This window comes from Brevibacillus sp. SKDU10 (assembly GCF_001645205.1).
Classification (GTDB): Bacteria; Bacillota; Bacilli; order Brevibacillales; family Brevibacillaceae; genus Brevibacillus_B; species Brevibacillus_B halotolerans.
On record NZ_LSSO01000013.1, the window covers coordinates 115,343 to 173,013 of the forward strand.

Annotated in this window: 55 protein-coding genes (2 of these 55 running past the window's edge); 1 reads left to right on the forward strand and 54 read right to left on the reverse strand. The window is 43.1% G+C overall.

Annotation, left to right across the window (positions count from 1 at the left end; all coding sequences use genetic code 11):
- The 49 genes from atpD to speE all read right to left on the reverse strand — a co-directional run.
- On the reverse strand, window positions 1–854 hold the 5' portion of the coding sequence (gene atpD / locus AYJ08_RS02125) for a F0F1 ATP synthase subunit beta (protein ID WP_003334251.1). The gene continues 556 nt to the left of window position 1, outside the view; the window shows 854 of its 1,410 coding nt (coding positions 1–854); its start codon is at window positions 852–854; its stop codon lies beyond the left edge, outside the window.
- Between the two features lie 51 nt (window positions 855–905).
- Entirely contained in the window at window positions 906–1,772 is an 867-nt protein-coding gene (gene atpG / locus AYJ08_RS02130; protein WP_064016399.1) for an ATP synthase F1 subunit gamma, read from the reverse strand.
- A gap of 76 nt (window positions 1,773–1,848) precedes the next feature.
- On the reverse strand, window positions 1,849–3,360 hold the full coding sequence (gene atpA / locus AYJ08_RS02135) for a F0F1 ATP synthase subunit alpha (protein ID WP_003334249.1): 1,512 nt from the start codon (window positions 3,358–3,360) through the stop codon (window positions 1,849–1,851).
- Window positions 3,361–3,389: 29 nt separating this feature from the next.
- The gene (locus AYJ08_RS02140) at window positions 3,390–3,917 is read right to left on the reverse strand and encodes a F0F1 ATP synthase subunit delta (RefSeq protein ID WP_064016400.1); all 528 of its coding nucleotides are present in this window, start codon (window positions 3,915–3,917) and stop codon (window positions 3,390–3,392) included.
- Window positions 3,914–4,417: a F0F1 ATP synthase subunit B gene (atpF, locus tag AYJ08_RS02145; protein ID WP_003334247.1), complete on the reverse strand. Its 504-nt coding sequence runs from the start codon at window positions 4,415–4,417 to the stop codon at window positions 3,914–3,916. The genes AYJ08_RS02140 and atpF overlap by 4 nt, the downstream gene beginning before the upstream one ends.
- Before the next feature lie 116 nt (window positions 4,418–4,533).
- Window positions 4,534–4,755: a F0F1 ATP synthase subunit C gene (atpE, locus tag AYJ08_RS02150; RefSeq protein WP_003334246.1), complete on the reverse strand. Its 222-nt coding sequence runs from the start codon at window positions 4,753–4,755 to the stop codon at window positions 4,534–4,536.
- A 36-nt stretch (window positions 4,756–4,791) separates the two neighbouring features.
- Window positions 4,792–5,634, reverse strand: coding sequence for a F0F1 ATP synthase subunit A (gene atpB / locus AYJ08_RS02155; protein WP_064016401.1), 843 nt, complete (start codon window positions 5,632–5,634; stop codon window positions 4,792–4,794).
- An 87-nt stretch (window positions 5,635–5,721) separates the two neighbouring features.
- A complete protein-coding gene (locus AYJ08_RS02160) occupies window positions 5,722–6,084 on the reverse strand; it encodes an ATP synthase subunit I (RefSeq protein WP_082890834.1) in 363 nt (120 codons plus the stop codon).
- An 11-nt stretch (window positions 6,085–6,095) separates the two neighbouring features.
- Window positions 6,096–6,308, reverse strand: coding sequence for an AtpZ/AtpI family protein (locus AYJ08_RS02165; RefSeq protein WP_064016402.1), 213 nt, complete (start codon window positions 6,306–6,308; stop codon window positions 6,096–6,098).
- Window positions 6,309–6,429: 121 nt separating this feature from the next.
- The gene (locus AYJ08_RS02170) at window positions 6,430–7,620 is read right to left on the reverse strand and encodes an acetyl-CoA C-acetyltransferase (protein ID WP_064016403.1); all 1,191 of its coding nucleotides are present in this window, start codon (window positions 7,618–7,620) and stop codon (window positions 6,430–6,432) included.
- A gap of 285 nt (window positions 7,621–7,905) precedes the next feature.
- Complete coding sequence (locus AYJ08_RS02175; RefSeq protein ID WP_064016404.1) at window positions 7,906–10,638, reverse strand: phosphodiester glycosidase family protein; 2,733 nt, start codon at window positions 10,636–10,638, stop codon at window positions 7,906–7,908.
- Window positions 10,639–10,800: 162 nt separating this feature from the next.
- A complete protein-coding gene (gene wecB / locus AYJ08_RS02180) occupies window positions 10,801–11,967 on the reverse strand; it encodes a non-hydrolyzing UDP-N-acetylglucosamine 2-epimerase (RefSeq protein WP_064016405.1) in 1,167 nt (388 codons plus the stop codon).
- Between the two features lie 14 nt (window positions 11,968–11,981).
- A complete protein-coding gene (upp, locus tag AYJ08_RS02185) occupies window positions 11,982–12,611 on the reverse strand; it encodes a uracil phosphoribosyltransferase (RefSeq protein ID WP_003334238.1) in 630 nt (209 codons plus the stop codon).
- A gap of 289 nt (window positions 12,612–12,900) precedes the next feature.
- The gene (locus AYJ08_RS02190; RefSeq protein ID WP_064016406.1) at window positions 12,901–14,151 is read right to left on the reverse strand and encodes a serine hydroxymethyltransferase; all 1,251 of its coding nucleotides are present in this window, start codon (window positions 14,149–14,151) and stop codon (window positions 12,901–12,903) included.
- 72 nt (window positions 14,152–14,223) lie between these two features.
- On the reverse strand, window positions 14,224–14,790 hold the full coding sequence (locus AYJ08_RS02195) for a TIGR01440 family protein (RefSeq protein WP_064016407.1): 567 nt from the start codon (window positions 14,788–14,790) through the stop codon (window positions 14,224–14,226).
- 1 nt (window position 14,791) lies between these two features.
- Window positions 14,792–15,247, reverse strand: coding sequence for a ribose 5-phosphate isomerase B (gene rpiB / locus AYJ08_RS02200; protein WP_064016408.1), 456 nt, complete (start codon window positions 15,245–15,247; stop codon window positions 14,792–14,794).
- Window positions 15,248–15,430: 183 nt separating this feature from the next.
- Entirely contained in the window at window positions 15,431–15,910 is a 480-nt protein-coding gene (locus AYJ08_RS02205; protein ID WP_064016409.1) for a low molecular weight protein arginine phosphatase, read from the reverse strand.
- Between the two features lie 29 nt (window positions 15,911–15,939).
- Window positions 15,940–16,500, reverse strand: coding sequence for a manganese efflux pump MntP (locus tag AYJ08_RS02210; protein ID WP_064016410.1), 561 nt, complete (start codon window positions 16,498–16,500; stop codon window positions 15,940–15,942).
- A gap of 82 nt (window positions 16,501–16,582) precedes the next feature.
- Window positions 16,583–17,650 carry an L-threonylcarbamoyladenylate synthase gene (locus AYJ08_RS02215; protein WP_483295052.1) on the reverse strand — a complete coding sequence of 356 codons (1,068 nt, stop codon included), beginning with the start codon at window positions 17,648–17,650 and terminating at the stop codon, window positions 16,583–16,585.
- A 197-nt stretch (window positions 17,651–17,847) separates the two neighbouring features.
- A complete protein-coding gene (gene spoIIR, locus AYJ08_RS02220) occupies window positions 17,848–18,615 on the reverse strand; it encodes a stage II sporulation protein R (protein ID WP_064016412.1) in 768 nt (255 codons plus the stop codon).
- Between the two features lie 86 nt (window positions 18,616–18,701).
- Entirely contained in the window at window positions 18,702–19,601 is a 900-nt protein-coding gene (gene prmC, locus AYJ08_RS02225; RefSeq protein WP_064016413.1) for a peptide chain release factor N(5)-glutamine methyltransferase, read from the reverse strand.
- Window positions 19,588–20,661 carry a peptide chain release factor 1 gene (gene prfA / locus AYJ08_RS02230; RefSeq protein ID WP_031412887.1) on the reverse strand — a complete coding sequence of 358 codons (1,074 nt, stop codon included), beginning with the start codon at window positions 20,659–20,661 and terminating at the stop codon, window positions 19,588–19,590. The genes prmC and prfA overlap by 14 nt, the downstream gene beginning before the upstream one ends.
- A 179-nt stretch (window positions 20,662–20,840) precedes the next feature.
- Complete coding sequence (locus AYJ08_RS02235; RefSeq protein WP_064016414.1) at window positions 20,841–21,284, reverse strand: YhcN/YlaJ family sporulation lipoprotein; 444 nt, start codon at window positions 21,282–21,284, stop codon at window positions 20,841–20,843.
- An 87-nt stretch (window positions 21,285–21,371) separates the two neighbouring features.
- Window positions 21,372–21,980, reverse strand: coding sequence for a thymidine kinase (locus AYJ08_RS02240; protein ID WP_064016447.1), 609 nt, complete (start codon window positions 21,978–21,980; stop codon window positions 21,372–21,374).
- 212 nt (window positions 21,981–22,192) lie between these two features.
- Entirely contained in the window at window positions 22,193–22,393 is a 201-nt protein-coding gene (gene rpmE / locus AYJ08_RS02245; protein ID WP_031412883.1) for a 50S ribosomal protein L31, read from the reverse strand.
- Window positions 22,394–22,521: 128 nt separating this feature from the next.
- Complete coding sequence (locus AYJ08_RS02250; RefSeq protein ID WP_064016415.1) at window positions 22,522–23,781, reverse strand: radical SAM family protein; 1,260 nt, start codon at window positions 23,779–23,781, stop codon at window positions 22,522–22,524.
- Window positions 23,782–23,852: 71 nt separating this feature from the next.
- Complete coding sequence (locus AYJ08_RS02255) at window positions 23,853–24,761, reverse strand: M23 family metallopeptidase (protein WP_064016416.1); 909 nt, start codon at window positions 24,759–24,761, stop codon at window positions 23,853–23,855.
- A gap of 66 nt (window positions 24,762–24,827) precedes the next feature.
- Window positions 24,828–26,120, reverse strand: a complete 1,293-nt coding sequence (rho, locus tag AYJ08_RS02260; protein WP_064016417.1) for a transcription termination factor Rho — start codon at window positions 26,118–26,120, stop codon at window positions 24,828–24,830.
- A gap of 54 nt (window positions 26,121–26,174) precedes the next feature.
- Complete coding sequence (gene glpX / locus AYJ08_RS02265) at window positions 26,175–27,137, reverse strand: class II fructose-bisphosphatase (protein ID WP_064016418.1); 963 nt, start codon at window positions 27,135–27,137, stop codon at window positions 26,175–26,177.
- A gap of 14 nt (window positions 27,138–27,151) precedes the next feature.
- A complete protein-coding gene (locus tag AYJ08_RS02270; protein ID WP_064016419.1) occupies window positions 27,152–28,423 on the reverse strand; it encodes a UDP-N-acetylglucosamine 1-carboxyvinyltransferase in 1,272 nt (423 codons plus the stop codon).
- Between the two features lie 203 nt (window positions 28,424–28,626).
- A complete protein-coding gene (gene fsa / locus AYJ08_RS02275; RefSeq protein ID WP_003334218.1) occupies window positions 28,627–29,271 on the reverse strand; it encodes a fructose-6-phosphate aldolase in 645 nt (214 codons plus the stop codon).
- Window positions 29,272–29,286: 15 nt separating this feature from the next.
- Window positions 29,287–30,141: a class II fructose-1,6-bisphosphate aldolase gene (fba, locus tag AYJ08_RS02280; RefSeq protein WP_064016420.1), complete on the reverse strand. Its 855-nt coding sequence runs from the start codon at window positions 30,139–30,141 to the stop codon at window positions 29,287–29,289.
- Window positions 30,142–30,239: 98 nt separating this feature from the next.
- Entirely contained in the window at window positions 30,240–30,605 is a 366-nt protein-coding gene (locus AYJ08_RS02285; protein WP_003334216.1) for a response regulator, read from the reverse strand.
- Window positions 30,606–30,881: 276 nt separating this feature from the next.
- Window positions 30,882–32,483, reverse strand: a complete 1,602-nt coding sequence (locus AYJ08_RS02290) for a CTP synthase (RefSeq protein WP_064016421.1) — start codon at window positions 32,481–32,483, stop codon at window positions 30,882–30,884.
- Between the two features lie 235 nt (window positions 32,484–32,718).
- Window positions 32,719–33,279 carry a DNA-directed RNA polymerase subunit delta gene (rpoE, locus tag AYJ08_RS02295; protein WP_064016422.1) on the reverse strand — a complete coding sequence of 187 codons (561 nt, stop codon included), beginning with the start codon at window positions 33,277–33,279 and terminating at the stop codon, window positions 32,719–32,721.
- 305 nt (window positions 33,280–33,584) lie between these two features.
- The gene (gene icmF / locus AYJ08_RS02300; protein ID WP_064016423.1) at window positions 33,585–36,830 is read right to left on the reverse strand and encodes a fused isobutyryl-CoA mutase/GTPase IcmF; all 3,246 of its coding nucleotides are present in this window, start codon (window positions 36,828–36,830) and stop codon (window positions 33,585–33,587) included.
- Window positions 36,831–36,862: 32 nt separating this feature from the next.
- Complete coding sequence (locus tag AYJ08_RS02305; protein WP_031412865.1) at window positions 36,863–37,495, reverse strand: TetR/AcrR family transcriptional regulator; 633 nt, start codon at window positions 37,493–37,495, stop codon at window positions 36,863–36,865.
- A 133-nt stretch (window positions 37,496–37,628) separates the two neighbouring features.
- Window positions 37,629–38,570 carry a methylmalonyl Co-A mutase-associated GTPase MeaB gene (gene meaB / locus AYJ08_RS02310; protein WP_064016424.1) on the reverse strand — a complete coding sequence of 314 codons (942 nt, stop codon included), beginning with the start codon at window positions 38,568–38,570 and terminating at the stop codon, window positions 37,629–37,631.
- A gap of 12 nt (window positions 38,571–38,582) precedes the next feature.
- The gene (locus AYJ08_RS02315) at window positions 38,583–39,725 is read right to left on the reverse strand and encodes an acyl-CoA dehydrogenase (RefSeq protein WP_003342270.1); all 1,143 of its coding nucleotides are present in this window, start codon (window positions 39,723–39,725) and stop codon (window positions 38,583–38,585) included.
- Between the two features lie 29 nt (window positions 39,726–39,754).
- Window positions 39,755–40,897: an acyl-CoA dehydrogenase gene (locus AYJ08_RS02320; protein WP_064016425.1), complete on the reverse strand. Its 1,143-nt coding sequence runs from the start codon at window positions 40,895–40,897 to the stop codon at window positions 39,755–39,757.
- Window positions 40,898–40,965: 68 nt separating this feature from the next.
- On the reverse strand, window positions 40,966–41,817 hold the full coding sequence (locus AYJ08_RS02325) for a 3-hydroxybutyryl-CoA dehydrogenase (protein ID WP_064016426.1): 852 nt from the start codon (window positions 41,815–41,817) through the stop codon (window positions 40,966–40,968).
- An 82-nt stretch (window positions 41,818–41,899) separates the two neighbouring features.
- Window positions 41,900–43,087 carry an acetyl-CoA C-acetyltransferase gene (locus AYJ08_RS02330; RefSeq protein WP_064016427.1) on the reverse strand — a complete coding sequence of 396 codons (1,188 nt, stop codon included), beginning with the start codon at window positions 43,085–43,087 and terminating at the stop codon, window positions 41,900–41,902.
- 160 nt (window positions 43,088–43,247) lie between these two features.
- Window positions 43,248–45,332, reverse strand: coding sequence for a (Fe-S)-binding protein (locus tag AYJ08_RS02335; RefSeq protein ID WP_082890835.1), 2,085 nt, complete (start codon window positions 45,330–45,332; stop codon window positions 43,248–43,250).
- A 341-nt stretch (window positions 45,333–45,673) separates the two neighbouring features.
- The gene (gene kamA / locus AYJ08_RS02340; protein WP_064016428.1) at window positions 45,674–47,038 is read right to left on the reverse strand and encodes a lysine 2,3-aminomutase; all 1,365 of its coding nucleotides are present in this window, start codon (window positions 47,036–47,038) and stop codon (window positions 45,674–45,676) included.
- Window positions 47,039–47,279: 241 nt separating this feature from the next.
- Window positions 47,280–48,713, reverse strand: coding sequence for a sigma-54 interaction domain-containing protein (locus AYJ08_RS02350; protein ID WP_064016449.1), 1,434 nt, complete (start codon window positions 48,711–48,713; stop codon window positions 47,280–47,282).
- Window positions 48,714–48,823: 110 nt separating this feature from the next.
- Complete coding sequence (locus AYJ08_RS02355; RefSeq protein ID WP_064016430.1) at window positions 48,824–49,213, reverse strand: hypothetical protein; 390 nt, start codon at window positions 49,211–49,213, stop codon at window positions 48,824–48,826.
- 16 nt (window positions 49,214–49,229) lie between these two features.
- Window positions 49,230–49,646, reverse strand: coding sequence for a YwiB family protein (locus AYJ08_RS02360; protein WP_064016431.1), 417 nt, complete (start codon window positions 49,644–49,646; stop codon window positions 49,230–49,232).
- A 205-nt stretch (window positions 49,647–49,851) separates the two neighbouring features.
- Entirely contained in the window at window positions 49,852–50,721 is an 870-nt protein-coding gene (gene speB / locus AYJ08_RS02365; RefSeq protein WP_064016432.1) for an agmatinase, read from the reverse strand.
- Between the two features lie 11 nt (window positions 50,722–50,732).
- Window positions 50,733–51,566, reverse strand: a complete 834-nt coding sequence (gene speE / locus AYJ08_RS02370) for a polyamine aminopropyltransferase (RefSeq protein ID WP_064016450.1) — start codon at window positions 51,564–51,566, stop codon at window positions 50,733–50,735.
- A gap of 330 nt (window positions 51,567–51,896) precedes the next feature.
- Between speE and AYJ08_RS02375 the strand changes: the two genes are divergently transcribed.
- On the forward strand, window positions 51,897–53,939 hold the full coding sequence (locus AYJ08_RS02375) for a transglycosylase domain-containing protein (protein WP_064016433.1): 2,043 nt from the start codon (window positions 51,897–51,899) through the stop codon (window positions 53,937–53,939).
- Window positions 53,940–54,091: 152 nt separating this feature from the next.
- Here the strand turns inward: AYJ08_RS02375 and AYJ08_RS02380 are convergent, their stop codons facing one another.
- From AYJ08_RS02380 to AYJ08_RS02400, 5 genes are all read right to left on the reverse strand, one after another.
- The gene (locus AYJ08_RS02380) at window positions 54,092–54,367 is read right to left on the reverse strand and encodes a hypothetical protein (RefSeq protein WP_369799656.1); all 276 of its coding nucleotides are present in this window, start codon (window positions 54,365–54,367) and stop codon (window positions 54,092–54,094) included.
- Window positions 54,368–54,572: 205 nt separating this feature from the next.
- Window positions 54,573–55,088 carry a YwhD family protein gene (locus AYJ08_RS02385; protein WP_064016435.1) on the reverse strand — a complete coding sequence of 172 codons (516 nt, stop codon included), beginning with the start codon at window positions 55,086–55,088 and terminating at the stop codon, window positions 54,573–54,575.
- 178 nt (window positions 55,089–55,266) lie between these two features.
- Window positions 55,267–55,776 carry a YwgA family protein gene (locus AYJ08_RS02390; RefSeq protein WP_064016436.1) on the reverse strand — a complete coding sequence of 170 codons (510 nt, stop codon included), beginning with the start codon at window positions 55,774–55,776 and terminating at the stop codon, window positions 55,267–55,269.
- Complete coding sequence (locus AYJ08_RS02395; RefSeq protein ID WP_064016437.1) at window positions 55,769–57,067, reverse strand: HD domain-containing protein; 1,299 nt, start codon at window positions 57,065–57,067, stop codon at window positions 55,769–55,771. The genes AYJ08_RS02390 and AYJ08_RS02395 overlap by 8 nt, the downstream gene beginning before the upstream one ends.
- A gap of 52 nt (window positions 57,068–57,119) precedes the next feature.
- Window positions 57,120–57,671 carry the 3' portion of an RluA family pseudouridine synthase gene (locus AYJ08_RS02400; RefSeq protein ID WP_064016438.1) on the reverse strand. 387 nt of this gene lie beyond the right edge of the window, so only the last 552 of its 939 coding nucleotides appear in the window; its start codon lies beyond the right edge, outside the window — the gene reads right to left on this strand; it ends in the stop codon at window positions 57,120–57,122.

Here is a 57,671-nt window from a genome sequence, read left to right on the forward strand (position 1 = left end):
CCCATTTCAGAAGCAAGTGTTGGTTGGTAACCTACCGCAGATGGCATACGTCCAAGAAGGGCGGATACCTCAGAACCAGCTTGCGTGAAACGGAAAATGTTATCGATGAACAGAAGTACGTCACGGCCTTCTTCATCACGGAAATACTCAGCCATTGTAAGACCAGTCAGTGCGATACGTAGACGTGCACCTGGTGGTTCGTTCATTTGTCCAAATACCATCGCTGTTTTAGCGATAACACCGGAATCCTTCATTTCGTGGTAAAGGTCATTCCCCTCACGAGTACGCTCACCTACACCAGCGAATACAGAGATACCGCCGTGCTCTTGTGCGATGTTATTGATCAATTCCTGAATTAGTACGGTTTTACCTACACCCGCACCACCAAATAGACCAATTTTACCACCTTTTACGTATGGTGCTAGCAAGTCAACAACCTTGATACCTGTTTCTAGGATCTCAGTAGAAGTTGCTTGGTCTTCATAAGCAGGTGCTTGACGGTGAATCGGATCACGACGAGGAACATCGTTCATTTCTACTTCGTCGATTGGATCGCCTAATACGTTAAATACGCGGCCCAATGTAACTTCACCTACAGGTACAGAAATTGGCGCACCTGTGTCGATTGCTTCGATGCCACGGATTAAACCGTCTGTAGAAGACATCGCAACTGTACGAACTTGGTTATCTCCCAAATGAAGCGCAACTTCACATACTAGATCAATGTCGCGTTCTCCGGAGCTTTGTGCTTTATAAGAAATTTTGATCGCATTATAGATAGCAGGCAGATGACCATTGTCGAACTCAATGTCAACAACCGGTCCCATTACCTGAACTACGCGCCCTTTCGCCATCTTAAATCTTCCCTCCTAAAAGCTAATTGGAAGCCTTTATAACTGTCTTTGTTATACTTGTGAGTTCGCACCCGCAACAATCTCGGAGATTTCTTGCGTGATGGCTGCCTGACGAGCACGGTTATAGAAGAGTGTCAAACGATCGATAATATCAGATGCATTATCAGTCGCATTACCCATCGAGGTCATACGCGCTCCGTGCTCTGAAGCTTTCGCATCCAATACAGCACTATAGATTAGCGTTTCTGCATATTTTGGCAAAAGCACTGCGAGAACCTCTTCTGCAGAAGGCTCATAATCATAGTTAACTGTAGAGGCCTGTGAATCCGATTCAATTGATTGAAGTGGCAACAGGCTTTTCACCTGTGGAACTTGCGAAATAGCAGATTCAAATTCGTTATAGCAAAGATAAAGTTCGTCGATCTTTTCTTCCGCATATAATTTAACTGCTGTGTACGCAATTTGCTTAATGTCAGAAAAACTAGGGTTTTCCGGCATTCCAACTACCTCTTCAATAACAGGATAGTTACGTTTCACAAAGAAATCGCGGCCTTTGCGTCCGATAACAAAGATCGCATACTCATCTTTAGATTTATGCTTTTCGTTAACCGCCTGAAGAACCTTACGGATGATATTCCCGTTATATCCTCCTGCGAGTCCACGGTCAGAAGTAATTACGATATATCCTGTCTTCTTCACCGGACGGGTTTGAAGCATCGGATGTTTAAAACTAGTGCTTCCTGAGGCAATACTTGCTACTACCTCCTGAACCTTTTGAGCATACGGGCGAGCCGCTTGCGCTTGGTCTTGGGCACGGCGAAGTTTTGCAGTAGACACCATCTTCATCGCTTTCGTGATCTGACGCGTGTTTTTAACGCTTTTTATACGTCGTTTTACTTCACGAATACCTTGAGCCACTCATTTTCACCACCTTGGGAAATGCATGCTGAATTCTTCTGAACCCAGCATGCACAAAATCTATCGATGCCGAAGATTAACGGCTTGGAGCAAAGCCTTTTTTAAACTCTTCGATCGCTGCTCCTAATTCTTTTTCATCCGGTAATTCGTTTGTTGTACGGATATGTTCGAACAACTGTGGTTTATTGGAGTCGATGAAGGCAAGCAATTCTTTTTCGAAACGACGAACGTCTTCCACAGCAATTTCGTCTAGGAAGCCTTTTGTCGCAGCGAAGATAGAGATAACTTGCTTTTCAACAGGCATTGGTTGGTATGAAGGTTGTTTTAGGATTTCAACAACACGCTCACCACGAGTCAAACGAGCTTGTGTTGCTTTATCCAAATCGGAACCGAACTGCGCAAACGCAGCCAACTCACGATATTGTGCCAAGTCCAAACGAAGTGGACCAGCTACTTTTTTCATTGCTTTAATCTGTGCGGAACCACCTACGCGGGATACAGAGATACCTGCGTTAACCGCTGGGCGTTGACCTGCGTTAAACAAATCGGTTTCCAAGAAGATCTGTCCATCTGTGATGGAGATAACGTTCGTTGGAATGTACGCAGATACGTCAGAACCTTGAGTCTCGATGAAAGGAAGTGCTGTTAGAGAACCAGCTCCTAGTTCATCAGATAATTTGGCTGCACGCTCTAACAAGCGGGAATGCAAGTAGAATACGTCACCAGGGTATGCCTCACGACCTGGAGGACGGCGAAGCAATAGGGACAACTCACGATAAGCTGCCGCTTGTTTAGATAAGTCATCATAAATACATAGGACATGTCCGCCCTTGTACATGAAGTACTCACCCATTGTTACACCCGCATAAGGAGCTAGATACAGCAATGGAGCTGGATCAGAAGCTGTCGCGGAAACAACGATTGTATAATCAAGAGCACCATGCTTACGAAGTGTTTCAACTACGCCAGCAACTGTTGATTGCTTTTGACCAATGGCAACGTAGATACAAATCATGCCGTTACCCTTTTGATTGATGATGGTATCCAAAGCAACAGATGTTTTACCTGTTTGACGGTCACCGATGATCAACTCACGCTGACCACGACCGATCGGTACCATGGAGTCAATAGCTTTAATACCTGTTTGCAATGGCTCATGAACGGATTTACGCGCCATTACACCAGGAGCATTGTTTTCGATAGGACGGAATTCCGTAGTCGCAATTGGACCCAATCCGTCAATCGGTTGACCAAGTGGGTTAACTACGCGACCTAATAGCGCTTCCCCTACTGGTACTTCCATTACACGGCCCGTACGTTTAACCGTGTCACCTTCTTTAATGTCACGGAAAGCTCCAAGGATAATTACCCCTACGTTATCGCTTTCCAAGTTGAGTACCATACCCATAACGCCGTTTTGGAACTCAAGAAGCTCACCGGCCATTGCTTTTTCCAAACCATGTACGCGCGCAATACCGTCACCAACAGTGATAACCGTACCTACGTCAGCGATTTCGATCTCAGCTTTATAATTAGCGATGCGCTCTTTGATGAGCGAGCTAATTTCTTCAGGTCTGATTGCACTCACTTACGATTCACCCCATTCAACCCAGCGTCTTATATTTGATGCGCAAAATGCTCTAATTTCGTTTTCAAGCTACCGTCATATAAACGATCGCCAATCTTCACAACGACTCCACCAATAATAGCAGGGTCTACTACGCTTTCGAAGCGTAGCTTTTTATTCAGCATTTGACCAAACTGATTAGCAAGCTCTTCTAATTCTTCCTGGCTCAGTGGTTTAGCTGTAGTAACAACGGCATCCGCAAAGCCACGTTTATCGTTGGCCATTTCTACGTATGCTCTGGTTATTTCTGCGAATTCACTTTCACGTTTGTTGTCTACTAACGCAAAAAGAAAGTTGATTACTTCCTGCGAAGCTTTTTCTTTGAAAAGCTCCTCCAGCAACTCTTTCTTAGAAGCAACGGCAATACGAGGATGCGTAAATAATTTATGGAAGTCAGGTACCTGTTTTAATGCTTCAGCAAGGTCTTTTAACTCACCTTCAATTTGATCAATGAGTCCACGCTCTTCTGCAATCTCAAACAGAGCACGCGCGTAACGTTTTGCTAATGCTCCACTCATAAGCGATCCCCTACTTGTTTCAGGAACTGATCAATCGTGGATTTTTGTGTAGCTTCGTCCAATTCTTTTTCAATAATTTTAGAAGCCAACATAACAGATAGACTTGCCATTTGCGTACGCAGTTCTTCTTTAGCTTTCTCTGTCTCGCGAGCAATTTCTGCACTTGCTTCCGCTTTCAGACGAGCCGCTGTTTCTTCTGCCTCTTTCTTAATACGCGCTTCTTCTTCTTGTGCTTGACGAGTTGCACGCTCAATTAGAGCTTTTGTTTCTTGACGAGCTTCTTCTAACAAGCGGCGTTGTTCAGCTAGTAGTCCTTCCGCTTCTTTACGGTTACGTTCTGCTGCTTCAATTTCTGATGCAACATATTGACGACGTTTTTCCATGATTTGTGTTATAGGGCCAACTGCAAATTTCCTAACAACTAAAAGAAGTATCAGGAATGCGAGTACTTGAAAGAGCATCGTGCCCCCTTCAAGGGTTACCGCTCCAAACTCTAGCATGCTATTCACTCCTTCCTGGTTCAGAAGAGTATTTTAGTAAAGATAAAAAATCAATGATCTTTTACTGTTGCATAAACAAGGCGAAGGCCTAGCCTGCTAGCCTTCGCCCCGTAAAATTACATTTGGGAATAAAGAATGAAACCAACCGCAACCGCGATGATAGGCACCGCTTCAACAAGACCTACCCCTAGAAGCATAAGACCCATCAAGCTACCGCGAGCTTCTGGTTGACGTGCAACACCTTCAATTGTGCGAGAGATAACTAGTGAGTTACCGATAGCTCCACCTAATGCAGCTAAACCAAAGATAATACCGATTGCTAAAGCCAAAGTATTCATTAAAATAATCCTCCTTAAGTTTCTGTTGATTAAAAATTAGTGACCATCATTCGTTTTCTGCGAAATATATATGATTGTAAGGGTCGTGAAGATATAAGCTTGAACTGCCCCTACGAAGACGGAATAACCAAGCCACGCTAATAATGGGATACTGCCAATAAAGATACCGGTGCTCATTAAGAAGGCAATCAAAACTTCCCCGGCAAAAATGTTACCGAATAGACGAAGTGGAAGTGTTAATGGCTTAATGACCAGTTCTTCAAGGATATGGAGTGGGTTAAGAAAATGCTTCAGGTACGTGCCTACCCCATGACGACGAATATCCACGTATTGAGAGTAAAGAAGGATAGTAAGCGCCAGCGAGAAAGTCACACTTGCAGCAGCCGTCGGAGACTTCCACCATGCGATGTGTATTCCATGGCCATCTGGTTCAAGTGCATGTTCCACTTTTTCGATTTTCTTAGCCTGAGCCTCAGGAGTCCCAGAAATCGTCAACATCTCAACAACTTGTTCGCTAACTACCTTATTTTGAGCAGGGTCGTTGTGATGCAGCGTGACTACGTTAAGACCTAGCCCTAACCAGTTCCCCAGAATAATATAGAGAAAAACTGTTACAGCAAGTGTAATAAACCTTGCAGCCGTTTTTGCATCCATAACCGATCTTGCTAAGTTATTGATGAAATCGACAATCCACTCTAGAAGGTTTTGCCTTCCACCTGGAACACCTGTCGTTAATTGACGAGATAAAACAACCAGTAGGACAAAAACCAAAATAGCTGTCAACGTAATCATAAGCATGGTCGGAATATCGAATACGAGTCCACCGAGCTTAAATTTTAATGACCAATGATCCAAAATTTGTTCACCCCTTTCCCTCAAAAAATACTTCCTTGTCAACCTTTTAAGAGCTTACTCTTTATTCTACCTCTTAACTTGTTGAAAAACAGTTAACAAATATTGAACTAATTATCTATTTTTAAGATTGTAATACACAAAAATAATCGAAAACACTTGAAATACTAGCAGTCCAATAATAACTCCTATAATTTGAAACAATTCTGGAAATCTTAGGGCTATAAAAACTGCTATAATTGTAACTGCAAACCTCTGCACCATTCCTATTCCCTTGGTTTTCCCTATATTACCAGTAATTTTCCATACCTTCAGATAGAGAAGAAGTCCATTGATAAGACTTGCAAAGCTACCCAACAGTAATGACTGAAAAAACAATCTATAATCAGGTAGGAGAAACCATAGAACCCCGATAAGGGCAATAGACCATAAAACACAGCGGATGATATTACGTACGGCAGTATAGAATGTTTGCATGCTACATCTCCCTACAGATAAGGACGTATCATTCGGTATACGCTTACAATACCTACGCCCAACCCTAGAAACAGCCCGATAATCATGAGCCAAGGAGCTGTATGTAACCATTCATCTAAATACTTTCCAAATAAGACTCCGGCTATGATACATATTGCTAGATCTGCTCCAATCATGCTTACTAATCCGATAGCTTTCCATGGGTTATTTACCTTTTTTGACAAGTTCGCTTCTCCCTTCAAACCAGAAATGGAAGAGCTTGGTTGACACCTTAACATATTAACGAAGATTTATCTACATTGTCAACTTGTCGAACTGTAGGACACAAATCTTTCACAAATTTGTCTATATTATTTTGATTATTGTTGAAATTCCTTGACCCCCACCTATGCATAAGGTAGCTAGACCATAGCGAGAATCGCTTCGTTTCAACATTTCATGGACAAGACTAACCAGAACGCGAGCCCCGCTTGCTCCAATTGGATGACCAAGGGCAATCGCTCCTCCGTTTACATTTAGCTTCTCTCGATCAAGGCCTAATTCCTTCCCAACCGCTATTGCTTGTGCCGCAAAAGCCTCATTGGCTTCAATCAGGTCTATTTGATCTATAGAAAGCCCCGCCTTCTTTAGAGCCTTTTCTGTAGCCGGTACTGGGCCTAGTCCCATTACTTGCGGATTGACTCCAGCGCTTGCATTGGCAACTATTGTAGCTAAAGGCTTAATCCCCAGCTCTTCTGCCTTTGCATAAGACATTAAAACTAGTGCTGCAGCCCCATCATTAATTCCCGAGGCATTTCCTGCCGTGACGCTCCCGTCCTTTTTAAAAGCAGGTCGCAGTTTAGCTAATGCATCCACCGTTGCACCTGCTCGCGGGAACTCGTCTTGCTCAAACAAAATAGCCTCTCCCTTTTTTTGCGGGATAGTGACAGGGACGATCTCATCTAAAAAACGACCTTCTTGAATCGCTTTGTTCGCCTTTTGTTGGCTCCAAGCCGCAAATTCATCCTGTTCTTCTCGGCTTATCTGATAACGTTCGCAAAGATTTTCAGCCGTTATTCCCATATGATAGTCATTAAAGGCGCACCAAAGCCCATCGCGGATCATAGAGTCTACGACCTTCTGATCACCCATGCGATACCCGTCTCTGGCCCCTTCTAATAAATAAGAAGCCTGACTCATATTTTCCATACCACCTGCAACTACCACATCTGCTTCACCAGACACGATAGCCTGATAAGCTATATGTACAGCTTTTAATCCTGACCCGCAGACTTTATTGATGGTCATTGAGGGTTTCTCCTCACCAATGCCTGCCAGCATGGCCGCCTGACGCGTTGGGTTTTGCCCAAGCCCCGCCTGTAATACATTCCCCATCACGACCTCGTCTACATGCTGTTTATCAAGACCTGCTTTGTCGAGTGCCGCTTCAATCACTACTGCTCCTAATCTGGCTGCGCTTACAGAAGATAACTTTCCTTGAAAACTACCGATGGCAGTGCGCACAGCACTGACAATAACTACATCGCTACCTTTCATCATATCCACTCCTTAAAAACATCAGATCGCAAGCTTTAGTTAGTTAATTTTGCCACTTGTGAATCTTCAGTCTTTTGCTAACAATAATTAGTAACTAAGCTATATATTACCATATTTTTAAGGAGACAGATATCCCTTATGTTATCCTATTTATAAGTTTCCCATTATTACTATAGTTGAAATAACCAAAAAGTAAACAGGTAATTTTTAGATTGAAATCGTATATTACAGTTTAATAGAAAAAAGCCGTCTTTGCAGATCGCAAAAGACGGCTAAATCCTTCCTTTATCGTTGAATTAAACGATACAAGGCGGCAACACAAACAGCGCGTGTGGTTGGGCTGTCAGGTTTAAAGCTTCCTTGAATTGGATCAATTAACCCTAGTCCTACTATATTTGAAACAGAGGCTGATGCCCACGAAGCAATTTGATTTTGATCCTTCAGCTTTACTTTTGGAGTAGCTTGCTGTTGCAGGATTCGATCCAGTATGATAGCTGCTTCTGCTCTTGTAACAGCCTGATCTGGACGGAAGGTATTGTCCTTATACCCTTTCACCAATTCCATGGACACCGCTACCTGTACTGCACCTTGCGCATATGAAGGCACTTGATCTTTGAAGTTCAATTTAGGTTGGTTGGGTAGCTCCCAATTGAACACCCTAGCTAATAGAGCAACATATTGAGCGCGTGTTAATGGGACGTCTGGGCCAAATTTGTTAGCAGACAGCCCTTTTACAAACTCCTGTTCCGCCATATAAAGAATCTCTTTTTTATAAGGGTGGTTGGCAATATCGCTAAACTGTTGACCGTATGGTACCAACAGTGTCGCATCGTCCATATAGATGCTTCCTTTTTCCGGGCGCGATTCAGAGCCTTCAGGCAAATTAGCAATATATATACTCTTCAGTTGTAGAGGATAAGCCGCATTTGATGGGAAGTAGCCTCTAAGCTGTTTCCAACCAGTCCAGTCTATCTCCTTGGCAAGATCAACATAATGTGTTTTACCCTTGCTATCTATTACTTCAGCGCGAAGCCAGTGATTACTGTTATCCCCATAAACCCATAAGCCCATACCAATAGGCTGTCCCGGAATCGCTATAGGAGCTGCCCCCATTTTTCCATAGGCGAAACGGGTATTGGCAGATGAGGCTCCGCTGAAATCATACGTTAATTTAGCAGATTTACCAGAACTATGCACTTGTTCATTTTGGAGCAAGAAGGAGCCCTTCGAAGTTAACCCTTCTGGATTTCCTGCAAACGAAATGCCGGCAATATTATCAAAATTGATCCATTGCTGCTCTGTAGCCCCTACTGTAATTGGTACCGTAGTTGATTTACCGTCATAAGATACAGTCAAGGTAGCTTGTCCTGTTTGTTCTCCAGCAACCAGTTGCATTTGTTCATTAATATGTACAAGCTCGTTGCTTACAGTGGTTGTAACAGATAATGGCGTTGCTGTGACCAACTGCCCTTTTTTCGTTTTGATTTTAATATCAAGTGGCAATGTTTGACCTGGCATTACGGTAAGTGGAGATGGCGATACCATCACCTGCTCTACCTCAGCACCACTAACGACATGAATATTTTTCTTCGTCTGAATTCCATTGACGCTAGCCGTAACAACAGAAGTACCTGATTGACGAGCGATAAATGAGCTTCCTTCAAATGATCCAGAATCCCCCTCTACTCCCCAAGAAATCTGGTTAGCATCAATTTTATAAGGTAAATAGTGGTTATCATATGCTTTGGTTCCAAATTGAATAGCCTGTCCAATTAGCGTTTCGGTAGGTCCTGTTAATTGGAAACCAGCCAAATCCCCGGCAGGTGCCGTATTAAATACACCTAATCCCGTTGGAACACGGCGTTCTACTCCCTGCATAGGACGATTGGCCAATTTGGCTTCTGTTTCCCCTAACATGCGAACGGCTAATGTTTGTGAACCACCGCCATCAAAATTGGCCGCCATATAAGAGCCAGCTTCCACCATGATCTGAGCAAATTCGACCAATGTTACCCCACGGCTGGCACTGCCTTGCTCTACGCTTACAATGTAGAGTGTCTTTCCGTCTTTAGAGACGCCGACACCAGTCCGGGCTGTTTTTCCCATAACTGCTTTATCAGCGGAAATAGTAGCTACTTTTCCCTGATTAACTAGCAAAGCATGCCCCCCTACTGCTTGGGCCCACTCTTTTGAATTCGGAGTAGTTTGTGAATCTACAGTCACAGAAGAGCCTACAGGAAACTCTTGTTGTAAAAATTGAGCGGCTGTCCCGTGTCCCCATAAAACAAAACCATCGGCAGGAATTGCCGCTCCAGGCTGATCCACTCGAACCTCAGTAGCTATGCCATTGCGAAAGACTACCTCAACCACACCTTTATAGCCTTTAATTGTTCCTAGACTGGTCTTCCCAAAGGCAGGTGTATACATATTAAGCTGGTTCTCATGGCTTTTACCTGCTGAAGAAGAGTACTCTTCCTTATTAATTCCGCGCAGGCTCATGTTTTTACCGTTTTGCGAGGTTACAAGCCCCGTGAACCCAAATCGCTCAATAGCGGCTGTCTTATCGGCAGTTATCCCTAAGCTGTAGTAATACGGTAAATGTCCCATTGAAGAAATCGTTTGTCCATCTTTTACAACTATTCCGAATGGTGCGCCGCGTAGAGACATATTGAAAAAGTCGGCATTCACACCAACAACTGCTCCTGCTTCATTTGTCATTTTCGTAATGCTTTGTTTTTCTGTTACATGTCCATTTGTCCCGTAAATGGGCTTCACTTCTACGTATTCATTATTCAGATCGACTTTCGTTATGTAGATTTTGCTTTTCTGGTTTCCATAGACCTTTTCATAATGCGTTAAGATTGTACCTTCCCCAATTGGCGTTTGCCAAACCATTGTTAACGGTCCTACAGTCGCAGCTTCTACTACATAGGCAGGCAGCACAACAGGAATAATTGCCCCGCATGCTACAGTTGTAGCCAGCATTAACGACAGAAACCGAGCTGGCTTCTTTTTCATTATCGTTGAAACCCCTCTCCATTGGCTAAACTTTCTCTTTTTTCCTATCCATTACAATGTTTAGACGTAGCGAATCGCCCACAAGTTTCAGTTTTTTTCGCGATTTTTATTTGCAACAAAAGGAAAAGAGACGTTCTGAAAAAACGCCTCTTTTTATATGCTTTATTTAGATAATAACTTCTCTTGACTTGGTTGAAAAGAGATTGGGCGATCAGAAATGTAACCAAAATGGTACAGGATTGCTTTCACAATTCTTTCCGATGCTTTTCCGTCTCCATATGGATTTGCTGCTTGCGCCATTTGTTCATATGCCACTGGATTGGTTAACAATTCATTTGCCATCTCATATACCTGTTGCTCATCTGTGCCTGCCAATTTCAACGTACCAGCCGCGATTCCTTCTGGACGCTCTGTGGTGTCACGCAAGACAAGCACCGGTACCCCAAGAGAAGGAGCTTCTTCCTGCACTCCACCTGAGTCAGTCAGAATCAAGTGAGCATGACGAGCAAAGTTGTGGAAGTCAAACGCATCTAACGGATCAATTAAATGGATACGATCATGGTTCCCCAAGAACTCCTGTGCCACTTCCTGCACCGCTGGGTTTAGATGCACAGGGTAAACCACGGCGATCTCTTCATGCTCATCTACCAGTTTACGCACAGCTCGGAAGATACGGCGCATGGGATCACCTAGATTTTCACGACGATGGGCTGTCATCAACACCATCTTTTTGCCTGCCACCTTTTCTAAGACAGGATGCTGATAGTCAGACTTCACAGTTGTCTGTAACGCATCAATCGCAGTATTCCCCGTAATATAAATGGATTGCTCTTGCTTGTTCTCGCGGCGTAAATTATTTGCCGATCCTTCTGTTGGTGCAAAATGAAGATCAGCCATAACTCCTGTCAGCTGGCGATTCATCTCTTCCGGGAATGGAGAATACTTGTCCCACGTACGAAGACCAGCTTCAACATGTCCAATCGCTACCTGATTGTAGAAGGAAGCCAAGCTTGCAACGAAGGTTGTCGTGGTGTCGCCATGTACGAGTACGATATCTGGTTGTGCCTCTTTGATCGCTTTATCCAAGCTTTCTAATGCACGGGTGGTGATGTCGATCAAAGTTTGGCGATCCTTCATAATATTTAAATCCATGTCAGGCGTGATCTGGAAAATTTCCAGAACCTGATCCAACATTTGTCGATGTTGTGCTGTCACGCATACGATAGATTCAATCTGTTCTTTATGTTTTTTTAACTCGTGAACAAGAGGAGCCATCTTGATAGCCTCCGGTCTTGTCCCGAAAACCGTCATTACTTTTATCTTTTTCATCAGCAAGACACCCCCTATTTCGTTCCGTATAAACGATCTCCGGCATCTCCTAGTCCAGGAATAATATAGCCATGATCGTCCAGATATTCGTCTACTTTCGCTACGAAGATATCTACATCTGGGTGTTCGTCTTGGATGACCTTAATTCCTTCGGGAGCAGCGATTAAACACATTAATTTGAGGTTCTTAGCGCCACGTTTTTTCAGAGCTTCAATAGCAGCAACTGCCGAACCCCCTGTTGCTAGCATAGGGTCAATAACAATCAACTCACGCTCAGCAACATCGGATGGTAATTTTACGTAGTATTCTACTGGTTGCAACGTTTCCGGATCACGATACAGCCCTACATGCCCTACTTTTGCGGCAGGAATTAATTTCAGCACACCGTCAACCATGCCTAATCCAGCACGCAAAATCGGTACTAGCCCTACTTTTTTACCAGCAATTACATTGGATTTACAAGTTGCTACTGGTGTTTGGATTTCTACCTCTTCTAAAGGCATATCTCTGGTAATCTCATACGCCATAAGAGTTGCTACTTCATCTACCAACTCGCGAAATTCTTTTGTACCTGTATTTTTATCACGAATAAACGTCAACTTATGCTGAATCAAAGGATGGTCAAATACATATACACGGCTCATGTTAGTACCTCCGTTTCATTATTAGCAAATCCATTATGTACACGAAGCCCATGGCTCCTTGAAATAAGCTTTTCTTATCATAAAGGAGCAAAGCTATCACGTCAATTTGCCTGAAAATATTGACTTATATCTGATATGAATGTCGTGCGTTTGCTTCTACCCGCTAGTTTTCCCCCGCCTATATTGAAATATAAATAGGAAGAAACACACAGAAAAACAGGCCCTCTCCTCGTAAGGCAGGTGGACCTGTTTATTATTTATGGCTGTTTAAAAACAGTTTGCTGAAAGATTAGATAGACAATCCTTCATACAGCGGGAACTTCTTGTTTAATGCGGCAACACGTTCACGAGCTTCTGCATGCTTAGCTTGATCCTCTGGATTCTTCAGGGTCAAAGCAATGATGCTCGCTACTTCCTTCATTGCCTCCTCATCGAATCCACGACTAGTGACCGCTGGCGTACCCATGCGTACACCGCTTGTTACAAACGGGCTAGCTGGATCAAATGGGATTGTATTTTTGTTTGTCGTAATACCTACTTCATCAAGAAGATGCTCTGCCACCTTACCTGTAAGCTCTAGATTTCGTACGTCTACTAATACCAGATGATTATCCGTACCACCAGACACTAGCTGTAATCCTTCCGCCTGTAGTGCCTCAGCAAAAGCACGAGCATTGTTGACTACACGCTGAGAGTAATCTTTGAATTCCGGTTGTAGCGCTTCACCGAAGGCTACCGCCTTTGCCGCAATGATATGCATCAATGGTCCACCCTGTACCCCTGGGAATACAGATTTGTCGATTGCTTTGGCAAACTCTTCTTTGCAAAGGATTAAGCCACCGCGTGGACCGCGTAATGTTTTATGTGTAGTGGATGTAACAAAATGAGCATGCGGTACTGGATTTTGATGCAAGCCTGCTGCGACAAGGCCAGCGATATGCGCCATATCAACCATGAGATAAGCTCCAACCTCATCCGCAATTTCACGGAACTTAGCAAAATCAATCTCACGCGGATACGCACTTGCACCAGCTACAATCAATTTTGGTTTGTGTTCTAATGCTTTTGCTCGAACGATTTCATAGTCAATCCGATGCGTCTCTTCATCCACACCATATTCAACAAAATTATAGAGAGTACCTGAGAAGTTAACGCTACTACCATGGGTTAAATGACCGCCATGGGATAAGTTCATGCCCAATACAGTATCTCCTGGCTGTAGAATGGTAAAGTAAACCGCCATGTTAGCTTGAGCGCCAGAATGCGGCTGTACGTTGGCATGTTCTGCACCGAAAATTTCCTTGACGCGATCACGTGCGATGTTTTCTGCAATATCAACATATTCACAACCGCCGTAATAGCGGCGACCCGGATAACCTTCCGCATACTTGTTAGTAAGTACAGTCCCCATCGCTTCCATTACAGTACGACTGACAAAGTTTTCTGATGCAATGAGCTCAATCTTGTCACGCTGGCGACCTAATTCCAAACGAATCGCTTCTGTAATTTGTGGATCTTTTTCTTTTAAGATATCGAACATAATCTTATCCCTCCCTGGTAATCTGCACTTCTATTTCGTTCACCATTGTATGTCAACCCAAGTTGCTTTTCTCTAAGTACAAGTTAATTGATCAATACGTTCATAAACCGCTCGTACTCCGCCAATCATTTTTGGTCGTGTGTAGGCTGCTGTGAGATGAGCCTCTCCTATTTGTTTACGACTAAGTCTAACTGGAACTACCACGTGCTTCAGATGCATGCCGATGAAGGTATCTCCAATATCAAGGCCAGCATCTGCTTTTATATGCTCTACCACAGCCGGCATTTGCATTTGCTGATAGGCATAGGCTGCCATAGATCCTCCTGCACGCGGTACCGGAATAACACTTACTTCTTCAAGTCCATATTGTCTTAGAATAGAACGTTCCACAACAAGGGCACGATTTAAATGCTCACAGCATTGAAAAGCAAGCTGAAAGCCTGTTTGTTGCCGAGCTTCTTCAATCCCCTTCCAGATAGCGCCAGCTACTTCTTCGCTACCTGCTTTGCCAATATGCTGACCAATCACCTCGCTCGTACTGCAACCGATCACCAGAAGCTGGTCAGCACGCAGCTTTGCTACTTTGACTAATTCCAGCACACAGTCCCTGATCTCTTGCTTGAGACGAGCAATTTCCACTTTACTTCACTCCCGAATATTTGGCCTCAATATCCATCACTTTCTTAACGCGATTCTCATGGCGGCCACCTTCAAAATCAGTTCCTAGCCAAATTTTCACAATATCAAGAGCTAGGCCAGGTCCAATTACTCGCTCTCCCATAGCTAGCATATTCGTATCATTATGCTCGCGAGTTGCTTTGGCAGAGAATGTATCATGAACTAATGCACAACGAATTCCACGTACCTTATTAGCCGCAATGGACATCCCAATACCTGTCCCACATACTAAAATACCTCTGTCAAACTCTCCAGAAGCTACTTTTTCCGCAACAGGCAAGGCATAGTCTGGGTAATCAACAGAGGTCTCGCAATTACAACCAAAATCTTCGAACGCAATCTCCATGGATGTTAAAAGCTTTTTGATCTCTTCTTTTAGATGTACTCCGCCGTGATCGGCTGCTAATGCTACTTTCATTGTGCAATCCCTCACTTTTGTCGTCATATGATGTATTATACATGATTATCCTAACGAAATACAGTATAGAAACAACGAAAAGCTTGTTTTACCAACAAAACACAAACATTAATTAATAAAACACAACAATCGTTCGTATTTTAAATAAATAAGGTCCTGGGAATGTTCCAGCACCTTTTTAACTCATTCCATATCCTGACGATACTCGTTATTCTTTTCGTTTACGGTCTTCAGTAGTTTTTCGCGTACGGCTTGCAGATCCTTTTCTAATTCCTGCGCTGTAGCCCGATATATCTCTAAGCTCCCGCCGTAAGGATCTGTAATATCGCCTTGCTCACCATACGCGTACTCCTTTAACGAGTATACCTTTGCCGTCGCTTCAGGAAAATGACTCAAAATTGCTATTTTATGCCCTTGAGTCATCGTAATGATAAGGTCAGCCTGATTTATTTGGTCATTCGTTATCTGTTTCGAAACATGCTCATGCGCTAGTCCCTTTTCCCCTAGCACCTGTTGGGCATGCAAGGAAGCAGGCTGGCCCTCAAACACAGCAACTCCCGCTGAGGCAATTTCCATTTGTAAATCCTTTACTTGTTCACGGAAAAGAACTTCTGCCATGGGACTTCTGCAAGTATTGCCCGTACAAACAAATAAAATTCGCATGTTCTGGTGCCCCTTTCTGTCCACACTACTTACAAAATAAATTTTAAACCAAAAATCAGCAGTATAACACCGCCAATAATTTCACTATATTCACCCATCCAGTCTCCGACGCTTCTCCCCAGCAGTAACCCAGCACAAGACATCATCCCTCCGACGATACCAAACATGCTAACTGCCAGCCATTTGTTCACTGTCATCAAACCAAGTGAGAAGCCAACTGATAGGGCATCCAGACTAACACTAAAGGCAAATAAAATCAGTCCAAGACCTGATGTTTTCACTATACTCCCCTCATTTTCTCCAAAAAAGACGCTCCATAACATATGTACGCCAAGGAGAATCAAGATACTGCCTCCAATGAAAATAGCGATATCTCCTACTATATCAGAGAGATAGGAGCCGATTGCAATGCCTAATAGAGGCATAGCAACATGAAAACACCCAATCATAATGCTGATGTTCACAATTTTGCGCAACCGTAGACCTACCATACCAAGCCCAATACCCAGTGAGAAAGCATCCATCCCCAACGCGACCGCAATCAGTAGTAATGTTAGAAATTGTCCCCAAAGAAATACTGTAGCGTCCACACTCTCCCCCCCTGTCTTTTTCACCTTATGCGGACAGGGGGGTAAACATTCTTTTTCTATAACAGGTTGTTCCTTTAGATGTTTAGGCCTTTATAATTCGATGAGATGCTGCTTTTTCCAAACGGTTCATTACAGCGAGCCCAAGACCCTCACGCGGATACGTTTCCGCTAAAATAAACTGAATCTGCTCCTCATCAAATCGGCGTAAGTCCGTATACAAATCCTGAGCTACTTCCTCCAATGATGCCAATGAACCACATTGAAGCGTTACATCTACTAGAGCATGATTATCCCAGTGGTTAAGATGTTCCCTAGGTACCATAACCCCTGTTGTTAATCCTTGTTCTTTTGCTTCTTTTAAAAGCTCCAGCATTTTTGCTCTCACTTTATCTTCTTGACCAGATACTAACCATAAATCTCCTTTAGGAGCATAATGCTTATATTTCATTCCAGGCGAGATGGGTTGTTCCTTTTCCTCCGTTAAGAAAGCTGGATCAATTGCCACCTCTCCGATTACACGCTCAATCTGCTCCACAGTAATACCGCCTGGTCGATGAATCATCGGCGGTTCCACTGTCATGTCTATTGTCGTAGATTCCACACCTACACCTGTGCTTCCTCCGTCCACAATCCCTGAGATTCTTCCAGCTAAATCCTCTAGGACATGCTGAGCCGTAGTAGGGCTTGGACGTCCAGAGCGGTTTGCGCTTGGTGCTGCTATTGGAACATGCGCCTGTTTAATCAATTCTAACGCAACAGGATGATCAGGCATGCGTACTCCCACTGTAGATAATCCAGCCGTTACTTTGGAGGCGATTCCTGCTTTCTTGGGTAGAAACATTGTAAGTGGACCTGGCCAAAATGCCTCCATCAACTGTCTTGCTTTTGCAGGGATGTCAGTGGCCACAGTGTCTAGTTGTGATTTTTCACCAATATGGACGATCAGTGGATTATCACTCGGTCTACCCTTAGCAACGAAGATTTTTTCCACAGCCTCATCAGACAAAGCGTTCGCCCCTAGCCCATAAACCGTTTCGGTAGGAAACGCAACAAGCTCTCCTGATTCGACAAGTTTTGCTGCATCCACAAGATGTGCACAACTTTTTTGTTCTTCCACATTCTTATCCACAACCCAAACCTTTGTCAGTATATTCTGTTCCATCCGATAAACCCTTTCTTATTCGTTATTCGTGCTCGCTTCGCTTCCATAGTATATGTTTTTCGAAAAAAGTTTTCAACAGGCTGTGGGTAACCTGTGGATAAAACTATTGATTTTTGTGACTTTTCTATTAAAAAAAGCCTATCCGCATAAGACAGGCTTGAGGGGGAGCAATGTTATTTCCCAGTTTAAAACCAGGAGCGAAGTTTGTCCCATAGAAAGGAGCGTACTTCGACTTTAGAAGCTTGTTTATTAGGTAAAATAGCCGGTGTATCAATATTCTCCGTCATTTCTTTCTGTACAATACCTGTATCTTTTTCGTTGTAATAATCGGAATTTTCTTTGTTTAATCGCAGTTGCAAGTCTTTATTTCCCACTGTATCGTGTTCAGGTTCTTCCACTTGTGTTGCTTCTTCCACAGCATCCGAAAAGTTATCCACAGTTTCTTCCCTTTTCGCAATTCCGTCCCCATTCGATAAATCAATAAAGCATAGCGGAGGAAATAAGACACACCACCAATTTTGTCCTTCTGCTTTCCCAATGCGTACACGCAGAGCTTCATAATCACCCGCAGGATAAATATAGGAACCGTATTGCTTGGTAGGAAATTCAACTCGTCCAAAATATACCTCTGCCGGATAGGAATAGCCTCGATCAGCGATTGTTTTATCCACAATTTTTTTAATCTCATTCATATGATCAGCTACAAGTAGACGAGCTTGGTCATAACTATGAATCTCTTTTATCCATTTGTTCATTTCAGCAATAATCGCATCACGCACTTCACGTTTCAGCCATTGATCCTCGATGGAGTCACTATTTGCTAATATACGCAGCCGAATAGATTCTTGTGGAATCGGACCATTGTTATGTATATTTGCTGATGCCATTTGTCCTTCCCAGCTCATTAACGCGATCATTAAACCAAATAAGATAAAAAAGAACCGTTTCATCATAACCAACTCTCCCCTCATGTACTGTTTCTCTAATAAACAGTATGGACACAAAGAGCCGATGATAAACCCGGTTCTATAAACTATTTTTAATTGTGTAGTCGATAGCCGACAATAATCCGATCAATCCCTGCCAAATCAGGATAAATGAATACTTCGTCCATGGCGCCTGATTCCTTCATCAGTTGAGCTACCGTATCCGCCTGATATATCCCTACTTCAAAAGCAACCAGTCCTGTCGGTGCCAGAAATTGCGGCAATGCTTCACATATTCTGCGATAGAAAATATAGCCGTCCGCTCCACCATCAAGAGCTAAACGCGGTTCATAGCCAAGAACCTCTCTGTCTAATTCGTCTACATCCGTACTTGGAATATAGGGCGGGTTAGACACGATGATATCCACACGCTCACCCGTTTCCAGAATTGGCTCAACTAAATCGCCTTGTATAAAACGAACTCTTTTTTCTACATCTAATCGCTCAGCATTTTGCTTGGCAATCGCAATAGCATCCAAAGAAATATCCACAGTTGTTAGTTGCCAATTTGGCTTCTCCGCTGCCAGCGTTAACGTAATTGCTCCACTGCCCGTTCCAAAATCTACAACAGATAAGGGCTGTTCTGCACTCCAAATTCGTTGGGAATGCAAGAGAACCTGTTCTATTAACAATTCTGTTTCTGGACGCGGAATCAATACACCTGGAGCTACAATAAAATCACGTCCATAAAAATTTTGTTCCCCCAAGATGTACTGAATCGGTTCATGAGCAGCTCTTCGCTTAAGCAACATTCGAATAGAAGCTATCTCTTCCTCTTTAATCGGATCAGGCATAGATGCTAAGAAGCTCGCCCGATTCATCTTGAGTACATGACGAATCATTAATTCAGCTTCAAACCGCGGGTCCTTTGTTCCGGCTTCTTCTAAAAAGGAAGAAGCCCAAAGCAGGGCTTCTCTTACATTATTTATCGAATCCATCTTATGCGCTGGCATCGTTTTTCATTAGCTCCGTTTGCTCGTGCATAATGAGATTATCAATAATTTCATCCATATCTCCATCGAGGATACTTTCCAGACGATGAAGCGTCAAACCAATGCGGTGATCCGTTACGCGACTTTGCGGGAAGTTATAGGTACGAATACGCTCACTGCGGTCACCAGTACCTACTAAGGATTTACGGTTCGCATCAATTTCAGCGTTCGCTTGTTGACGATAGAAATCAGACAAACGAGCACGGAGAATTTTTAATGCTTTATCCTTATTGGAATGCTGAGACTTCTCATCCTGACAAGATACCATGATACCAGTCGGTAAGTGAGTAACACGCACCGCTGATTTGGTAGTATTAACAGACTGTCCACCCGCACCGCTAGAACAGAACGTGTCAATACGGATATCTTTATCACTAATTTCCACGTCTACTTCTTCAACTTCAGGTAATACCAGAACGGTAGCTGTGGACGTATGAATACGACCGCCAGACTCTGTAGACGGTATGCGTTGTACACGATGTGCGCCGCTCTCAAATTTAAGCTTGCTGTAAGCACCTCTACCATTTACAGCAAACACGATTTCTTTAAAGCCACCAATATCAGTTTCATTCGCTTCCATCACGTCAATTTTAAAACCATGACGCTCTGCAAAACGAGTGTACATTCGGTATAAGCTTGAAGCAAATAAAGCCGCTTCATCTCCACCTGCGGCACCACGAATTTCAACAATAACGTTTTTATCATCATTCGGGTCTTTTGGCAGTAGTAAGATTTTCAGACGATTCTCCAGCTCTTCCTTACTTTTGGACAGCTCAGCGATTTCCATTTTAACCATTTCACGCATCTCGTCGTCCAATTTTTCTTCAAACATAGCCTTAGAATCGTCAAGTTGAGTAAGAACAGATTTATATTCACGGTACGCGGTGACCATATCTTCCAAAGAGGATTGTTCTTTGGAGAGTTCACGTAGCTTTTTTGTATCACTAATTACGTCGGGGTCACACAAAAGGTTTGTAACTTCTTCGTAACGCTCTTCAACAGCAGATAGGCGTTTAAACATAGCTTCTCACCCCATTTTTCCCAATTTCCTGTAAGCTTTTTGTATATAAGCTATAAATCAATGCATAACATCAAAATTATAGTAGATTTCGCTTTGAAAGTCAAAGGATTTAGCTATCCATTATATGCATCACAGAAAGAAAAACTCGGCTTACATACCGAGTTTTTTCCCCTTTCCTATCAATGATGCCCATCGTAGGAAGTGACATGAAAATCGTAGCGTCTGCTCTTTTTATGTAGGGCATCTATGACATGATGCTCAATCTTTCGAGCTTCTGCTGCTGTTACATTCGGCTTAAGATCAAGCGTGACATACACGTCTTTTTCGCGGATCGAGACACGCGCATTTTCTACACCTTGAACCTTCTTTGCTTCTTGTTCCATTTCCTTAAGCAATGGAAGAGTTGCCTTTTGTTCGCCCATAGCCTTGTAAGGCTTTTGCTCTTTGGGAACGCGCTGCAGGTTCTGCTGCTGTCGCATCGCTTGATGAATAGCTTGCTTTTGTTCCTGCTGCTGTACCTTAGGCTGAGTAGTTGAAGCACACCCGCCTATCATCATCCCTAAAGTGACAGTAAGTAAGATTTTACTTGAGAATAGGCTTGTCCCATTATTGTTTTTTTGCATCAAAAAAGCCACCTCCCGCTTTGCCTAGTGTGTGCAAGCACACTCACACCCATGCAAAAAAAGAGATAGCTCTCATATCATTTGTTGTTACTTACCATTATCGGAGTCAACAGACAAGGTTTTAGGAATTCCAGGCGGCTGATAGTAGTGTCTACGGCAAACGCTACTATAGGTTTCCTCTCCACCTATTTGAATGGTTTCCCCTGTGTATACTGGTTTACCTTGCTGGAATTTTAAAATATGTGTCGCCTTTTTATTACAGAAAACACAGACCGTTTTAATTTCCTCAATCTTATCGGCTTCACAGAGCAAAGCCTGACTGCCAGCAAATAATTGATTTTTAAAGTCTTTTAGCAGTCCATACACGATTACAGGAATATTTAATTCATCCACAATTCTCGCAAGCTGTCTAACGTGTTCTTCCGCTAAAAACTGCCCCTCATCTACTAGCACACAGTGAGGCTTCTCTTGCTCTTCCTTCACAACCCGATACAGATCAGTGGCATTCTGAATCGGAAATGCCTCTCGTGAAATCCCGACTCTGGACGCTACCATCCCTACACCATAACGGTTATCAATTTCCGGTGTGAATACCATTACCTTCTTGCCGGATTGTTCATAGTTATGTGCTACTGTAAGCAATTGAATAGATTTGGATGCGTTCATTGCACCATATCGAAAATACAATTGAGCCACTCCGCATTCTCCCTCTGTCGCCATTCTTTTCTTCATTTCCGTTCCAAGCAACTGTAACATCATATCACTTTATGAGAGGAACGCCAATGGAGAGTCACCCAATATATTAAAATCAACCTCGAAAGTCACACTCCTCTTGTGAATAAAAGCTCGATAGCAACAACAAGACCAGGTAGAATGCTTTCCACCTGGTCTTTGTTTTTTTCCTATAATTAGGAAAGATTGTATTTGCGTTTGAAACGATCTACACGGCCGCCAGCATCGATAAACTTTTGTTTACCAGTGTAAAACGGATGGCAAGCGGAGCAAACCTCTACGCGAAGGACATCTTTTACAGAGCCGGATTCGAACTCATTGCCACATGCGCAAGTTACTTTAACCGTTTTGTAGTTTGGATGAATACCTGATTTCATCTCTATGCACCTCTTTCCGCCCTGAATCGTTTGCCGAATCAGAGTTATATAAACACATAAGTGAATAGTATCACGTCTATGTTTCTATTGCAACCATCCTAACTTGATTGGAAGGAAAAGTCTAATTCCTATTTTTTCAGCCTGCGCTGGTTCTCAGGCGGGACATGCGTAAATGATCCAATCACCACATCAGGTAATTCCTGTTGATAGATTTCAATCGCCTGCTTCATACCAAATATTTCTCCTTGGGCTTTTGGAATCATAGCTAAATAGCTTTCCGGATCAATATTTAGATTACGCAATTGAATTAACTTAATGCCTGTTCGCTTGATAAATTCAATCATCGCTTCCATCTCTTCTTCCCTGTCAAATACACCCGGGAAGCACAGATAGTTAATGGATGTGTATACACCTTGGCTTGCAGCGTACTCAGCAGAGCGTGCTACATTTTCAAGCGAGTAGCCACGCGGCCGGTAATAAGCGTTGTAATGCTCCTCAATTGCACTGATGGTACTAATTCGCATCAGATCAAGACCTGCATCAACAATTCCTCTAATATGATCGGTCAATCCAGCATTTGTATTAATATTGATGTAGCCCATGTTCGTGCGCTCACGAACGCGTCGCATTGCAGGAATAATAATCGACGCCATAGTAGAAGGCTCTCCTTCGCACCCTTGTCCAAAACTAATGATGCTGTCTGGGGTTTGCAGGTGATGTAACATTACCTCTACTAGCTCGTCCTCCGTCGGCCTGAAATTCATACGGGTCTGAGGAGAAGGGAAGCCACTGTCATCAGGTTGCTCCGAAATACAGCCGTAGCAACCAGCATTACAGGTTTTAGATACGGGTAAGCTGCCTTCCCAACGATGGAAAAAGTTGTTGGACGCAGTCAAACACTCATATTCTAGTGCACAGTGAGATAAGTGTTGTAAAATTCTATTTTCCGGAAATTGCTTCAGAGTAGCGTCCACTTTACCGCGTAGCTCTTCCATTGGAAAATTATCTGGGTTCCAATTATGTGGTTCATCACTTTTTCGAGCAGCCACCCAAAAGGCATCGTCCTTCCATACGACCGCCGTGTAACCAAATAGAGGAAACTTACTCTCTTTGTTCGTTTTGATGTAACCAGGAAGTAATAAGCGTGTAAAACCTTGCGGGATCAACGCTCCTACCGCAGTATAACCATCCAGCTTAATCATTTCACCCGTGTCCTCATCCATACCTACTGGAACCGTATCAGGCAAACTAACCAATGTTGAGCCCTCTGGCAGAGGAATCAATTCTTCCTCAAGGATCTCCGTCAGGATGTCACCGTTTCTAGCAATCGCCAGAACAGCTTGATGGTCATACACCTGGCCTTTTTTATCCGCATACACCAAATACATGAATTACATCCGCCTCTCTTTTCTGCTGGAGACAATTGTAGCGTATTGAGAGAGCATTGTAAACGTGGAGACTACTTCCGTAAATAGCGCATTGGGTTAAGCGGAATGTCGTCCTGTCTTACTTCAAAATGAAGATGGTAGTCAGTAGAATCCCCTGTTTTTCCCATAAAGCCAAGCACATCACCTTGATGCACATACTGCCCCGCTACAACATTAATCTTGCGCATGTGCGCATAAAAGGTTTGCAGTCCATTACCATGATCCAACACTACCATTCGTCCGTATCCGCTACGAATTGCCCCAGCCTCTGCTACGAATCCCTCTTTTGCTGCCATAATAGGTGTATTGCCTCGCCGTTCATTCCATAAATCTACACCTTTATGCATTTTACCCCATCGCGATCCAAAATCGCTTGTTACAGTCGGTGCTGGAATCGGCCACTCCATTACACGGTTTAGATTTATGCTTCTACTAGCTACCTGCGCCATTTGTCTTCGCATATCAACAGTTCCTGCTAATGCAGATCCACTAGCTTCTACTGGGATCATTAAACGTTGTCCCTGATACAGACAATCTGGAATCGCCTTGAGCAAGGGATTGTGATTTATAATTTCATCTTTGGATACCTGATATCTGCGGGCAATGAGCTCTAACGACTCACCAGCCTCTACCGTGTGGGTCATCTCTTTGGTATTGATCACTAGCTTCATCCCAATTCCCACCATATTAGGATTCCTCAGTTTATTATCCTGAATCAATTGTTGTAACGTAATCCCAAATTGTTCTGATATACGCGAGAGCGTGTCCCCTTTTTGAACGGTGTACGAAGCGATGGCACGCTTGCTTTTGGCTACTTTATTATTGATATCAATTGACGAGTACGGATTAAACACCTCAAACAAAGCCTGCTCCACGACAGCCTGTTTTGCTTCTCCACTACTTTTCCACTCCGTCATAAGTGTTGGGTGATTGGCATCCATCCGGGTAACCTCCCCTCATGTGCATATGACTATCCTATGCGCCAATCTAAAAAAAATGACGGGGGATTAACCCGCCGTCGTCGATGTTGTATATGTTTTTCCCTTTGATGTCTTTGCAGGGCTGATGCTATCAAGACCTTGCAAGAATTCCTCGTTTGTTTTAGAATCACCTAATTTTTTCAAGAAAGTTTCCACAAAATCATGACTTTCGTTCATGTTCTTACGAATTAGCCACAGCTTATCCAATTCTTCTTTGGACAAAAGCATTTCCTCTCGGCGTGTACCAGATCGTCTAATATCAATAGCTGGGAATATCCGGCGCTCTGCCAATTTACGATCCAAATGCAGCTCCATATTGCCTGTCCCTTTAAATTCTTCATAAATAACATCGTCCATACGAGATCCCGTCTCTACCAAAGCTGTAGCCAAAATAGTTAAGCTACCACCCTCTTCAACATTGCGAGCGGAACCAAAGAATCTTTTCGGACGATGGAAGGCAGCAGGATCAATACCACCTGACAGCGTACGACCGCTTGGCGGAATAACCAGATTATAAGCACGGGCCAAACGGGTAATGGAATCTAAGAGAATGACAACATCCTTCTTATGCTCTACTAAGCGTTTTGCTCGTTCCAAAACCAGCTCTGCAACTTTAATGTGGTTCTCCGGCACCTCGTCAAAGGTAGAAGCGATAACCTCGCCTTTAACAGAGCGTTGCATATCTGTTACTTCCTCTGGACGCTCATCAATAAGCAAAACAAATAGATGAATATCTGGGTTATTAGCAGAAATGCTATTGGCGATTTCTTTAAGCAGCATTGTTTTACCAGCCTTAGGAGGCGCTACAATCAATCCGCGCTGTCCAAGGCCAACAGGTGCTATCATATCCATCAACCGAACAGAAAGCTTAGTAGGTGACGTTTCCAACGCAAGTTTTTCTTGAGGATACAGCGGTGTTAAGGCGGGGAAATGTAGTCTTTCGGATGCCATCTCAGGGTCCTGACCGTTAACAGCTTCTACTTGCAATAATCCGAAGTAACGCTCTGTTTCCTTCGGCGCTCTCGCTTTTCCTGATACTAAATCTCCATTCCTTAGATCAAAACGTCGAATTTGGGACTGGGAAATATAAATATCTTCGGGGCTAGGTAAATAATTGATAGGGCGAAGGAAACCAAACCCTTCCGGTAAGATTTCCAACACGCCTTCCATAAACATAAGTCCATCTCGTTCAGCCTGAGCTCGTAATATGGCAAAAATTAATTCTTTCTTCTTAAGTTGTGAGTAATAAGGAATTTGAAAGTCTTTTGCCAACTTATACAAATCGGTTAATTTCTTTTCTTCTAATTCTGATAAAAGCACGTATTATTCCACCACTCTTTGCACTTTCTACTATTATTATTTCCTAAAAATTACCTATAATACTAACCCAGGTTTCTTTTCTAAGCGGTGGTTACCTTCAATGAAACGAATCGTTCCTGTTTTGGCCCTCATTACAACAGAATGTGTTGTCGCTCTCGTTCCCTGAAAACGAACGCCTCGCAGCAATTCTCCATCCGTAACACCCGTAGCTGCAAAAATGGCATCGTCTCCTTTAACCAACTGATCCATATGCAAAACCTGGTGCGGGTTGGTTAGACCCATCTTCAAACATCGTTGCAATTCTTCATCATTTTGAGGCAACAATTTGCCCTGAATTTCTCCACCTAAACACTTTAAAGCTACGGCTGCTAAAACCCCTTCAGGAGCTCCACCTGATCCAAATAGAATATCTACACCTGTATCAGGAAAGGCAGTATTAATTGCTGCCGCTACGTCTCCATCGGGAATTAATTTTATACGGGCTCCGGCTGCACGAATCTCTTCAATAACGCGACTATGCCGATCCCTATCCAGCACACAGGCGACCAAATCGCTCATATCTTTTCCATTTGCTAGAGCAACAGCTTTTAAATTATCACGTATTGGCGCATCAATGTCTACTTTCCCTACCGCATTGGGGCCTACTGCAATTTTTTCCATGTACATGTCAGGCGCATGCAACAAATTCCCTCTATCGGCAATCGCAATGACAGAGATAGCATTCCATGTACCTTTAGCTACAATGTTAGTCCCCTCAAGCGGATCGACTGCAACATCTACGAAAGGCGGCACACCCTGCCCTAATCTCTCCCCAATGTAGAGCATAGGCGCTTCATCCATTTCGCCTTCCCCAATAACTACAACACCATCCATAGGTATATTTTCAAATTCAGATCGCATCGCTTGTGTTGCTGCCCCATCTGCTTCATCCTTTTTACCTGTACCCATCCATCTTGCGGAAGCCAAGGCCGCCGCTTCCGTTACACGAACCAATTCAAGTGTGAGACTGCGCTCCATCTCGATTGTCCTCCTCATTTTTGTTCGGCTTTATACAGCTTTTCTCGCGTAACTCTGGCGCCAAGATTTTGAAGTTTCTGTACCAGATTTTCATAGCCTCTATCAATATGTTCAAGTCCCTCAACTTCTGTCGTTCCTTGTGCAAGTAAGCCTGCTATCACTAAAGCGGCTCCTGCGCGCAAATCAGAAGCTACTACTTTTGCCCCCATTAATGTAGAAGGTCCCTCAAGAACAGCGGATCGCCCTTCAATCTTTAGCGTTGCTCCCATACGTCTTAATTCATCGGCGTGACGGAACCTAGCACTATATATATTATCAGTGACAATACTTGTTCCTTTTGATTGTGTTAACAGTGTGGTCATAGGTTGTTGTAAGTCAGTAGGAAATCCAGGATATGGACTAGTTTTAATGTCGACTGCACGATAGTTTTTATGTCCGACAACCCGGATTGTATCGTCACCTTCGATTATTTCCACTCCTATTTCACGAAGCTTGGCTGTAACGGGCTCCATATGCTTCGATATAACATTTTCTAACGTCACATCTCCGCCGGTTGCAGCAGCAGCAATCATATATGTTCCTGCTTCGATACGGTCTGGTATTATAGTATGTCGGCAACCGCGCAATTTGTCTACACCTTGAATACGAATTACATCTGTTCCCGCGCCAGAAATCTTAGCACCCATATTGTTTAATAATGTAGCGACATCCACAATCTCTGGCTCATGTGCAGCGTTTTCAATTGTTGTGATTCCTTCCGCATAAACCGCTGCCAGCATGATGTTAATGGTAGCGCCTACACTTACTACATCCATATAAATACGTGCGCCCTTCAACCTCTCCGCACGAATAATCATAACACCTTTTCGATTTTCAACAACTGCACCAAGGGCTTCAAAGCCTTTTATATGCAAATCAACCGGTCTTGGTCCTAAATCACAGCCACCAGGCAATCCAATTTGGGCTTCCTTAAACTTGCCTAGTAGTGCGCCCCATAAGTAATAGGAAGCACGCAATTTTTTTACCTTACCATTAGGCATGAATGTTTCTCTAATAGGACGTCCATCAATTTCTATCCAATCGTCCTCAAACAAAACATCTGCGCCCATCTCCCGAAGGAGCTCTACATATACTTCCACATCCTCAATATGCGGTAAATTCTCAATGACAACTGGTCCATCAGCGAGAATCGCAGCGGGAATTAACGCCACAGCACTATTCTTCGCACCGCTAATCCCTACTTTTCCACACAGTGGGACTCCACCCTGTATTAGCAATTTATCCATACATTTAATCTCCCTAAATGATGTTCTTGCACCTATTCAGAATATACCCTCTATTGCAGTTAGTCTAGTCTTTCATGCTTTACAGTCTGTAATCAACCTTATGATTATTAAAATTTAATGGGCAAAAAGAGAAAACGAGGATGGAAGAGGTCATTACGGTAAAGAAGCACCTTCTCCACTGGAAAAGGTGCTCTTCGGTTTGGTTACTTTTGCATACTTTCCCAATCAGCAAGGAATTTCTCAATTCCGCTGCTTGTTAAGGGATGCTGCAAGAGTTGTTTAAATACTTTATGAGGAATGGTGGCAATATCCGCCCCAAGCTTTGCAGCCTCCGTCACATGTAGAGGGTGACGAATACTTGCTGCAATAATTTCCGTTTCTATGTCATGGACAGCAAAGATTTCTGTGATGTCTGCGATGAGTTGCATGCCGTCGTAACCAATATCATCCAGTCTGCCAAGGAACGGAGACACATAAGTAGCTCCTGCTCTTGCAGCCATCAATGCTTGGTTCGCGTTAAAAACTAATGTTACATTGGTTTTAATTTTGCGTTTTGAGAAAATCTTTACAGCTTTAAGTCCTTCTTCTGTCATCGGCACCTTAATGACGATGTTTTTTGATAGACTAGCCAGCTTTTCCCCTTCTTCGATCATACCTTTTGCATCAATGCTAATAACCTCTGCACTGATAGGACCATCTACAATATCAAGAATCTCTTTTAATGTTTCGATGAAATCGCGGCCTTCTTTAGCTACTAGAGACGGATTGGTGGTTACGCCGGATACGACTCCCCACTCATGAATCTCTCGAATTTCATCAACATTCGCTGTGTCTATGAAGAAACGCATGGGTACCCTCCTGAATTAGACGCGGTTATTACTTCCGAACAAACGAATTTTCTCGATAACAGTTTGCTTGATTGCCTCACGAGCAGGACCCATGTATTTACGAGGATCGATTTCGTTAGGTTTTTCAGCTAGCACTTTACGGATTGCTTCTGTGCAAGCAACTTGGTTTTCAGTGTTTACGTTGATTTTACCAGCACCGCTCAAGATAGCTTGACGGATCGCTTCGTCTGGTACACCAGATCCACCGTGCAATACGATTGGAGCATCGATGTTTTTCACCACTTGTTCGATAATATCGAAATGGATTTTTGGTTCACCTTTGTACATACCATGAGCAGTACCTACAGCAATAGCTAGGTAGTCAACTTTAGTCTCTTCCCAGAAACGAATTGCTTCTTCTGGTTTTGCCAAGCTAGCATCTTCTTCAGCTACTTGTAGATCGTCTTCTACTCCGCCAATTGTACCTAGCTCACCCTCAACAGATACGCCTACAGCGTGGGCAGCTTCTACAACTTGTTTAGTCAAACGGATGTTATCTTCGAAGGAATGGTGGGAACCATCGAACATAACAGAAGAGAATCCAGCTTGGATACATTTCATAACAACATCAAAGTTGCTACCATGATCCAAGTGTAGTGCAATTGGTACGCCAGCAGTTTTAGCAGCGGCTTTAGCCATTGCTACTGTATACTCAATACCCATATAACGCATAGCACCTTCGGAAACTCCGAAAATTACAGGGGATTTCTCCTCTTTTGCTGCTTCGGTAATTGCCTGCGTAAATTCTAGGTTGTTCAAATTGAATTGTCCAACAGCATACTTATTTTTCTTTGCGTCCTCAATAAAGGCGGTCATAGGTACTAATTGCATTTCGGTATGTCCTCCTAATCCTAACTCTCTGTATTTCACTACTTGCAATACGGGGTTATTATACCACAACGACGCCTTTATTAACAGAGAACTTGTGACTAACTGACTAATTGTTGATTGACTACACAGCGCAACTCATCAATATCAAAAGGTTTGGTAAAATGAGTAAGCGCTCCCAGTTGTGTGGCTTCCTTGATCATATCTAATTCTCCATACGCGGTCATCATAATGACTTTAATATCTTTGTTTATCTTTTTAATGTGTTTTAAAATTTCTATACCGTCCATTCCGGGAATCTTCATATCTAAAATCACGAGATCTGGAGACTCATTTTCGACGATTTCGAGTGCTTGCTTGCCGTTAGCCGCCTGGAAAGTGCAGTATCCTTCCTTACCCAATACCTCATACAGTAGGATGCGGATGCCGTACTGGTCATCCACGACTAGTACCTTCTTGTCCTGCATATTGCTTCCCCCTCGTTCCTTTGCTTGTAATTACTAAAATACGCCTTGCCGATCGGAAATCCTGCCACATTCCATCTTTATTTTTCCAGTAGCTTGTAGCAAGGCTTTAAATTACATAAATCCCCATAATTTCGTTACTTTTAACATTGCTCACTGTTTTGTCATGATGGAAGCTCTTCTCTTGCCACAGCAGGCTTTCTAGCTTGTAACAAAAAAAGACTGTCGAGAAACTCGACAGCCTTTGGCTATTTTTAAGCGATTGGTATTCTTTCTTTATTATTGATGAGAGTGCAAAGCAGCTTTCACGAATTCACGGAATAACGGCTGAGGACGATTCGGACGAGAAGTAAATTCCGGATGGAACTGCGCTGCTAAGAACCATGGATGATCCTTTAACTCAACCATCTCTACTAATTTACCGTCTGGTGTCGTACCGGAAATCACCAAGCCTGCTCTTTCGAGTTGATCACGGTATTCATTATTTACTTCATAACGATGACGGTGGCGCTCATAAATCAATGTGCTGCCATAAGCTTGTGCTGCCATTGTACCTTCTTTTGCTTTAGTTGGTCCAAGGCCAAGACGCATAGTTCCGCCTTTATCCTCAATATCCTTCTGTTCAGGCAATAGATCAATAACAGGATAGCTAGTGGAAGGATCAATTTCTGAGCTGTTCGCACCAGCTAGGTTTAGCATATGACGAGCATATTCAATAACTGCCACTTGCATTCCTAAGCAAATTCCAAAGAACGGAACCTTATTCTCACGTGCGAAGCGGGTTGCAGCAATCTTCCCTTCAATTCCACGATCCCCAAAACCACCTGGAACTAAGATGCCATGAACATCTCCTAAAACTTCAGCTACATTTTCATCTGTAACCTCTTCAGAATTAACCCATTTGATTTCAATATCGGTATCATTAGCAAACCCGGCATGGTAAAGTGCTTCAGCTACTGACAGGTAAGCGTCATGCAGCTCAACATATTTACCTACAATCGCAATACGGGTGCTATGCTGTAAGCTCTTCACCTTGTCAACAAGTGCACTCCACTCCGTCATATCTGCCTGAGGGCAAGTCAGTCCAAAGTGTTTGCATACATAATCATCTAAGCCTTGCTCTTGCAGCATTAGTGGCACTTCATACAACGTATCTGCATCGCGGCACTCAATTACAGCATTTTTATCAATATCGCAGAATAGAGCAAGCTTGTCCTTCATATCTTGAGACAGCGGCTGTTCTGTTCTCGTGACGATCACATTTGGCTGAATTCCCAAGCTACGTAATTCTTTTACACTATGCTGCGTTGGCTTTGTTTTCATTTCACCGGCTGCACGAATGTACGGAATCAAGGTTACGTGGATATACATAACGTTAGAGACGCCTACATCACTCTTGATTTGGCGAATTGCTTCAAGGAAAGGTAAGCTCTCGATGTCCCCTACTGTTCCACCAATTTCCGTGATAACAACATCTGCATTCGTTTCACGACCAGCACGGAATACTCGCTCTTTAATTTCATTTGTGATATGCGGAATAACTTGTACAGTTCCACCCAAGTAATCTCCACGACGTTCTTTACTAATAACACTAGAATAAATCTTACCGGTTGTTACATTGGAATTAGCGCTTAGGTTAATATCAATAAAACGCTCATAGTGGCCAAGATCCAAATCGGTTTCTGCACCATCATCCGTTACAAAAACCTCACCATGTTGAAATGGACTCATTGTTCCTGGGTCAACATTGATATATGGATCAAATTTTTGAATAGTAACCTTGCATCCTCTGTTTTTAAGCAACCGTCCTAGTGAAGCAGCTGTAATCCCTTTACCTAGCGAGGAAACGACCCCACCTGTAACAAATATATACTTCGCCATATCGCCTACGTCCCCTCTTTTCCCTTATTTCAACATTTTTGATGAACAGTTATTAAGTAGGGTGCTACAAAAAGAAAAAACAAAAGCGGGGTCCTATCTCAACATCTCTGCTGAATAGGGGCGCTTTTGTTTGTTATTCTTTCATATATGACAAATCTTCATGTGAAGCCCAAAAAGTATTTTATAATGGGCTGAAATGAAAGTCAAGGACAAAGTCGTTAAAGCCGATAGATCCTTACTTATCAAAATCAGGATCTTCTTCGTCTTCTTCCTCGGTTTCTTCGTCATCTTCAAAAAGATCCTCATCTTCTAGATCTTCATCGTCCTCATCGATGTCTTCAATGTCATCCTCTGATTCAACATCGTCCTCATCAGCAAATTCTTCACCTTCATCTTCCTCTTCATACAGGGAGATATCATCTTCCTCTTCAAATACTTCAGCAACATCATCGTCTTCCATATCGAAGTCTTCAAAGTCGTCAACAACAGCAGATTTTTTCTTTTTAACTCCGCCTTCTTGGCTCTCTTCAACTGCTTCCGTTGCATACCAACGTTTTAATCCCCATGTATTCTCGCCAATACATACAAAACGACCATCAATATTTACTTCTGTATACACTTGAGCAATGACAGCCATCAATTGCTCTTCTGTCAGATTACGCAAGATAGCAATTTCATTCATAAGTTCACGGAAATTATAAGGGCGGTTTGTTTCTCTTAGGATTTCATAAGCGATATCAACCATCGCCATCTCTTGCAACTTCTCTTCATTATATTGCTGAAGTAATTTACTCAAGCAAGGCACGTCCTTTCAAACAAAACTTGGCTATCATACAGTATTCCCTATTTTATCCGAAAATGCAAGTGATTCAAACCCTGCAGAAAGAAAAGCTTTTTTCAGCTCTATATCTTACCTGTAACCCTTGTCTTGCTGGCATTATGTTTCACGCTACGATTCCTCCCAAGCTGCCTTGCTGAGAGCTTACAAAAAAGCGGGAATTGCTTGGGCCTTTGTCACAAATAGACGTCTTTAAAATGGCAAACGAATGAAGCAACAGAAATACCCCAGAGGAAATGTTACCTGCTGGGGTATAATCCATCTTACATATTACGTCGATATTGTCCTCCCACTTCATACAATGCTGCTGTAATTTGACCAAGAGAAGCCACTTTAACCGACTCCATCAATTCAGCGAATATATTTCCGCCTGTTAACGCAACCTCCTGTAGCTTTTTCAATGCCTCAGGAATCTGTTGAGCATGTCTTTGCTGGAAGGCACGCACATTATCGATTTGTTGTTGTTTTTCTGCATCTGTAGCCCTTGCAAGCTCAATTTCATAGTCATCCTCAGAAGCGTTTGGATTTAGGAAGGTATTAACTCCAATGATCGGCAAATCTCCAGAATGTTTCCGCATCTCATAATACATCGACTCATCCTGAATTTTTCCTCTTTGATATTGTGTTTCCATGGCTCCGAGGACCCCACCGCGTATACTTAACCGTTCAAATTCCTGCAATACAGCTTCTTCTACTAAGTCAGTCAGTTCTTCAATGATAAAAGCACCCTGCAACGGGTTTTCATTTTTGGCCAACCCTAATTCTTTATTAATAATCATTTGGATGGCCATTGCCCTGCGCACTGAATTTTCGGTAGGTGTGGTGATGGCTTCATCATAAGCATTGGTGTGCAAAGAATTGCAGTTATCGTAAATGGCAATCAGAGCTTGTAGCGTAGTACGTATATCATTAAAGTCCATTTCTTGGGCATGAAGAGAACGCCCGGATGTTTGGATGTGATACTTTAGCTTTTGGCTACGCTCATTAGCACCATAACGATTCTTCATAGTGATTGCCCAAATCCTGCGTGCTACCCGTCCTATTACCGTATATTCAGGATCAAGTCCATTAGAAAAGAAGAAGGACAAATTATGCGCAAATTCGTCAATTTTCATGCCACGGCTTAAATAATACTCTACATAAGTAAATCCATTGGCAAGGGTAAAAGCTAATTGTGTAATCGGGTTCGCTCCTGCTTCAGCTATATGATAGCCTGAGATAGAAACCGAATAGTAATTACGCACTTTATTTTCAATAAAATAGGCCTGGATATCTCCCATCATGCGAAGTGCGAACTCCGTAGAGAAAATGCAGGTGTTTTGCCCCTGATCTTCTTTTAAAATATCAGCTTGCACTGTTCCCCGTACGTTTGATAAGGTATAGGCTTTTATTTGCAAATATTCTTCTTTAGAAGGTTGGCGCCCTTCTCTTTCGACGAAATTCTCTACCTGCTGTTCGATAGCCGTATTTAAAAACATAGCCAAAATCATTGGTGCAGGTCCGTTGATTGTCATGGAAACAGAAGTGGAAGGGGCACAAAGATCAAAGCCCGCATACAGCTTTTTCATATCATCCAACGTACATACACTCACCCCGCTGGTTCCGATCTTCCCATAAATGTCAGGTCGCTCGTGAGGGTCTTGACCATATAAGGTCACACTATCAAATGCTGTGCTTAACCGTTTTGCATCATCATTTTTAGATAGGAAATGGAATCGTTTGTTAGTGCGCTCTGGCGATCCTTCTCCTGCAAATTGTCTGCGCGGATCTTCTCCCTCCCTTTTAAAGGGAAAAACACCCGCCGTATAGGGAAATTCCCCTGGGACATTCTCTTTCATCGCCCAAGATAGTAAATCCCCCCACTCATGGAAGGCTGGTGTGCTAATCTTGGGAATCCGTGATCCCGAAAGTGATATAGAAAATAGCTTTGTCACTATTTCCTTATCGCGAATCTTCGTGATGAACTGATCCTGTTTATACAATTCCTTCTGTTTGGGCCAGTTTTCCAACCATTTTTTTAATTCGGGATGCAATTTTTCTTCAAATTCTGCAATTTGAGAGGTTAATTGAGCAAGCACGGCTTCGTCTGCACCCTGCTCTGCTAATACTTTGTATGCTCCATTTAGCTGATACAGTTTACGTGCATAACCTGCCTGCTCTTGACTAAACTTGTGATAATTCCGCACCGTATTAGCTATGTCCTGAAGATACGTAATTTTTTCAGACGGGATAAGCGGCGGTTTATGGGCTAAAACGGGCGTCGGGTCTAGATGCTCAACGTCCCAGTCAAGCTGTTTTTTCTGAACGATCGCTCGCATCAGAGCCGCAAAAAGAGCATTGGTTCCTGGATCGTTAAATTGACTTGCAATCGTGCCATAAATCGGTAGCTGTTCATCTTCTACGTCAAATAATTGATGATTGCGACGGTACTGCTTTCTCACTTCTCGTAAAGCATCCTCTGAGCCTTTACGCTCAAATTTATTAATGGACACCAAATCAGCAAAATCAAGCATATCAATTTTTTCCAGCTGAGAAGGCGCACCGAATTCACTCGTCATCACATACAGTGATAAATCACAAAGCTCACTAATGCGAGCATCCCCTTGTCCAATCCCGCTTGTTTCCACAATGACTAAATCAAAGCATGCTGCCTTAGCTACCTGAATCGCATCTTGCAAGGCAAGAGACAGCTCTGATCCAGATTGTCTAGTCGCTAAACTACGCATATAAACACGGGATGTGTTATTTGCGTTCATTCGAATGCGGTCACCTAGAAGAGCACCGCCTGTTTTCTGTTTAGACGGATCTATCGACAGAATAGCAATGGTTTTGTCAGGGTACGTATATAAAAAACGACGAACTAATTCATCTGTTAACGAGCTTTTCCCTGCTCCACCTGTTCCTGTAATACCCACGACAGGCACATTGCTAGTGAAACCAGCTAGCGTATCTCTAACCTGAGTGAACCATTTCTTATCAGTCACATCATACTCTGCCAGTGTAATCAGACGAGCAACCGCTTGAATATTCTTTTCCTGTAACGACTCCACTTCCGCTTGCAGGGAGGCTACTGTCGGAAAGTCACATTCTCGAATCATCAGGTTAATCATGCCTTGAAGCCCTAGTTCCCTGCCGTCATCTGGTGAAAACAGCTTAGCTACACCATATTCTTCCAATTCGCGAATTTCACGGGGGACGATAACGCCTCCGCCTCCGCCATACACGCGAATATGATCGGCACCACGTTCTTTTAGCAAATCAATGATATATTTAAAAAACTCGACATGCCCGCCTTGATATGAGCTAATGGCGATTCCCTGCACATCCTCCTGAATGGCAGCATCGACAATCTCCATGACAGAGCGGTTGTGACCTAGATGAATCACTTCCGCTCCAGAGGATTGCAAAATTCGACGCATAATATTTATGGAAGCATCATGTCCGTCATAGAGACTCGCTGCTGTTACAAAACGTACTTTATTTGTCGGACGATAGACCTCTGTTATCATTTTGACAGCCTCCCCTTATCTATGGGATGGCTCTATTCGTGTCCGCTGATATCCCGCAGAAGCAATTCAGTCTGTTTCTCGATGTATTCGTCCAAGGTATAGCTTTTGCCAAGTGTCCAGCGTCGGAACACCCACATTTCCGCTAGTACCATGATGTTGTTAGCCATAAGCTTCACATAGCGCTCATCAGTCCGAATGGAACCATCTTCCATTCCCTTATGCAGAATCTCTTCAAAAATCCCTGTGATAGACTCTTCTCGACGTAACACATACGTCATCGCTTCATGTGGCAACGACTTGGTTTCTTGATAGATTAATAGCACACGATCGTTCACCTGATCCATAACGCGAATTAGGCCTTTCAACGCGAGCTTAAGGCTTTTGAGACCAGAACCATTGTAGGTAATCGCTTCACGCAGTCTTTCTTCCATTTCATTATGAATAGAGTCGCAAACCAAATATAAAATATCCTCTTTGGACTCAATGTACTCATATAGCGTTCCAATGCTAAAGCCAGAGGCACGAGCAATTTCCCGCGTAGTCGTTTTGTGGAAACCTTTGTGTATAAATAGGTCAACGGCCGCTTCAATAATTTGTTCACGCCGTTTTTCGATTAGTTTTGGGTCCTTCACCAAGGACGGGATTACTTTCTTACGTTCTTGCACCGAAATAAGCCACCTTTCACCAATTTGACTAAACGTCTCTGGTTTCTCCCCATTATACTAATCCACAATTTATGCTACAATCCTCTTTTTGCGGCTAATCGTGCCAGACTTGTAACAAAAACGCCCTCATAAGTTATCGTTGTAAAAAAATACGTACCATTTTTTCTGCTGCGTGATAAGGGTCTACCTTTCTGTTCGCTACCTCAACTAGCTCGTCAGCAAATGCTCCCTGTTCCATTCTTTGCAGCATGACACGAGAAAGATTTTGGTTCACTAACTCTATTACCTCTTCGTGCAAATGATATGATCTGCGCTTCTCCCCTTCACCCGATTCCGTCAGAAACCTCTCATGTGCAAGAATAGCTTGCCACAAATCAGTTATCCCCACTCGGTCAGTTGCAATTGTACGAATAAGAGGAGGTTGCCAGCTTGCATCATGCTTTACAATCTCTATCATCTGTTCAATCTCTGTGAGTAATTTATCCAGACCAGGTAAATCTGCTTTGTTAATGACAAAAAGATCAGCAATTTCCATAATGCCAGCTTTAAATGCCTGAACAGTATCCCCACTTCCGGGATTCAGGACAACAGCGACTGTATCAACGATTTTCATAATATCCAGCTCAGACTGTCCAACCCCTACTGTCTCAACAATAATGACTTCACAGCCATATGCATCCAGCACACGTACTGCTTCTTTGGTATTGCGTGATAAACCACCTAAATTTCCTCGGGTTCCCATACTTCTGATAAAGACGCCTCGGTCAGGAGCATGATGCTGCATCCGAATGCGATCTCCTAACAGGGCTCCGCCGGTAAACGGACTAGTGGGGTCTACTGCAATGACCCCGACTGATATCTGCTGTGAACGCAAATAAGTAATCAATGCATCTACTAATGAACTTTTACCTGCTCCTGGGGAACCAGTTAATCCAATCAGTCGTGCCTTACCAGTATGGGGGAAAATTTCCTGTAGCACCTGCCCCTTTTCAGGGAAGCCATCTTCAATCCAGGTAATTGCTCTGGCAGCCGCGCGAACATCTCCTGCCAGTATTCGCTTGGTTATCGGATGCACGTAGGTCAGCTCCTACTCTTTTAACAGCAGGTTGCTAATAACCACGCGCTGTATTTCATTTGTTCCTTCATAAATCTGCGTAATTTTGGCATCACGCATAAATCTTTCTACTGGATATTCGCGCGTATAGCCATATCCTCCAAACACCTGCACCGCTTCTGTCGTTACTTGCATTGCAATGTCGCCGGCAAACACCTTGGACATAGCTGACGCTTTTCCATACGGCAGGCCCTTATCTTCTAACCAAGCCGCTTGATAGGTTAGCAATCGTGCCGCCTCAATCTGGGTAGCCATATCTGCCAATTTGAACTGAATGGCCTGCAATGCAGCAATCGGTTTGCCAAATTGAATGCGTTCCTTCGCGTAGCTTAGGGCATGTTCAAACGCACCCTGAGCAATTCCTAGCGCCTGAGCGGCAATACCATTTCGTCCACCGTCTAGTGTCATCATCGCAATTTTAAAGCCTTGCCCTTCTTCGCCTAAACGATTAGCTACCGGTACACGTACATCCTCCATAATCACTTCTAATGTGAGCGAGGAACGTATTCCTAGCTTTTTCTCCTTTTTCCCCATTGAGAAGCCAGGCATATCTTTTTCTAAAAGGAAGGCTGTTACACCCTTATGTTTTAAATCAGGATTCGTTACCGCAAAAACGATATAAATTTCAGCTTCGCCAGCATTTGTGATAAAAATTTTATTTCCATTAAGGATATAATGATCCCCATCCCGTACAGCGGTTGTACGCATTCCTGCTGAATCAGAGCCAGACCCCGCTTCAGTTAGACAGTATGCACCCAGTTTCTTACCTTCTGCAAGGGGACGTAGGAAGGTTTGTTTTTGCTCTTCTGTACCAAACTTATAGATCGGCCAGCTCGCTAAGGAGACGTGTGCAGAGAGGGTAACGCCAATAGATGCATCTACTCTTGATAGCTCTTCAACAGCAAGGACATAGCTTAGGTAGTCAGCTCCAGCCCCACCATATTTCTCATCCCACGGAATTCCCGTAAGCCCTAACTCTGCCATTTGTTCGAAGATAGAGCGGTCAAATCGCTCTTCTTCATCGCGTTCTGCCGCAGTTGGCGCTATGTGCTCCTCAGCGAATTCTCGAATCATTTTACGCAGCATTTCCTGTTCTTCATTTAGACGAAAGTCCATCTGTTCCACACTCCCTGCTTGTTGTTTTTCTATTTAGTAAGCAAATGCTTAGAAATGACTAGTTGTTGAATTTCTGATGTTCCTTCATAAATTTGCGTGATTTTTGCATCTCTGAACAAACGCTCTACTGGATATTCCCTTGTGTAGCCATATCCTCCAAAAATCTGCACTGCCTCTATCGCAGCTTTCATAGCAACATCCGAGGCAAACTTTTTCGCAACGGATGCTTCCAACCCGCATGGTTGACCCTCCTGGCGCAAAAAGGCTGCACGATATACAAGCAGTCGAGCAGCCTCCACCTTCGTAGCCATATCTGCCAGCTTAAAAGCCACCGCTTGCTGATTACCAATCGGAGAGCCAAATTGCTTACGTTCTCTCGCATATTGAATGGAATACTCTAAAGCAGCTTCAGCAATGCCCAAAGCTTGGGCCGCAATACCGATTCGCCCCACGTCCAGATTAGACAGAGCTACGGCGAAGCCTCTTCCTTCCTCGCCTAGTAGATTTTCTATCGGAACCATTGCATTCTCAAAAATAAGCTCTGTTGTATTGGAGCCATGAAGTCCCATCTTCTTTTCCTTTTTTCCCACCGTAAAGCCTGGTGTATTTTTTTCTACAATAAAAGCAGAAATTCCGCGGGTTCCTTGAGTAGCATCTGTCACGGCAAATGTTATGTACGTATCTGCTTCGCCGCCATTGGTTATAAAAATTTTGCTGCCATTTAATACGTAATGATCCCCTTGACGTATAGCAGAGGTACGAATACGTGCGGCATCGGAACCTGCTTGAGGCTCTGTCAGAGCAAATGCCCCCAAATATTCTCCACTTGCCAGCTTTGGAATATATTTTTTCTTTTGCTCCTCATTTCCGTAGTACAAAATAGGTGTCGTGCCTACTGAAGTGTGAACCGAGAGAATTACCCCTATAGTCGCACTTATTTTCGAAATCTCATGAATCGCAATTACATACGAAATAAAATCAGAATCAGAGCCGCCCCACTCTTCAGGTATTGGAATCCCCATTAAGCCTAGCTGTGCCATTTTTGTTAGCAATGGACGCGGAAATTCTTCCGTTTCTTCCATATGAGCAACAAATGGAGCAATTTCTTTTTTGGCAAAATCACTTACCATCTTTCGCATCATGAGCTGTTCTTCTGTAAAATGAAGCTCCATACACAAAATCCTTCCTTTTGTAAATTTCTCGTTGCCCCTACATATATGGCGCTCCATGCACGATCAGGTTAGGTGTACACATAGAATCCTCTTCCTGACTTGCGGCCTAACCAGCCAGCCTTCACATATTGGCGTAATAACGGACAAGGGCGATATTTGGAATCCCCAAATCCTTCATAAAGTACTTCCATAATGTAGAGACATGTATCCAATCCAATAAAATCAGCTAAGGTAATAGGTCCCATCGGATGATTCATGCCTAGCTTCATAATGTCATCCACTGCTTCTGGAGTAGCTACTCCTTCATACACACAATAAATAGCTTCATTAATCATTGGCATTAATACACGATTTGAGATAAAACCAGGGAAGTCTTTGCAGCTAACTGGTATTTTATCCAGCCGTTTTGCCAGTTCTTCGATTGTTTGATACACCTCGTCAGATGTTTGTAAGCCACGAATCATTTCCACTAGCTTCATCACAGGTACAGGATTCATAAAATGCATGCCGATGACCTGCTCAGGACGATTTGTAGCCGCTGCAATCTCTGTAATAGGCAAAGAGGAGGTATTGCTGGCTAGGATGGCATGCGGCTGACAAATCTCATCTAATTTTTTAAAAATTTCGGTTTTTACCTGCATATTTTCTACTACAGCTTCTATAACCACATCCGCATCCCTAGCATTTGTAAGCTCTGTGGACGTGGTTATCCGGGAGAGAATTTTTCCCTTGGTTTCTTCAGTCAGCTTGCCCTTTTCCACTTGCCTATTTAAATTTTTACCAATATTGCCTAAACCACGTTCAAGAAAAGACATAGATTGGTCATGTAAAATCACCCGAAATCCGGCATGTGCCGCCACCTGAGCAATTCCGCTCCCCATCTGCCCTGCGCCTATAACCATAATCGTTTGAATGCTCATGTACCCTGCTCCTTTTCTTTTGAAAAATGATGCAGCTTCGTTTAAAAAATCCTAAAATCCCCTATGAAATTGAAGTAGTTACTTATCTGGCTGGCTCAACACGTATTAAGATAGCATCTCCCTGAGCCGCTCCACTGCAAATCGCCGCTATGCCTAATCCACCGCCGCGTCGTTGTAATTCATGAATAAGCGTCATGATAATCCTTGCACCGCTTGCGCCGATTGGATGACCAAGCGCAATCGCACCGCCATTTACGTTCACCTTCTCTTCATCCCAGCCAACGATTTTTCCACTTGTAAGCGTGACCGCAGCGAATGCCTCGTTTACTTCAAATAAATCTATTTCTTCAAGGCTTTTTCCTGTCTTTTGCAGTAATTTCTGAATAGCAAGCCCAGGTGTAGTCGCAATATAAGGAGCCTCTGCCGCAACCTCCGCATGCCCTAGAATCGTAGCTAAAGGCTTAGCCCCTAGTTCCTTAGCTTTATGCTCTGACATAAGCACAAGCGCTCCCGCACCATCATTAAGTCCGGGTGCATTACCGGCTGTAATCGTCCCATCCTTTTTGTATACCGGTGCTAATTTAGCCAAGCCCTCTAAGGTTGTTTCCGCTCGTATCGCTTCATCCTCCATGACGAGCAGTGGGTCTCCTTTTCGTTGGGGAACGGGAACGGGAACAATTTCCTCTGCAAAATATCCTGCTTCCCTCGCTTTAGCCGCACGTTGCTGGCTGCGATAGGCCCATGCATCCTGTTCTGCTCGTGTAATGCCGTATTCTTCGGCCACATTACTCCCATGCACAGCCATAGGGACTTGATCAAATGCACATGTTAGCCCATCGTATAACACTAAATCCTTCACAAGATTATCGCCCATTCGAAAGCCATTTCTAGCTTGCGGCATTGCATAAGGAGCATTACTCATGCTCTCCATTCCGCCAGCTACTATAATCTCTGCATCCTGACAACGAATGATTTGATCCGCCATGGCAACGGAACGCATGCCGGAAGCACATACCTTATTGATCGTCTCGCTGGTTACTTCCCATGGGAGACCAGCTTTTCTGGCAGCTTGCCTTGATGGAATTTGTCCGGCACCCGCTTGCACGACCATCCCCATGATGACCTTATCAACTGATAAGGGATCAACCTTAGCTCTACTCAGCGCTTCTCTAATTGCCAATGCTCCCAGCTCTACGGCAGGTACTTCCTTTAATGCGCCATTGAACTTTCCAAAAGGTGTTCGAGCCGTTCCAACTATAACTGTGTTCAAAGCAATTCCTCCCTTTTCTTATGTATCTAATCAGTTAAAATAAGTGTTGATTGAGCGGTCGCTCACTTTGTTATCTTTATTTTGCACATTCTATTCGCATTAGTCAATTTATTATGACAATAAGCGGCGGCCCTTTGACCACCGCTCATCCTGTTACATCTTACAAAGCATCGGCTAAGATTTCAGCGATATCTCTCGCTTTCACTTGTTCCTCCGCCTCTTTCATTTTTAATCCATCATCCATCATCGTTAGACAGTATGGACAAGCACTTGCAATTTCTGTTGGGTTAACCTCTAAAGCCTGCTCTGTGCGAGCGACATTAACACGGGTGCCTTCATGTTCTTCCATCCACATCAATCCGCCACCAGCGCCACAGCACATGCTGTCACATTGGCTTCGTTTCATCTCTACGATCTCCACACCCGGAATTTGTTGCAAAATCTGGCGAGGCATATCATAGATATTGTTATATCGGCCCAAATAGCATGAATCATGATACGTAATACGTTCCTTCACTTCTTTCTTCGGTGTAAGACGCCCCTCCTCGATCCATTGAACTAATAGCTCAGAATGATGATATACCTCTGCTTGCAAACCAAACTCAGGATATTCATTCTTAAAGGTATTAAACGCATGCGGATCACAGGTCACAATCTTCTTAACATCGTAGCCTTCAAATAAAGCAATGTTTTCTTGCGCTAATTGTTGAAACAGAAATTCGTTACCGATACGGCGAGCTGTGTCGCCTGAATTTTTTTCTTCATTGCCAAGAATGGCGAACTTAATACCTGCTTCGTGCATCAGCTTAATAAATGCATGCGTAATCTTCATACTGCGGTTATCAAAGGAACCCATAGCCCCTACCCAAAACAGATATTCAAACTCCTCTGCCGTTTTTACAGTAGGTACTGTATAGGCTTCATCCAGACCCTCCATCCATTTCATGCGGTCTTTACGGTTAATTCCCCACGGGTTACCCTGGCGTTCGATATTATTTAATGCACGCTGAGCTTCTTGCGGCATACTCCCTTCTGTCATCACTAGATAGCGGCGCATGTCGATGATTTTGTCAACATGCTCGTTCATCACGGGACACTGGTCTTCACAGTTACGACAGGTTGTACACGCCCACAGCTCCTGCTCGGTAATCACATCGCCTATCAATGCCTTCTCATATACATTTTCTACAGCAGCGGCCCCTTCAGCAGTCGCTGCTACTTCACCAGCCTGCAGAGCGATTTGGTTAGCCTTTGTGTTAGGAAATGCAAAAGTAGGCATCCAAGGTGTGCGTGAAGTAACACTTGCTCCTTTCTCGGTCAAATGGTCGCGCATCTTCACGATAATATCCATAGGAGAGAGCATTTTGCCAGTTCCAGAGGCCGGACACATATTGGTACAGCGTCCACACTCGACACAGGCATATAAGTCAATTAGTTGTGTTTGGGTAAAGTCTTCAATCTTCCCATTTCCGAAAACTTCCTGAGTCTCATCTTCAAAGTTAATGGTAGAAAGCTTACCAGGCGGTTCTAGCTTTTTATACCAAACGTTAAAGGGAGCAAAGATCAAGTGGGCATGCTTGGATTGTGGTACATAGACAGCAAAGCTCAGCAAAACGAGCAGATGCGCCCACCAGAAGAAGAAGAATAAAGCGGCTGCCGCGGTTTCACCGATCCCTGAAAATACAAAGGCGATAGCTGACGAGAAGGGAGCAAAGATGGAGCCCTCATGGCCTAGCCATATCTGTTCGAAAGCTAGTGAACCAAGAACGGTCACCATTAGCGAACTGATAAAGATAATAACTAAACCTGATTTCAGGCCTCGCTTTAAACGCTTTAGTTTCTCAATATAACGCCGATAATAAGCATAACCGATCGCTATAAGGATCAGCATGGCAGTGATTTCTTGCATCAGGCTAAAATACTTGTGGGCGCTACCAAACGGTAATTCATAACCAATAATAAGCCCCTTTAAAATAAGTTCAATCGCACCAAATTGCAAAATAATAAAGCCATAAAAGAGGACAACGTGCATAATACCGCTCTTTTTGTCCTTTAAGAGCTTCTTTTGCAAAAAAACGTTCTGAAGGATCAAGTTCAGGCGGGTCTTAAAGTCATCCTTGATATCCGGCTTTTTTCCCAACTTGATAAACAGATACCTGCTGTACAACAAATGCGCTACAAGATATAGCCCATAAGCCAGCACAAGGAAGAAGGCAATTAAATTTAATAGTGGTAGGATTTCCATATCTTCCAGCTCCCTTTCTCTTACTTATTGTAGTTATATTTGATGGTAAATTTTTTCTTTTGTTTTATCTTATCAGAAGTATCAGAAAAAATGAATGACTATTCATTCAAAATTTACATTTCTACCCAAAAATTTTTATAAAAACAATTGCACTGCCTATCTGAGCGGTCGCTCACTTTTCTTTCTGATCATATCATACTCATTTGTCTACCGTAAAGATTGAGTGATCAGTTAGCTACAAGCAGAAAAAAGGGGCCTTCTCGCTCTCCGTCATAAGTAACACTTCCATTCCCGAAGTCCTACTTAATCACCGAAAGGCGACAGACCCTGCCCAGACATAACTATGCCTCTTTTTCACTTATTCTGGCACGCTCTTTTTGCTTTTTCACCTCACTTTGCTCCTTACGCACATCTGCAAGTGACTTGACCTTGGTGGCCTGAATCCGTTTATTACGCTGTAGCCCTGCTGGCTCCAAATTGTCTGCTAAATCTTCCATTAAGGCTGCAATACCTACTGCTTTTCCTCTCTCTGCCTGATAGTATTCGTTGCTTGATAGATCGGGGGCCTTGTAATTTTGCGGTTCAGGGTAGGCAGTAATGACGCCTTCAAAATTACGCAGAATGACTTTGTCAGCCGATTGGGAAATGATATAGTTTGGCATAACCGGAATCTTGCCGCCACCATGCGGGGCATCTACCACAAAAGTAGGTACTGCATAGCCTGAGGTATGCCCGCGTAAGTATTCCATGATTTCTAAGCCCTTAGATATTGGCGCTCGGAAATGACCGATGCCTTCTGACAGGTCACATTGATAGATATAATATGGACGTACGCGGATTTTAACCAGATCTTGCATTAATTGCTTCATCGTATACGGATCGTCATTAACTCCAGCAAGAATAACCGACTGATTACCAAGCGGGACACCGGCATACGAAAGCATTTCACAAGCTCTTTTTGCTTCCTCGGTAATTTCTTTGGGATGATTAAAATGCGTATTGAGCCAAACAGGATGATATTTCTTCAGGATCTCGCACAAATTCTCCGTGATGCGTTGTGGGAAAACGACAGGTGCTCGCGTTCCAATCCGAATGATCTCCACATGAGGAATCTCTCGCAGACTTTTTATTACGTATTCCAATACACGGTCATTAATTAGTAGGGCATCTCCACCGGACAAAAGCACATCGCGTACCTCTGGGGTGTTACGGATATAATCTAAACAGGCATCTAATTGTTTTTTAGGCACCCCCATGCCGATTTGTCCAGAAAAGCGACGGCGTGTACAGTAACGACAATACATAGAGCATTGGTTTGTTACTAAAAATAAAACGCGATCGGGGTAGCGATGAGTCAGACCAGGAACAGGCGAATCCTCATCCTCATGTAACGGGTCTTCCATATCGTACTGAGTGCGAACCATTTCGTGAGATAAAGGGACAGATTGTAAACGAACTGGGTCCTTTGGATCGTTCTCATCCATTAGCAAAGCATAGTAAGGTGTGATATTTAACGGAATGGTCTGGTTGGAAATTCGTACTCCCTCTTCTTCCTCAGGAGTTAGATTGATTACCTTTTTTAAGTCATCTACGTTTTTAATCGTGTGGGTTAACTGCCACATCCAATCGTTCCATTGTTCCTCGGTTACGTCTTTCCATAATTCCACGTCCCGCCAATCACGCAATTTACGAACTGCTAATGTCATTTATAATCCCCCCTGCATATTTACATGAACAAAACCTCTTGAAGCTTCATTATTTACATCATGCAAGGAGGATGCCAATTTCGATAGAATATTTAATATTTTCAGAATTAGATGAGATTTACAGTGTATTTGCAGGCTTTTAAGCGTTTTGAGCACGCTTGGTTTGCCTACAGTCCACTTTGCGGGATTATTTATTGTGCCAGCTTTTCGGCAATGTCGGGTTGAATATTTGTAATCCAAGTCAATCTGACTTCTTATCATCTGGTTTCTCTTTTTGTTGGGCCAATTTATACTGTAGGGTTTGTCGAGGGATTCCTAATTGTTTTGCGGCTTGCAGAATATTTCCTTTCGTTTGCTCCAATGCCATTTGAATGAAATGCTTTTCTGTTTGTCTTAGAACATCTCGTAAGCTCCCATCCATAGGAATTAAGGTTTTCATAGTGAATCCGTTTTCACTTTCCTGAGATACCGCTCTCAGCTCATTCATTCTTTTCAAAAAGGATAAAGGAAGGTCTTCAACTGTAATCCATTCGCCTTCAGTAACATTCATGGCAGCTTCAATCATATGCTCTAGCTCCCGAATGTTACCCGGCCACGTACATCGCTTGAATAAAGTCCATACCTCTTGATCCAAGCCTTTCACCTGTAGCTCAAACATATTGTTATACTTCTGTACAAAATGCTCTACTAAAAGGGGCAAATCCTCTGGGCGTTTGTGCAATGGTGGAAGCCAAAAGGAGACAACATTTAAGCGATAATATAGGTCAGCTCGCAATCCTCCGCTTTCCACCACTTTTTCTGGCACTTCATTGGTAGCCGCAATCACTCTCACATCTACCTGCCTGGATCCCGTTCCGCCTACTCTTCGTATCTGACCATCCTGTAATACACGCAATAATTTAGCTTGCAGCTCAAGTGGCATACTGTTTATTTCATCTAGAAATAACGTGCCCCCATTGGCTACTTCAAACAGCCCTGGACGATCATCTGCTCCGGTAAAGCTCCCCTTAGCTGTACCGAAGAGAATTCCTTCTAATAGGGAGGCGGGTAGGGCAGCACAGTTTTGGGCAATAAACGGACGCTTCCTTCGCGGGGATGCTTGATGGATCGATTGTACCAGCAACTCTTTACCTGTCCCTGTTTCTCCATAAATCAGTATGGGAGAGGTGGTCCGCGCAGCTTTTAACGCTATCTGTTTCACCCGCTTCAGCTCGGGGTTATTCGTTAAGATATCAGAAAATTCATAAAACACCTGATCGGACACAAGTGGCTTCACTTGCTTTTTTCGTCCACTTTGGACTTGAACCTGTAGATCCACTAGCTGCTCCGACAGCTCCCTTAGTTTCTTCATATCTTTAGCTACCTCAACTGCGCCAACGAGCCGATCGTCTACACGAACTGGCAACGTAGTGTTGATTGTTTCCACCTGTACACCTCGCCAATTGGTATAGCGTTGCGTGCGATTATACATGGGCTTTCCGGTTTGGATGACATTTAACAAGGTGCTGGATTCGCTATCTAAGGAAGGAAAGACTTGCAACAACGGTTTACCCAGCACCTCCTCTTGCGTTAACCCATCCAGTCTGGCAGCGATGTGATTGTACATGATCGTAATACCCTGAGCGTCAACCACATGGATGCCTTCATCAATTGCTCCTAAAATTGCGCTTAACATCTCCACTGTTTCCGATTTTGGTAATGTACTCACAACATCCCTCCTAAACAAACTGCCAAAAACTAGTCACTGTGCTAAAAAACCGGCACTACGCATCTGCAAAAGCTGCTCTATCGCTCAATTTGATACGTTAAAAATACCGTATACAACAAATGACCAAAAAACCACAACAAGATATTACTTGCTGAATAAACACCTTGGCTTAGATACGTAAAGGGAAAGAATAAAATAAGAAATGCCACATTCCACAGAGTTACATAGATGACTATCTTTTTCCCGTTCCCCTTCGGATAAAAGTAAATAAACGCAAAGGCCACGATAACCGAAATCGCCAAATGAATGAGATAGGCTAGTAAGGGAGGGGTATTTTCCATCCCTGGAATATAAGTAATATCTAATAAAACCTGAAATGTGCTTGTTTGAAACAATCCATCTCCAATTGCCAGAAAAGCTGATAATAACAAGCCAGAAAATAGCCCATTAATGAGGGAAAAAACCATACACACGAACCCCTTTCTAATCCCATGCAATTTTCATGTCCCATTCGAATTCCCCAACATATTGTCCACTTAGCCACAATTGATAAGCAATAAACACATGAATGGGCTTCTCACTTTGATACGTGACTTTATATGTTCGAGTGTGGGTATGCATTTGCATATTTCCATAGGGACTGCTATATAAGCTATCTGTCCCTTTTCCCTTTTCAAATATTTGCTTCATTTGCAAGCTGCCTTGACGTAGTAATTGTGTACTATCGGGGTTAATCCGAACAATATTGGAGACCTCTCCCGCTCCCTCTATCTCTTCTTTATAATGCAGAAACCAAGAAGAATTACGCAGGGATGCTTTACCCGACATTTGTAAATCTGTCTTGTCGGTTTGCCCTTCTGCCTTTTGCATGATTGATAAAGATAATTGAACCTCTTGCATTCCGAGACCTCACTTTTATTTGTCACTGTAGTATTTGTTAGTTTAGTTTACCTTCCCTTTATTATAGGATAGTTTACCTTCCCACTTCCAATCTTTCTGACCAAGCGAGAGGCATTTTGTATAGAAAATGAAAAAGGCAAGAAAGCACTCTGCCTCCTTGCCTTTTTCTACGTAATATCAAGTATTGCAAATGATAAAATAGCGACTATTTTACAAAGCTTAATATCAATTCACGGAGTATTTTAGAAGCAACAATCTGTGTCATCTCACTATGATCGTACACAGGCGCTACTTCCACTAAATCAAATCCGACCACATTGGCTCCGTTGTTGGCCATAAAATGAATCGTATCTAGTAATTCACGAGATGTGATGCCGCCAGCCTCTGTTGTGCCTGTACCAGGAGCAGCAGAAGGGTCTAGCACGTCAATATCAATCGTTAAGTAGATAGGGCGATTTCCAATGGTAGGAAGCACCTGTTTAACAGGCTCCAATACATCGTATTTGTATAAATGCATATTTTCCTTTGCCCAATCAAACTCTTCCTTCATCCCGCTACGGATTCCGAACGAATAAACGTTTTTGCCTCCAAGCAAATTGCACGCCTTTTTAATTGGCGTTGAATGGGAGTACTCGTAGCCCTCATAGTTATCTCGAAGATCGGTATGGGCATCAAAGTGGAAGATAACCAAGTCCTTATACTTCTCGTGCATGGCTTGAATCACTGGCCATGTAACCAAGTGTTCACCGCCCATACCTACAGGGATTTTATTATCCGCTAATACTTTCGCAACGAACTCGCGAATAGCTTGGAGACTGCCTTCTACATTTCCAAAAGGTAATGGAATGTCCCCTGCATCAAAATACTTCACTTCCTCTAATAGCCTGTCCAAATAAGGACTGTATTCTTCTAAGCCAATAGAGACCTCGCGAATACGTGAAGGGCCGAAACGGGAGCCTGGACGAAAGCTTACTGTCCAATCCATCGGCATGCCATAAATGACTGCTTGGCTCTCCTCATAGTTTTGATGACTACGAATAAACACGTTGCCAGAATAAGATTCATCAAAACGCATCTCACTACCCCCTAGTCGCGAGTCAGTTCAGCTACAAAGTTAGGAAGCTGGAACACTGCTTTATGAATATCTTTGTTATAGTATTTGGTATCCATGTCTTTAATTGCAGATGGATCTACTTTTAACGGATCATATTTTTTGGAAGCAATTGTAAAGCTCCACAGACCTGATGGGTATGTTGGAATGCTTGCTGTATACAAACGAGTTACTGGGAAAATTGAAGATAGGTCTTTAAATACTCGTTTGATCAATTCACGGTTGAACCAAGGTGATTCCGTCTGAGCAACCATGATTCCGTCTGGTTTTAGCGCATCGGCGATTCCCTGATAAAAGCCTTTTTCAAACAGTCCCACTGCTGGACCAACTGGTTCTGTAGAGTCAACCATGATTACATCATATTCACCCTTGTGATCATGAATATGTTTAATTCCATCGATAACTTGCACATCGACACGCGGATTTCCCATTAAATCTTTCGCAATCTCTGGGAAATATTTTTTGGAGGCTTCAATAACTCCGCCGTCAATCTCAGCTAGTACAGCTTTTTCTACGGAAGCATGCTTAACGATTTCACGAATGGCTCCTCCGTCTCCTCCGCCCACAACTAATACTTTTTTAGGATTAGGGTGGGTGTTAAGAGCAATGTGAGTAATCATTTCATGGTAAACAAACTCATCAACATCGGTAGTCATAACCATACCGTCAAGTACAAGCATACGTCCAAATTGATTGGTATGGATAATATCCAACTGTTGAAAATCCGTTTTCTCACTATATAGAGTCTCGGAGATTTTTGTAGTAATCCCGTGATTTTCCGTTTGCTTCTCAGTGTACCATAGTTCCATGTTCATAATGTAATGAAGCCTCCTTTTTAACCGAATCATTTCATGTTGATGGGCGATGTAATGAAGATCACATAATCATCAACAAAATGAATTATAGAGGGTACCCCCCAAAAAGCAAGTATTTTTTGTCTTTTTATCCGATATTTTTCTTACTTCACTGCTTTTTCAGAACAGATTGCCTTTTTTCAAAAGGACTGCCGGTGATGTGCAAAACCTTAATAGAACAGGTGATACCGGCTTCCTATAGTATGAAAATATGCTGATTTACCTATACTATCTATTAGGATTTTTCCTAGTATTACCAAACTATGCAGAAAGGACGTGTCTTTCATGGAAGTCATCCGCGAGCATCCATTACTTCGTTGGCTTAGGCGGGGCAAGCTTTTTATAAAAATTCTAGGTCTGACTATGCTGGCGGCTGCATTATTCATCCTATTTCTGGTCTTATATTTACGTTCTCAGCCTATGCCCGCCACAGTTATTCATCAAACTTCAACCATCTACGCAGGCAACGGAGAAGTAATAGATAGTATTCACAGAGGAGAAAATCGCTATGTCGTCACACTCGACAATATTTCCCCTTATTTAGTGCAAGCTACTCTTTCCATCGAGGATCGTTACTTTTATCAGCATATGGGCATTGATCTAAAACGGACTGCAAAAGCAGCTTACGTCAACATTGTCGAAATGAACAAAGCTCAAGGGGCCAGCACGATTACACAGCAGCTAGCTCGCAATCTGTATTTGAGTCATGAGAAAACCTGGACTCGCAAGGCAAAAGAAGCCTTACTCACCCTACAGCTAGAGCTTAATTACACAAAAGATGAAATTTTAGCAATGTACATGAATCAAATCTATTATGGACATTCTGCCTATGGTGCAGAGGCCGCCGCGGGAACCTATTTTGGCAAAAAAGCGAAGGAGTTAACGCTCGCAGAAAGCTCTATGCTAGCAGGAATTCCAAAGGGGCCTACCTATTATTCCCCGATTACGAATTTTGATAATGCGAAAAAGCGTCAAAAATTAATCCTAGCGGCTATGCACCGTGACGGCTACATTTCCGAAAAACAAATGCGGGAGGCTTACGAGCAGAAATTAACATTTCGTTCACCCAAGGAAGTACAAAAAGCTTCTATAGCCCCATATTTTCGGGACTATATTCTCGCTTTAGCCAAGGATAAATATGGAATCAGCGAAGAGGCTGTTCAGAACGGCGGATTAAAAATTTACACTACCTTAGATGTTGCGATCCAAAAGAAAGCGGAAGAAGCTATTCGTAAACACATGCCTAAAAATAATCAAGAGTTACAGGTAGCCCTAGTAGCCATTGATCCTAAAACGGGCTTTATTAAAGCAATGGTAGGTGGCCGCGATTATAAAAAAAGCCAATTCAATCGTGTCTTGAGTAAACGACAGCCTGGTTCTACCTTTAAACCAATTATGTATTTATCAGCTTTAGATAATGGGTTTACTCCTTTAACGTTGATGAAAAGTGAGCCAACTGTCTTCACTTACGAAAATGGACGGGAATACGTTCCTAGTAATTATGGTAATAAATTCACGAATACCTTTATTACCATGCAAGAAGCCATCGCTACATCAGATAATATTTATGCTGTTAAAACAATTAACCAATTAACACCGCAAAAAACAGTAGATGAAGCCAGAAAATTAGGGATAACCAGCCCTCTGCAGGCTGTACCTTCTCTAGCTTTGGGAACATCGCCTATCTCCCCTTTGGAATTGACAGCAGCTTACAGTACCATCGCCAATAATGGGTCGTACATTACACCAATAGCTATTGTAAAAATCATGGATAACACAGGTGCCATTTTAGCTGAGGATTCCTCTGCCCATGTCCCTGCAGCAGATCCGAGCAGCTCATATGTGTTAAATCAGATGATGCAGACTGTTTTTAGCGATACGCGCGGCACAGCTCACCGTGTTGCAGGCCAATTAAACCGTCCCGTTGCTGGGAAAACAGGCTCCACTGACTATGACTCCTGGATAAGCGGATTTACACCCCAGCTCGTAACCAGCGTTTGGACAGGCTATGATGAAGGGAAGAAGATTGACCCGATCAAGGATGCCCGTCTAGCGGCTCCGCTTTGGGCGGAATTCATGGAAAGTGCTCTCAATAATCAACCGCCTAGCCAATTTAATGCTCCTACCGGTGTCGTATCAGTTTACATCGACCCAGTCACCAAAAAATTGGCTACTCAGAACTGTCCGCACGCCCAAGTTATGTATTTTAAAGCAGGAACAGAGCCTCAGGATTACTGTTCCGAGCATATTCCTGAGCAAGCAATACCCGACACCAAACCACCTGAAAAGGAAAAAAAATCGTTGTGGAACAAATTATGGGGCGGATAACATGTAAGCTTTATGAAAAAGGGGCTACCTTCGATCACTATTGTGATTAGGTACCCCTTTTTTTCTTTAGCTTTTTGCTCATTCATGCAGCTTGTTATTACCTCTGGAAATCATCTCTGTGCCGAGCTTTGATATATTTCTATTTGGTTATCTTATTGCTCCCCGCCGCCAATAACACCATTTCCATCGGTAAAAACGTGATCGTTATAAATCGTAATAAGCCCGCTTTTTTCCAGTTTATCTAACACTTCAAAAAGACTTTCTCGCTTTCCTGCCGGTAGCCTATTAATAAATTTATTAATCTCTTGCGGTGGTACATTATTGCGGAAATGCACTCCACCATGTTTGACAAAATGATCATTCTGATGATCCAAGGCATTCTCCCCCTCTGAGAAGATAAAGTATTGATATGCCCTCTTAGTGTGCATCCCTATTGCTAATTCATAACCTGCAAATTAAGACAAACAGGGAGTGACATATTGTCGCTCCCCGTTTGCTGACCTAGTGCTTTTTATATACAAATCTAAGTTTACTCTTTTTTTGTTTCTTCGTACAATTCTTTTGCAAGTTGTTCACACAGCGTTCATTTTTTCCTAATAAAAACCAGATTTTCAACTAGCGCCCATGTACAAACTATGCTTGTGCTTCTAAGCTCTGCTTCAGCTCTTCAGCGGAGTTTGCCCACATGTCTGCATTGTGTTCCATCAGCAATTTACGCAATGCTGCTTTTTCGGCTTCTCCTAGCTCACTTACCATGATTTTGCGCTTCATAGCAGCATCCATACGGTTAACGTGATCTACCAATAGCTTGTATCCACGGCGGGCTTCACGGTCAACCTCCATGTAACAAGCAGTTACACCTGCATAGTAAGGTCCCTCTTCTTTACGGTCGATTGTAACCCAAACAAGCCAGTACGGCTTTCCGTTTGGAACATCTTCCTTATTCGTAGAAAATTTAATGCCTCGTTCAACAGCACTCTTGGCATGCATCGCTCCCATGTCAATGTAGGCATCATTTTCTTCAACATCAATAATGACAGAGGAAACATGACTTAAATCAAGCATTCCTTGACCAAATCCGCCATGAACATCTGTCTTTTTGCTCACAATGGTAAAGCCGTTATTTTTTTTATTATCAAATAAACTCATGTTATCACCAACCCCTAAAAAGATCTTCTGTCTATTCTACCCTGAAAGCTTATACTCGTGCAATTTTTGGGGCGCATGGACAACATCTAGTGAAATAGATGATGTGGGACAAAAAAATCTCGTTCACACGTAAGCGTAAACGAGATGGAAATACTAACAGACCAGAATGCTATACCCTTTAATGCTGCAAGCTAATTTGTCTGCATTCGTCGAGAAAAGCAAGTCCCTTTTGTACTTCCTCTTCTGTATAGCGCTGTTTGCTTTTTAATGTAAAGACTTTAACCAGCATTTCCTCATAGGATAAGTGCTCAAAATAAAGAATGGTGGACACCAATTCAAGAAACCGGGAATTTTCTTCATTTAAGCGTTTAATCAGACGCTCTCCTACCCCTAGGTCTACATCATGATAACGCAAAAATTCCTGTCCCAATTCGTTTAAGGAGTAGCGATATACTTCGATCGCTCCCTTGCTTTCATGTTGTTCGTTCAACAGCCCAAAGCTGCACAACTCATCTACGCGCAATGTCAGTTCTTCGGAATAAGGCCCGAACATATGAAACTCAAATCTTTCCTCGAAATCCACCTGCATTTTTTTAGAGATATACACCATTTTTTGCAGTTTCTTTCTTCCTGTTACTTCACCAAGGACCTCCACTAGCCGCATTATTTTGGCGTGCCCTCTATGCATCCGACATCACTACTCCTAGTCGTTCTTTAATCTTTTGGGCAAGTTCAGCAGGCAGCGATTCTATCAGATCAGCAGGATAATAAAGCTTATAATCAAATCTCCGCTTCCCGCAAACCGCTTCTACAATCTCTGACATCGTTGATAATTCCGCTTGCTCACCGTTTGGTTTGACTAACATAATAGAAATCCGTTCTTGTTCTTTCCCAGGGCGATAATAATCATAGGGCAAATCGGATGTAGAATCAACTTCTACATAATAGTCGGGATCAATTCCCGCTTCTTGAAACAATTCCCTGATCTCATATTCCGTTCGGAAATTTCTAGGATTATATTCGACGTATTGCAGGAGATTCCTGTCTAAAAATCGTGAACACAAATCAGATAGAATAGGATCTCGCTCATTTCGCCACTGATGCATGTAGAAATAAACAATAGATTCATCCAGCATGATATAGTCCTTCAATTGGATACGATCACAGAAAAACGGCAGGAAATGTGTCGGCTCTAATTGAAAACGGTAATCGCGATGGAATAATTCCTTCGCACGTTTGAAAATTTTATGTAGAACAACCTCTGCACTCCTAGTCACCGGGTGAAAATACACCTGCCAATACATTTGATAGCGTGACATGATATAGTCTTCCACTGCATGCATCCCACTCGCTTTAATCACTACTCCATCCTCAGAGGGTCGCATTACACGCAGAATGCGCTCTATGTCAAAATTACCGTAATTGACTCCGGTATAATAAGCATCTCGCAACAAATAATCCATTCGGTCTGCATCTATCTGACTGGAAATAAGGGAGACAATCAATTTATTCTCATACGTTTTTGCGATCACCTCCGCAACCTTTCTAGGAAAGGTATCGCTAACCGTACGTAAAATTTGATTAATGCCTGTCCTGCCCATAATGATTTTTCTCGTCCATTCCTCATGGTCAAACCGAAATACCTTTTCAAAGGAGTGTGAAAAAGGACCATGTCCAACATCGTGCAGTAAAGCCGCACAAAGGCACAGGAGCTTTTCTTCGTAAGGAAGACTAACTCTACCCTTGAAGGTCTCTAGGATGCGTCTCATAATTTCATAGACGCCCAGTGAGTGATTGAATCGGCTATGCTCACCGCCATGGAAGGTAAAATAACTCGTCCCAAGCTGTCTGATACGCCTTAGTCGTTGGAATTCAGGTGAATCAATTAGCTCCCAAATGACCTTCTCCCTGACATGCACATAGCGATGAACAGGGTCTTTAAACACCTTTTCCTCATCTAATAGCCTCTGCACTACCATGCTCTACACCTCCACCCTTCCCCATAGTATTTATTTTAAACATGCATAATCTTTATAGCATAAAATTTGGGAGAAAAAACCTATCCTCCACAAAGCGCTTCATCTTTTGCGGCATAGGTGCCTTAATCTCAAGGAGCTCTTCTGTCACTGGATGCTTAAAACAAAGCTGATAGGCATGCAACGCTTGATTGGAAAAGCCCATTCGAGAACCTCGGTATAGGGTATCCCCAACCAATGGATGTCCCATGTATTCAAAATGCACGCGAATTTGGTGGGTTCTTCCTGTGTCTAATGTAATATCGACTAAGCTAACCTCGTCATTTGAAGCCAAAACCTTGTAATGAGTAACCGCTTCTTCACCCTTTGGATGTACCTGACGCTTTACTTTATGCATAGGATCGCGCTTGATCGGTTCTGCTATTGTTCCCGATTCTGGTTGCATCCGACCAGTTACTAACGCAACGTAATTACGCTCCACACTTCCCTCCCTTATCAGCTTATCTGCTAGCTGATGAGCATAGGAGCTCTTCGCGATTAAAATAGTGCCTGAAGTCTCGCGATCTAGGCGATGAACGGTATGGGGCATAATCGACTTGCCTTGTTT

Bases quoted from the DNA above. Each gene is read 5' to 3' on its own strand.
- AYJ08_RS02190 (WP_064016406.1), bottom strand. From the start codon at position 14,151: ATGTTCGATATCTTAAAAGAAAAAGATCCACAAATTACAGAAGCGATT.
- speE (WP_064016450.1), bottom strand. From the start codon at position 51,566: ATGGAACTATGGTACACTGAGAAGCAAACGGAAAATCACGGGATTACT.
- AYJ08_RS02375 (WP_064016433.1), top strand. From the start codon at position 51,897: ATGGAAGTCATCCGCGAGCATCCATTACTTCGTTGGCTTAGGCGGGGC.
- AYJ08_RS02390 (WP_064016436.1), bottom strand. From the start codon at position 55,776: ATGCATAGAGGGCACGCCAAAATAATGCGGCTAGTGGAGGTCCTTGGT.
- rpmE (WP_031412883.1), bottom strand. From the start codon at position 22,393: ATGAAATCAGGTATTCATCCAAACTACAAAACGGTTAAAGTAACTTGC.
- glpX (WP_064016418.1), bottom strand. From the start codon at position 27,137: ATGGAGCGCAGTCTCACACTTGAATTGGTTCGTGTAACGGAAGCGGCG.
- prmC (WP_064016413.1), bottom strand. From the start codon at position 19,601: ATGCCAGCGCATAAGATGGATTCGATAAATAATGTAAGAGAAGCCCTG.
- AYJ08_RS02175 (WP_064016404.1), bottom strand. From the start codon at position 10,638: ATGAAAAAGAAGCCAGCTCGGTTTCTGTCGTTAATGCTGGCTACAACT.
- AYJ08_RS02290 (WP_064016421.1), bottom strand. From the start codon at position 32,483: ATGGCGAAGTATATATTTGTTACAGGTGGGGTCGTTTCCTCGCTAGGT.
- fsa (WP_003334218.1), bottom strand. From the start codon at position 29,271: ATGCGTTTCTTCATAGACACAGCGAATGTTGATGAAATTCGAGAGATT.
- AYJ08_RS02380 (WP_369799656.1), bottom strand. From the start codon at position 54,367: ATGCACACTAAGAGGGCATATCAATACTTTATCTTCTCAGAGGGGGAG.
- AYJ08_RS02140 (WP_064016400.1), bottom strand. From the start codon at position 3,917: ATGAGTGGAGCATTAGCAAAACGTTACGCGCGTGCTCTGTTTGAGATT.
- atpF (WP_003334247.1), bottom strand. From the start codon at position 4,417: ATGCTAGAGTTTGGAGCGGTAACCCTTGAAGGGGGCACGATGCTCTTT.
- AYJ08_RS02395 (WP_064016437.1), bottom strand. From the start codon at position 57,067: ATGGTAGTGCAGAGGCTATTAGATGAGGAAAAGGTGTTTAAAGACCCT.
- AYJ08_RS02160 (WP_082890834.1), bottom strand. From the start codon at position 6,084: ATGCAAACATTCTATACTGCCGTACGTAATATCATCCGCTGTGTTTTA.
- AYJ08_RS02385 (WP_064016435.1), bottom strand. From the start codon at position 55,088: ATGAGTTTATTTGATAATAAAAAAAATAACGGCTTTACCATTGTGAGC.
- fba (WP_064016420.1), bottom strand. From the start codon at position 30,141: ATGCAATTAGTACCTATGACCGCCTTTATTGAGGACGCAAAGAAAAAT.
- AYJ08_RS02320 (WP_064016425.1), bottom strand. From the start codon at position 40,897: ATGGAGCTTCATTTTACAGAAGAACAGCTCATGATGCGAAAGATGGTA.
- atpE (WP_003334246.1), bottom strand. From the start codon at position 4,755: ATGAATACTTTGGCTTTAGCAATCGGTATTATCTTTGGTTTAGCTGCA.
- AYJ08_RS02350 (WP_064016449.1), bottom strand. From the start codon at position 48,713: ATGTTAAGCGCAATTTTAGGAGCAATTGATGAAGGCATCCATGTGGTT.
- AYJ08_RS02235 (WP_064016414.1), bottom strand. From the start codon at position 21,284: ATGCAAAAAAACAATAATGGGACAAGCCTATTCTCAAGTAAAATCTTA.
- AYJ08_RS02205 (WP_064016409.1), bottom strand. From the start codon at position 15,910: ATGCGAATTTTATTTGTTTGTACGGGCAATACTTGCAGAAGTCCCATG.
- AYJ08_RS02255 (WP_064016416.1), bottom strand. From the start codon at position 24,761: ATGGATGCCAATCACCCAACACTTATGACGGAGTGGAAAAGTAGTGGA.
- AYJ08_RS02170 (WP_064016403.1), bottom strand. From the start codon at position 7,620: ATGAAAGGTAGCGATGTAGTTATTGTCAGTGCTGTGCGCACTGCCATC.
- AYJ08_RS02325 (WP_064016426.1), bottom strand. From the start codon at position 41,817: ATGAGCATTCAAACGATTATGGTTATAGGCGCAGGGCAGATGGGGAGC.
- wecB (WP_064016405.1), bottom strand. From the start codon at position 11,967: ATGAAAAAGATAAAAGTAATGACGGTTTTCGGGACAAGACCGGAGGCT.
- AYJ08_RS02315 (WP_003342270.1), bottom strand. From the start codon at position 39,725: ATGGACTTTCGTCTAAATGAAGAACAGGAAATGCTGCGTAAAATGATT.
- AYJ08_RS02270 (WP_064016419.1), bottom strand. From the start codon at position 28,423: ATGGATAAATTGCTAATACAGGGTGGAGTCCCACTGTGTGGAAAAGTA.
- spoIIR (WP_064016412.1), bottom strand. From the start codon at position 18,615: ATGATGAAACGGTTCTTTTTTATCTTATTTGGTTTAATGATCGCGTTA.
- speB (WP_064016432.1), bottom strand. From the start codon at position 50,721: ATGCGTTTTGATGAATCTTATTCTGGCAACGTGTTTATTCGTAGTCAT.
- prfA (WP_031412887.1), bottom strand. From the start codon at position 20,661: ATGTTTAAACGCCTATCTGCTGTTGAAGAGCGTTACGAAGAAGTTACA.
- upp (WP_003334238.1), bottom strand. From the start codon at position 12,611: ATGAGCCGTGTATATGTATTTGACCATCCTTTGATTCAGCATAAGTTG.
- AYJ08_RS02285 (WP_003334216.1), bottom strand. From the start codon at position 30,605: ATGCAGGACAAGAAGGTACTAGTCGTGGATGACCAGTACGGCATCCGC.
- AYJ08_RS02360 (WP_064016431.1), bottom strand. From the start codon at position 49,646: ATGCAAGAGGTTCAATTATCTTTATCAATCATGCAAAAGGCAGAAGGG.
- kamA (WP_064016428.1), bottom strand. From the start codon at position 47,038: ATGACATTAGCAGTTCGTAAATTGCGTGATTGGCGGGACGTGGAATTA.
- rpiB (WP_064016408.1), bottom strand. From the start codon at position 15,247: ATGAAAGTAGCATTAGCAGCCGATCACGGCGGAGTACATCTAAAAGAA.
- AYJ08_RS02355 (WP_064016430.1), bottom strand. From the start codon at position 49,213: ATGGTTTTTTCCCTCATTAATGGGCTATTTTCTGGCTTGTTATTATCA.
- icmF (WP_064016423.1), bottom strand. From the start codon at position 36,830: ATGATAACAGAGGTCTATCGTCCGACAAATAAAGTACGTTTTGTAACA.
- AYJ08_RS02250 (WP_064016415.1), bottom strand. From the start codon at position 23,781: ATGTATTTGGTGTATGCGGATAAAAAAGGCCAGGTGTATGACCATCAA.
- AYJ08_RS02335 (WP_082890835.1), bottom strand. From the start codon at position 45,332: ATGGAAATCCTACCACTATTAAATTTAATTGCCTTCTTCCTTGTGCTG.